Raw genomic sequence first — 51,653 nt, 5'->3', positions numbered from 1 at the left:
TAACTAAGGGATTGTTCTTCGGGAATAAGGTAGAATGCTTCGGGTGTGACAAAAAACAATCAGCTTCGCAGCCAGCGCCAAGCCAGTGCTTGCCGGCAGATCCTGAAACAAGTTCAGGATACCCCATCAGGCTTCCAGTCCAGTCACCCCCAAAGTGCTTTCAAAACCTTTGGGCTTTTCACAGGGGCTTTTAAATCGCGGTTCGTTCACGCTACATGTAGCTTGTAGCTAACTATAAACCGTTAACACCAGTTTTCGGGAACCTCCGTAATCACGGTATTCGCCCAGGTAAATTCCCTGCCAGGTTCCCAGGTTCAAGCGCCCATTCGTAATCGGAATGGTCAGCTCAGCTCCCAAAATAGACGACTTGAGGTGGGCAGGCATATCGTCAGCTCCTTCGAAGGTGTGGGTATAAACCGGATGGTTTTCAGGAATCAATTGATTCATAAAGGAATTAAAATCGGTTCGAACCGATGGATCAGCATTCTCATTGATGGTGATTCCGGCTGAGGTGTGTTTGATTAAAATATGAAGCAAACCTTTGTCCGGCAAATCCGGAAGTTCGCGGCTAATCAAATCCGTAATCAGGTGAAAACCTCTTTTAAATTCCGGCAGTCGTATTTCTTTTTGTTGAATCATGGTCACTTCATAAAGTCATCAAACGCGTTGTAAACGCCGCCGCTTTGCTGCGACTGCTGCCTGTCGTGTTGGCTTTGCTGCCACTGAACAGCCATATCCGAAAGCACGGGATCTGCGTGGCTGAAAAATAGTTTGTAGGAAGTACAAAAGCGCGGCTTCCGCTGGTCAAGCGGATCTTTAATCCGGTCTTTGGTGCAACCGCCATAGCACTTGGTTAGCCAGCGGCACTGCTTACACTCGCGTGGCAACTGTGCCTTGGCCTGTCCAAACAGGGTTTGCTTTTTTGAATTCAGCATGTTGATCACCCGGTCGTGCATCACATTGCCCAACTTCCATTTTGGCTCAACAAAAAAGTCGCAGCTATAAACGTTCCCGTTGTGTTCAATCACAACATAGGGGCCGCACTCCTTCATCATGGTGCATTCGGGCGCTTCAAGGCCCACATAGCTGTAAAAAACCGATTCAAAATGACGAACCGAAGTCGTGGGTTGGCCATCTTTAAAATCGGCCAGCCACAAATCGAACAGCTTATTCAGGAAATGCCCATAGTCTTCGGCTGACACCGAAAAGTCAGCCGCTTTGGACGAATCGTTCTTATCGGTTTCAACAATTGGAATAAACTGCATGAAAGTTAAGCCCAAACCTTTGAAGTAGTTGTACAATTCTTCGGGATACTTAACCGAGTGACTCGTCACACAACACATGGCATTGGCCGAAACACCTTCATCAAGCAGCATTTTTGCATTGTCCTCCACGCGCTGGTGGGTTCCTTTTCCACCCAAATCGAATCGGTAGTGATCGTGAATATGCTTGGGCCCATCCAGGGACAAACCCACCAGCCAATCGTATTTTCTCAGGAATTTGGCCCAGTCCCGGTTCAGTAAAAGTCCGTTTGTCTGCAGACCGTTGCCCACCATCTGACCATGCCCGTATTTTTGTTCCAACTCAATGGCACGCTCATAAAATTCCAATCCCATCAGGGTCGGTTCCCCTCCCTGCCAGGCCAGCGAGACGCTGTCGCCCGATTGCTGCATCACCTGCCGGATGGTCTCTTCCTGTACCTGCGGACTCATGCGGTGGGTTTTACTCTGGTGAAACAGTTCCGATTTCTCCAGGTAAAAGCAATAGGTGCAGTTCAAATTGCAATCCGGTCCGGACGGCTTAATTAAGACGGAATTAAGGGGTTTAAATTTCTTTGCCATATCGTTCTCCTCTGCTAATCAAAAACACAAACATACTAAAACAATTACAAAACCAACAGTCTTCCATTTTAACTGTTATTTTGATATCTTTCAACTTCAATTGGATCAGGTTAAATTAAAAAAAATGAAAACACGGATTACCTTCACGTTAAGTCTTTTGATTGTCGCATGTAGTTTTCAGATAGCACATGCCCAGAGCTTGATCAGGAATCAAGGTTTTTTTTATGGCGTGGAAGGTTTTTATGGCGTTCACTCAAGTTTAAAAACTGACCACGTGTATGACACCGATACTTATTCTCCTTCATCTTATGGACTGAAGGCTTCGGCCAACTGGTTTTCGGGATACCATCTGTCAACCGGCGTCGCCGTTGCGGTTTTGAACTATGAAGATCCCAACATGTTTACCTTACCGGTAGTGGTTAATGCCCAAGCCTATTTAAACAAAGGTTCCAACACACCGCTGGCTTTTGTCGAAGGCGGTTATGGTTTTCGCCTCAACAACCGGAAGCAGGATAAGGGTTTTATCTACGAAGCCGGAATTGGCTACCGCTATCGTTTAAAATGGAGCAACTTTCTGGTCGTTAAGGCGGGTTATCATACGTTTATCAACAACGAATGGGATTGGTTCAGGAAACTGGGGGACGAATATGATCCCGAGTCTCCCTATCGCTGGTACGACCTCAGACGGCACACCATCAACCTCAGCATTGGTTTTTATTATTCAACCAGGTATTAATTTGGGTCGAAACGAGCTACCGCCCAATAAGTTCTTCCAAAATACGGCCAGAGCAGTGCGGAGGTGTTCCGTACCCCAACAAATGCAGCAGTGTAGGTGCCATGTCAATCGCATCAACAGGTTTTAGTGTCGATCCGCGTTTGATGCCTTTCCCCATCCAAATCATAGGAATCCGACTGTTGTCATTATAAATGGTTCGTTTAAATTTATACTCCGGCTGCCAGCCTTCCTCCAACACATAGAGCACATCTCCCGACCGTTTAAAGTTAAACGAACTGGCTATCGCAGCCAGCTGACTTTTTACGTAATCGCCCTGCTCAAAATCAATGGCTGGCAAAGATATCTTCACCCCCTCAAACTGGTTGATAAAAGAGGCCGCCTTGGCTTGAACATCGGCCAAATGCAAGCTGTTTTTCTCAATTAAATCGCGGTTCAGGTAGATTTGCTGATCACTCACAAATTCGACCCAATCGCCTTGCCCGTAACTGATATTGAGAAACGACTTCAACAGAGCTACCATGCTTTCTGGAGCCACAAAACCAACAGGCATATTAAATTCCTCCTTCAAATAATTAACCGGATAGGTCGATGAACAAGCCGAACTCAAAATCAGCAAATACCTGTCGCGACCTATTCGCTGATCCAAGAAGTTGAGTAAATGCTCCATGTTCCGGTCGAGCCGAAGGTACAGATCCTGCATCTCCATGGAATTTGGACTAAACGATCCCTGCTCATAATCCATCGACGAAAAATTGATCGCCAGCAAGTCTGGGGTGCTATCCATACCGAGTTGCTCGGCTTCAATCAGCGCCAGCGAAAAATCTTTAACCAGCTGATTTCCGTACGGAGTGGTCTTCAAAATCTTATAGCTCCCTGCCTGTTTTTTCAGCCGGTTCAGGTTGTATGGAAAAGTATTCCATTTGCCGTAATAGCCAGGTTCGAGCAAATAGCCATCTTCCACGCTTTCGTAATAACTGGTTAAAGGCAACAGTGGTTCCCAATCGTTATCGATATAAAAATCGGCAAACCGCCTATCATTAAATTGTCGCACCCAATCCGGAAACTGGTCTACATAGTAAGAGCTGCTGATCATGTTCCCGGTCAACTCGTCCATCCAGTAAGCACCATCAGCTGCATGACCAGAGGAAAAAACTGCGCTATTCGCATTCAGGGCCACGGAAAACACCCGAGCAACATTTCTTGTATTGAGTTTCAATATATCGCCAACAGTTGGACTAAGCAATTTAGCCGCCGAAACCTGCCCTTCCTTCGAATCGCTTCCTACCGTGATATAATAGTCATCTTGCAAGGCATTAACTTCCTTTCGACGCAGGCGATCATACCACGAATCGTTGACAATCCCGTGCCGGGCGGGATAAACCCCCGTAAAAAGTGTCGGCACGCCAGTGGCAGTCTTCTGAATGTGCAAATTCATGGAAGCATTTGTACAAACTGCTCCATCTTGCATCAGACGACGAAAACCACCTTGCTGAAACTGGTTCCAATACCGGGTTATGTAATCGGCCCGCATTTGCTCCACATTCACCACCACCACCAAACGGGTCTGGTCTCCGGGTGCGTTCGGGATTTGTTGCGCAAAAGACAGCGAAACCAGAGCGATAAAAAATAGGGAAAAGAGTATCTGTAGTCGATTCAGCATGGTATAGATTTTTAAACGCGACTCAAAAATATAAAAAAGAACTGAACTCACTAACTGAACGAAATTTATTGGAAATAATTATAGAAGTGCGACGCTTCGGGCATTCAATCCCCGGTTAATTTTGGTCCTAAATACCGCTTGCCGAACAGCTGAATAGGGTAGTCGAAAAAAGCTGGCTTAGGGGTAAATATGCCTTACCTTGTCTTATCTTAATACGAAATGACCAAAAGTAAAATCGACAACCATGAAAAATGTACTGCTTGTTCTCCTCCTCGCCTGTGCCGTGACGACACTCAATGCTCAAGACAACCGTCAACAAAAAGTGATTGATCAGCTGGCCGCCATTCACCTCATGATTGAACGCTCGCCCATCGACAGTGTGAAAGTACGCTATGCAAAGATGATTCGTGAAACCGGATTGCCGTCAGCAGAACTCGATCTTCCGGATGGCCGATACCGGGGCGAGTCGCCTGCCGATGATTTCGATTACCAACACGTAGTAGAGTTTGAAGTCCAGGCCGGGAAGATTGTCCGGCTCGACTACGATGAAGTTCACCAGGATGGTCGTGGAAAAGAGGGAGACGAAGCTTACTGCAAAAAAATGAGTATCACGGGCACAACTCCGGCCATTGCCTATCCCGTCTACGAGAAGGCCTTGTTGGAAACGAACAAGCTCGACGAGCTTGACGCAGTCAGCGGTGCCAGCTTCTCGCTCTACCGATTTAAGCTTTCTGTAGCCTATGCCTTGGTGAACGGAACCTTGTAGTTCACTTAACCAACCTCCAGGTTGGTCATGGCATTTGTGGGTGTAAAGTCATAATCAGGGTACTCATAAATCGGGATACGAAATTCGGTTTCGCCAATGGAGTAGCCGTACAAACTCTCATATTCGCTGATTTCCTCACCCATGCCTTCCAACTGTTGCAGGTACTCGCTAATGGACTTGGACTCAATGATGATCACCTTGCCCATTTTATTTATAATGGGACTGTGCTTACGGGTCTGATCGTGATCAAACTGCAAAATACGCCGCCCATAGCGGGTAATGCCAATCACCCGGAATGTCATGCTTTTCCCTACGCCTGGCAGGTTCAACACATTGCGGTCGGAAGCCAGAAAGGGCAGATCTTCCTTCTCGCGCAACTGCTTAATCTTATCCGCCATGTGTTCAGCTTCCATTGGAAACTGGCGTATGTCATCGTAATATTCTGCCGGAATGTATCCAAACCCCTTTTCCTCCTTTTGCTCCTGCACCGACCGGGCATTAACGGCAAAACTGTGGTTGTTCTCCATGTAACCCTTTACCGTAAATGTGTAATACGACAGCACGCCTACATCATTAAGCACCTGCCGCAATTTGGAAGCATGGCCACGACGCGATGCCGCTGTGGTAAACACGAGCTGATTGGTGATGGTCCACCCGGCAGAAAGCAACAGTTCAATGCTCTTACGGGCTTCGGGCGTCACCTCCATAGGCGATTCGAAATGGGTTTGAACGACAAACTGCCGGACACCAATCATCTCGGCTTTGGCTTTGAAATCAGTGAGAATCTGAATTAACTTTGGTGTGATTCGCTGCGGCAAATAGATCGGCAACCGCGTGCCCAACCGCACCCGAACCAACTCTGCGTACTTCTCGCCCTCAGAGCGAAACTGGTTAGCCTCCTGCTTCCGCTTAGCCATAACACACACGGCTTCAAAAATCTGTTCAAGCGCGTTATCTGAACTCATCAGCGCATCGCCGCCAGTAATCAGGATATCGCGTAATTGCGAGTCGTTTTCAAAATAATCCATCAAATGCTGCAACTTTTCCGTCCAGCCTTCTTTGGGTCTCAACTTCTCCAGGTCGAAATACAAGTTTCCATTCTGGAAATCGAACATGCGCTGGCAAGAAGCACACAGCCCTCCGCAGGTACGTCCTGCAGTATCGGGAATCAAGATAGCCACCTCGGGGTAACGCCTGTGAATGTTATGCGAGGTAGGAAGCAGCCAACCTGCGGCATTCGGCTCACCTGGTCTTACCACGTCTTCCTTTTCCCAAGCCGAAATATGACCAAACTCACTCACCAGCTGCCGGGAATAGATGATGTAATCGCGAATGGCCAGATCGGCACCAATGGCAAAATACGGAACACGCACATGCAACAAGGATAGGTAGTACGGATTGACAAAAAACGGGATTCCGATATCGCGGGCTTCATAAAGAATTTTCATGGTATCGGGATCGAGCGAATTACCCAGCATCTCGTTGAGCAGCTCGGGTGTGCGAACAGCAAATTTCAAATGAAACCGGTAATCTGTCCACCAATCGAGTACCTGCAGATATTTCTGTTCGTCTGACATGCCTTCCAAAAAATGAAACCGTTCACTTTTCACCACTCCTTCATCAATCAAGCGAACGATTACGCGAATGATGCGGTCGCGGTTTTCCTCCCGCAACTTCACGATCCGTGGGTCACAGCCCGACGGAAAACGCTCCATCCATTCCTCCAACTGTCCGGCAGAGGGCATCTTGCGTTTACGCTCACCACGATACTGGCGAAAAAGCTCCAACATGTCGTCGAAGAAGAACGGCTTGGCCCCACCAGTACCATAGTTTACGGCCAGCCAAATCATTTTAACAGGATTGCTCACAGCCAGTTCACCATGCAAATTCAAATCCGGATATTCCTGATCGGCATAATCAATATAATCCAACAAACGGATGGCAGCAAAATCAGACCAAGCTAATTCCCCGGCCGTAACCCGGCTCCCATCCTGTTGGTAAAAGCGGTATGCATCCGGCTTCTGCTTCAAATCTTCCAACACCCAATTGCGCACGCCAATCAAGGCTTCAGTCTCGTTGCGTGAACTGCGCATAATCTCTTCGAGGCGTGGGTTTTCTTTCAGTAAGCGTTTAAGTAAGCGATGAGACTTGACATTAATGGCTATTTTGTCCAATTGCTGAATCGTTGACATGGCGACCTCCTCTTTCCTAATCGTTTCGTGTTCATTTTCTTTTCCATCGAAATCCATCATACATGGGGATAACCTGTCGGATGGCTGCAGTAATCCTGACGGATACTGAGTGCGCGGTGCAAGCTTTTTGAAGTTACAAAAATCCGGGCACTTTGTCAAGATCACGAAGCACAAATGACCAGATTAGCAAAACAAAAAAACCGATATTAACCGACATGTCAATTCCCAGCAAAAAGATTCTGTTTTGACTTTTTCCCTTATCTTTAGAAGATCCAAAAAAAAGATCAATCACATTATACAGACGAAGAATCAGACATGGAAACAGAAGCTCCCAAAAATATTTTGATAAGAAAAGCATCGGGTGAGCAAGAGCCTTTTGCCGTTGAAAAGCTTATTCGCTCGTTGCGCAATGCCGGAGCAGAAGAGGGGATCATTCAGCAGGTGACCAGCGATATTCAAGCCTGGATTTACGATGGCGTAAGTACGCAGCAAATTTACGCGCGGGCTTTCACTCTTTTGCGAAAGAAAAAAAGCCAGGTCGCCTCACGCTACAAACTCAAAAAAGCCATGATGGAATTGGGGCCTACGGGTTACCCCTTCGAACATTTCGTGGGTCATATCATGCAACGAATGGGCTTTTCGGTTGAAGTTGGACAAACCTTGCAAGGCCATTGTGTAACACACGAAGTGGACGTGGTGGCCACCCAAGACAAGCAACTGCACTTTGTGGAATGCAAGTACGGACAGAATGCCGGGCGAATTCAGAATGTTAAAGTGCCCCTTTACATCCGGGCCCGGGTGGACGACCTGATTATCAAGCGAAAGGAAGCACCGGAATATGCTGGCTTTACGTTTCATGGATGGGTGGTAACCAACACCCGATTTACATCCGATGCCATTGACTACGGCACTTGTAGCGGACTGAAACTCTTGAGCTGGGACTATCCGCCGGGCAACGGGCTGAAAGACTGGATTGACCGTGAAAAGCTCTATCCGATTACCGTAGTGAAAAACCTCAACAACAGTCAAAAGCAGGATCTGATGGAACGGCACATCGTCACCTGCCGCCAGCTGTTGGACGATCCGCAGCTGCTGGCTCCGCTCGCCCTCAGCGTCAGTAAAACCAAGGCTTTACTGAAGGAAATCCGGGAGATTTTGTAGGCATCGTGGATCCTTTCTTGTATTTTTCGCTCCATTTCTTTGGTTGTTTTCAGACGGACGATGGTTAAGATTGACCAGAATACAGCATGGATTGCGGCTATATTTCTCAGAATAAATTGAAGATGCCTGCCGGAATCATCCGGAAATGGATATTTTTACAAGACAAAAGCGAATCCTATGGATGCAATTTTCACTTCGGGTATTTTCATGTCGTTTTTCATCGTGTTTCTGCTTTTCACCAAGAAGAACAAAGCGCTAACCGACCGGATTTTAGCGGCTTGGGTGGCCATCATGGGCATTCACCTGCTGGGATATTACCTTTACCATCTGGGATTCTGGGAGCTGTATCCGCACCTAATTGGCGTTACAGCGCCTTTCCCATTGCTGCATGGCCCGATGCTCTATTTATACACCTTGTATTCACTGCGCAATGACAGCAAAATCCGGCGAATTGATTATCTGCATTTTGCGCCAGTAGCCATTGCCTATCTGTACATGGCGAAATTCTTTTTCTTCTACACCATTGAACAGAAACGAATGGTTGACCGGGGAGAAATTGATGATTTTGGACTATTTTCATCAATCTTGCTAATCGGGTTTGTGGTATCGGGACTTAGCTATTCCATACTCGCCTATAGGCTCACCTGGAAACATAAGCGTCAAATTGACGATAACTTCTCCTACGATGAAGGCATAAACCTCGACTGGTTGCGCTATTGCATCTGGGCAATCGGCATTATTTTTCTGACAGTCACGATCATCCTTGTTACACGCGAGCTGTTTGAAGTGCCGTATTCGTTTAATGCCGATTATATTTTTTATACCCTGATCATTGTATTTATCTTCTATATTGGTTATTTCGGCATTCGACACCAAGATATGTTTACCCACAATGTGAAAGATCTCAAGTCCTCGCCGCCCCTGCCGGATGAGAAATACAAAAAATCGGGCTTGAATGAAGCGCTTTTGGAGGAAGGACATCAAAAACTGCTGGATTTCATGCATGCAGAGAAGCCTTTTCTTGATCCGAAACTCACGCTAAGCGGTTTGGCCAGTGCTCTGAATATGTCGCCCAACCAACTGTCGCAAATCATCAACCAACAGGAGCAAATGAATTTTCATGATTTTGTGAACCGGTACCGGGTGGATGAATTCATTCACCGGGCTTCTCAAAACAACCGGTTCAGTATTCTGGCCCATGCGCTTGATTCGGGATTCAACTCAAAATCCTCCTTCAACAGCATCTTCAAAAAGCATAAAGACAGGACACCGTCGCAATACATAGCTCAACTAGGCGCTGAAAAACCGACCCTGTAAAGCTATCTCGTCAAAAAAAATTGGCACTGCCCATTTCATCTCAGTCCGTTATCCTTCAACACTTTAAAGGCACCAACGTGTAGGTTCGCACCCTTAAAAAGTCCGAAATTATACGCTTGGGCGATTGGTCTGTCGCTTTGGCCTTCATTTGCTAAAAAATTCAAACGAATCAATTTTACAAATGAAAGCACAAGTACAAACCACAGAAATTATTCAGGCATACCAAAGGCCTCTCGCGTTTTATACCCTGGCGACCATGATTCCTTGGGGGCTTTGGTTCATCAGTGGGCATATCAGTCACCTTAGCCCTTATAGCCACGAAATGAAATGGATTACCAGCATCCTCAGTTTTACAGGTTTACTGGCTCCGGTCCTTATCGCCTTCTGGTTCATTCTCCCAAACAAAACCTTAAGAGAAGATTTCATGAGACGGTTTTTCAATTTCAAAACACTCAAACCGCAGTACCTGCTGATCACTGTTTTTCTAATGCTGGTCAGTATCCTCGCAGCTCAGGCCATTTCCCTGCTCTTTGGATACCCTGCTGATCAGTTTCAACTCCGGGGCTCGTTCAGTTTTAGTTCCGGTATTTTTCCGGTTTGGGTGCTCCTGTTGCTCGCCCCCCTGCTCGAGGAACTGGCCTGGCATTCGTATGGTACCGATTGTTTGCGTTCGCGTTTCAATTTATTTACGGCCTCTGTGCTGTTTGCTTTTTTCTGGTCGTTGTGGCACTTCCCTTTGTCGTTTATCAAAGACTACTACCACAGTAACCTTGTCGAATCGGGACTGATCTATTCCGTCAACTTTGTGGTGAGCCTGGTACCCTTTGTCCTGATCATGAATTGGCTCTATTACAAAACGAACCGGAATATGCTTCTTCCGATCGTATTCCACATTTCAGCCGGATTTTTCAACGAGATATTCTCCACCCACCCCATGAGTAAAGTCATCCAGACCGGGCTGCTGCTTGTTCTATCCGCTTTTCTGGTTTTGACCAACCGAAGCCTGTTTTTCAATCGAATTTTCAATCCATCAACAATCAATTAATCCATACAATCATGAAAGCTTTATTTTTAACACTTCTTACAACGATCCTTTTCTGCGGGAACCTGTTTTCGCAAACAATTACTCAAAATATTAACGGAACCATTCGCGATCAACTGACGCGTGAGTCGCTTCCATTCGCCAATATCATTGTCGTGGGATCCGATCCCATGATTGGCACTACATCTAATGTGGACGGCAACTTTACCCTACAAAACGTGCCAGTGGGCCGCTGTGATATCCAGGTGACCATGATCGGCTATGAGCCTTACCTTGTCAACGAGCTGATGGTTACTTCCGGTAATCAAATCCGGCTGGACATTCATCTGGAACCCAAACTGACCGAGCTGGAAGCTGTTGAGGTGACGGTGCGGAAAGACCAACCGCTCAATTCGATGACCACGCTGAGCAGCCGTCAGTTTACTGTCGAAGAAACCCAGCGGTATGCCGGAGGAATGGACGATCCAGCCCGCCTCGTCACATCCTTCGCAGGCGTGGCGGCACCATCAGTCAGCAGCAACGGTATTTCCGTCAGGGGGAACAATCCCGACGGGTTGTTGTGGCAGGTTGAAGGTGTAGAAGTGCCAAACCCAAACCACTTCGCCAACCTGACGGTTGCCGGAGGCGGACTGCTAACAGCACTCAGCAGCCAGATGATGGCTAACAGCGATTTTTATACCGGGGCTTTTCCTGCGGAATATAGCAATGCCAGCTCGGGGGTATTCGATATCAAGATGCGAACCGGCAATCCCGATCAACGCCAATATACCCTGCAAGCGGGCATCATTGGTGTGGATTTTTCAACCGAGGGGCCCTTCAAACAAGGAAAAAAGGCAAGCTACCTAATGAACTACCGCAACTCCACCATGGCCCTAATCGCTCCACTGTTGCCCGACAATACCGGCATCCTCAAGTATCAGGACCTGGCTTTCAAAACCAGCTTTCCGACGAAAAAAACAGGAACTTTTTCATTGTGGGGTATTGGCGCTCTCGACGGGCAGGCGATGGATGCCGCTGATAGCATAGACTGGGAGATGAATGCCGATCGTGACAATTCGGATACCAAACTTTACCTATTTGCCACCGGACTGTCGCACCAATTACGGATAGGCAGAAAAACATTTCTCACCACCATCCTGTCGGCCACCGGCAATGGAATATCCCACAAAGAGGATCGCATCGCCTATGATCTTACGGAAAGTCCCCAGTCAGATATCGACAACCGGGTGTGGCGCTACACTTTGCAATCGGATCTGGATTACCACTTCGGAAAAGGAAACAGCTTGCGCACGGGACTGAAATACAGCCAACTGGGCTATCGCATCCATGCGGAGCAGTCGATGCACGAAGGCGCACAACCCGAAACACTCTCCGAGGCATCTGACAAAACCGGCATGCTTCAGTTCTATGGCCAATCGAAGATCAATTTGCTACCCCAGTTGACCCTGAATGCCGGTGTTAATGCCCTGGTATTTTTGTTGAATGACAGCTATTCCATTGAGCCTCGCCTGGGACTTAAATATCAGCTCACCCCCACTCAAAGCCTGGCTTTTGCCTACGGTCTGCACAGCCGCATTGAACAATTGCCAGTGTATTTTGTGGAACTGGACGGCCAAAACCCCAACAAAAATCTGGACTTGATGCAGTCGCACCATTACGTGCTGGCCTACAACTGGAAGATCAATGATCACCTGCGTTTTAGCGTGGAGCCCTACTACCAGCACCTAGCCAATGTGCCCGTTTCTCCTTTCAGTTACGTATCGACCCTCAACTTTGAGCAGGAAATGTTTTTCAACGAAGCGCTTGTTAATGAAGGCACGGGAAGAAATATGGGCTTTGATTTCACCCTCGAACGTTTTATGAAAAAAGGGTTTTACTATCTGCTCACCGGTTCGGTGTTCGACTCAAAATACACCGCTACCGATGGCGTAGAACGCAACACCCGCTTTAACCGGAATTACGTGGTGAATGTGCTGGCCGGCAAAGAATGGTTGCTTGGGCGCGACAACAACAAAGTGCTGGGCGCAAATATTCGCTTAAATTACCTGGGCGGCAACCGCAAAGAGCCGATTGATCTGGAAGCATCGCTGGCCGGAGAGGAAGTTGTCTATGCCGAAACGGAAGGCAATCAGGCTTTCGAGGAGCGATTTGACGACCAGCCGCTGGTGTCATTTACAATCTCCTACCGGATCAACAAAGCCAGACATTCTTCAGAGTGGTCGCTGAAAGTTTTAAATGTATTGGGTACCGAAGAGTTTGACACGGATTACTACAACCTGAAAACCCAGACCATCGACACCCAATATACCGGCATCAGGATTCCAAACCTGAGTTATAAGATTATTTTTTGAGCTTGCTGACCACTTCAGTCCAATGCCTGACTGCCTTTTTTTAATACGAAAACCATTAGACACAACGTTGATGAGAATAAATAAAAACCCGATGTGCCCAACACGTGGGTGGATTCAATCCAATACTGGCTCTTTGCATCATGTCGTGTGTCGCGGTTTCCGAGCCATGATTTGTCAGCCTGAGTTGGCGCCGCCATCAAGTCTGGCGGCGTTGACAGGTTCTTGCCGAGTTTGCTACCTTATTCGCGGCCGGAGAAGCCCGATTAATGACAACCACAGTCGTTGTCTCCGCAAACAGAATCCTTCTTTTTTTTCTTCTTGAAAAAGTACTTTTTAATCAGAAAGAACAGGGCGCCGGCAAGTGCTAAATAAACCAGTATATATTGTATTGTCCACATTTTCGAACTGTTATTCAGGTTACATCTAAAACGACTAATCACTTCAACAGCTGGTAGGCAATCATCGACACCAGGTAGGCGAACCCCGTCATCAATACCAATTGTATTAACGGCCACTTCCAACTGTTGGTTTCCTTTTTCACAATCGCCAGGGTACTCATACATTGCAAAGCAAACGCATAAAACAGGAGTAAGGAGATCCCCGTCGGAAAATTGAATAATTTCTCGCCGGTTCGCGAATTCGTATCGGTTGACATCCGCACTTTAATGGTTTCCTCTTCATCACTCCCCACACTGTAAATCGTAGCCAACGTAGCAACAAAAACCTCACGTGCTGCAAACGAGGTCACCAGCGCAATGCCAATTTTCCAGTCGTAGCCCAAAGGCCGGATCACCGGCTCAATGGTGTGTCCAATAACGCCAATGTAAGAATGGCGCAGCTGATAGGAAGCAATGGCTGTACTCATTTCCTGTTCACTGAGCTGTGCATTCTCGGGTTGCGCACGAACAATTTCATCGGCCTGGTAAAAATCGTCGGAATAGCCGTTGGAGGCCAAAAACCACAAAACGATGGAGATGGCCAGGATAATTTTACCAGCGCCGAAAATAAAACTTTTCGTTTTTTCGATGACCGTGTACGCCACATTCTTCAATAAAGGCATTTTGTAAGCTGGCATTTCAATTACAAAGAAGGTACGTGTCTTGTTTTTAAGGACTTTATCAAGAATGAAGGCTGAGAAGACAGCCATTCCAAATCCCAAAGCATACAAGCCCATCAGGGTTAATCCTTGCAGGTTAAACCCAGCCACTGTTCGATCGGGGATGACCAGGGCGATAATGATGAGGTAAACCGGTAAGCGTGCAGAACAAGTAGTAAATGGAGTAACCAAAATTGTAATCAGCCGTTCTTTCAAGTTTTCGATGTTTCGAGCAGCCATAACAGCGGGTATAGCGCAGGCAGTTCCTGAAATCAGAGGAACCACACTTTTCCCGCTCAGACCAAAGCGGCGCATCACGCGATCCATTAAAAACACGATCCTGCTCATGTATCCACTTTCTTCCAGCAAGGAAATGAATAAAAACAGGAAGGCGATTTGTGGTATAAAAATAACAATACCACCAATCCCCGGGATAATTCCCTCGGCCAGCAAACTGGTGAACGGACCGGCAGGCAAATGGTTTCCTGTCCATTCGCTCAATTGGGTGAACGACTCATCAATAAAATCCATCGGCACACTGCTCCAGTTGTAAATGGCCTGGAAAACCAATAGCATCACCAGGAAAAAGACCACATAGCCAGCCACGCGGTGTGTCAAAACCCGGTCCAGCACGCTGCGCCAGTCGGTTGCTTTCGAACCGTCAACCTGGTAAACATCCTTCAAAAACCGGTTGATGAAAAGATAGCGGGCAATCGTTTCTTTCTGCTGCAAACGCTTTATTTCAGGTGTCGCCCGCTCCGAGTATGTGTTGGCACTTTGCAGTTCGTCGTCAATCTTGTTCAGGGGCGCATCCTGCGAAGTAACCAGCCACAGCGCGTAAAGATCCTGCTTGGGATAAGCCTGCTGCAAGCGGCCAAAATAAGCCGGATCAATATCTGTCAGATGGATGGTCGCCGCAACAGGCAAGCTTTGGTAGTCTTCCAGCAAGCTTTTGAGCTCCCCGATTCCTGTTTTCTTACGCGAACTGACCAAGACTACTTTCGACTGGATTTTTTTTTCCAGCATCGCTACGTCCAGGGTAATCCCGCGTCGCTCCATTTGGTCGGCCATATTCACCACCAAAATTGCCGGAATCTGAAGATCCTTGATTTGCGTAAACAGAATTAAGTTGCGCTTGAGGTTTTCCACATCGGCCACCACAACCGCTACATCGGGATAATCTTTACTGTTTTTACTAAGCAGGGTTTCAACCACCAACTGCTCATCGGCTGACGACGCATTCAAGCTGTAGGTTCCCGGCAAATCAATGATGTGTGCCTTGGTCCCATTGGGCAGCCTGCAACTTCCTTCCTTCTTCTCCACCGTAATTCCCGGGTAATTTCCAACCTTTTGGTTTAAACCTGTCAACAGGTTGAAGATGGATGTTTTGCCGGTATTCGGATTCCCTATCAGGGCAACATTCAATGGTTTGCTCATCCGTATCTAAACAACTTTAGTGATTTCAATCAAAACGGCTGTCTCTCTCCTGATTGCCAGGTTGTTCCCATTGATATTTAAATATAAGGGATCGCTAAATGGAGCCAGCTGAATCAATTGCACCTCGTTTCCGGGTAAGCAGCCCATTTCCTGAAGCTTTACCGGAATCTGATCGACCGAAAAGTCTCCAATAATCCCCTTTTCGCCTCGCTTTAGGCTGATAATGGTGTCTTTTATTTTTGAACTTGTTATGTTTATCATATCCGGATAGATTAATTTTTGAGGGGCATTAAACTATAAGTGGCACAATGCCAAATGTATTCATAAGCATGCTGATTAAAGCTACCCGGTGTATTCTCATCGTAGGTAGCCTCAACCGTGTATAACTGATCCCAAGGCAATGTGAATGAAACCATTCCATTTTCATCGGTCCATAATTTTTTTGACCATAAATCCGTCATGTAAATGCTGACTTCATTTTCCGGAAGCGGTTTTCCTTGAAACAAGATCTGGAGTTTCACTTCACCATTCACCGCGTAAGCCGACTTGCTGTGATCGATAATTTCAATCCCCTCGGGATTGGTTGATTCCAAAGGTGAAAATGATTGACCAACCACCACTTTGGCTTTGGCGTGATATTGTGGTTTCATAATTCCCATATCGTATTGCGAATAGTCCAGAACCTTCATGTTCTTATTGTCCAGAGCAAGCGTGTAAACGCCCTCCTGCGAAGGAACAAAGGTTGCCAGATAATAGTTGTCTTTTGCCTGAACATCAAGCCCTTTTTTGCTGCCGTCGGGCAAAACCAGCCAAAGTTTAAAGTCAGAAACACTTTGAAACGCATCGCCGTTCACTTCTTCAATAACACCATAAGTATACTCACCAAAACGGACTTTTACTTCATGGGCTGAGTTCAACGTTCCTGAGGCAGAGGTTTCCAACCACATGTAATGGGCAAAACTTGTGGTAACGCCTGCTATTAGTAGCAATAGGGTAAGAATTCCTGATTTCATTTTTAATTACTTTTTTGAATGTTTGTCACATCAATGACTTCCATTGAAATTTCCTTTTCGAAAAACTTCCCATTAAGAATACTTTGAAGTCTTTTTTTATTGAAAGACAAAATTAGTCACGAGCCAGCAGGAAAGCAATCCCCTATTCTTGTGATATTGCAATACGCTTCCACTGTTTTAGCGGCTGACACTCCCCTAAAGTTATGAGTAAGGAAAAGGCTCAAACCAATCCGTTTGAGCCTGTGAAAAATGAGTTTTTGAGTCGGACAGAAATTAAAACACCCCGCGTACATTGGTGGTGCCACCACCTTCGAGTGTGATCGAAACCGGTTTGTTCTGTTTCCAGTTTCCACTCGTAAAATCCGGCACATCAATGGAGTTTGAACGGTTGGCAACCGACCACTCTGAAAGCGGGGTGATCACACTCCACAGCGCGGCATCGTACACATCCTGATCCAGCGGCAGTCCGTTGCGCAGGCAATCGACCAGGCGCCAGTCCATCATGAAATCCATTCCGCCATGACCGCCAACTTTTTTGGCCATTTCCCCGACTTTCAAGACAATTTCAGGCGTGTATTTTTCTTCCAGGGCTTTCATTTCCTCCTCGTCAACCCAACTGTGTCCGAACGAAATTTTCGCCGGCCCCGGGTATTTACGTGCAATTCCTTTAGTACCACTTAGCAAATGAATACGTGAATAAGGCCGCGTGGAAGTCACGTCGTGCTGCACCATAATTGTTTTTCCCTTGTGGGTTTTGATCACCGACGTATTCATGTTTCCCCGGTAGTTTTTGTCACTAAACTCCTTAAAGAAAGAATCTTCTGAAGCCAGTTCGCGGGCACGTTCAGCCATCTGAAAATCAGCTGACGACATGGCTACCAGGTAGTCCATTTGGTCTCCGCGGTTAATATTCATGGCCTGACAAACTGGCCCCAATCCATGTGTTGGATATAAATTGCCATCCCGGTAATTTTCTTTCAGTCGCCACATGTCGTAGTAAGCGTTCTTGTCGAAATTTAGATCAACCAGGTTGTGAATGTAAGCGCCCTCGCCATGAACAAGCTCTCCGAACAATCCCTGCCGGGCCATATTTAGTGCTAAAAGTTCAAAGAAATCGTAGCAACAATTCTCCAGCATCATGCAATGCTGCTGCGTCCGCTCCGACGTCTCAACCAACTCCCACGCCTCGTCCACTGTTTTAGCCGCCGGAACCTCTACAGCCACATGTTTACCTTGTTCCATGGCATACACCGCCATTGGTGTATGCAAATCCCAGGGTGTACAAATATAAACAAGATCAATTTCATCACTCTCGCACAAGGCCTTCCACGAATCTTCCTTTCCGTAATATTCGTTGGCCTCCGGCAAACCAGTATCCTTCAAACGTTTCTGCGCATCTTTCACTTTCTCTTCGCGAATATCGCAGAAGGCTTTGATTTCAACACCCTCAATATGCGACATCCGGACTGGTGCACCCGAACCACGCATGCCTAAACCAATAAAGCCAACGCGTACAACCGGAAGTTTTGGAGCCGCATAATTGCACATATTGAACCGCCCCAGCGTTTTCTTTTTGGAACGATTGGAGTTCAAATTTTCAACACCCAAGCTATTATTCGACCAGGCTGAAATTCCAGTCATGGCTAAACCAACCCCAAGAGTTGTACGCTTCAGAAATGAACGACGATCATTTTTTTCCATTCTTTTTCTATTTAGAAATTAACGCATTGCAATTTGCTTCCATCAGGACCAATTAAATACGACACCGGCAAAAGCTCCTCACTGCTAAAATATGTGATTTTTCAAATTGAATTTTACAAATATATTAAAAGATGTGTGTACGAACACACAATTTTGCTAAAAAACTTTTTCCATCAAAAAATAGGTACTATTTTAGCACCGTGAATCGACAAAATAGAATCTAAAAAATAGAATTACAAAAGATTAGGACACTTCAAAAATTCAATAAACTCATGAATACGAAAAACTTACCTGCATCAACCGAAAAAATACCGCTGCGTATTTTTAATGGCAAAGAAGAAGGCTCAGTTTTTATTGCCAAACAAATTGCCGCCGTTATTAAAGCAAAAAATGAGCTTGGACAAAAGACCGTTTTGGGCCTGGCAACCGGTAGTTCTCCGCTGCGTGTTTACCGCGAACTAATCCGAATCCATCAGGAAGAAGGCCTGAGTTTCAAAAACGTTGTTACCTTCAACCTCGATGAATACTACCAGGTGGAACCTGAAAACAAGGAAAGTTACCACTACTTCATGTACGAACACTTTTTCAATCATATCGACATTGATCCGGAAAATGTTCACATTCCAAACGGCATGTTATCGCCATCTGAAATTGACGAATTTTGCCAGGAATACGACCGGAAGATTGCGTCCTTGGGTAATATCGATGTTCAGCTTCTGGGAATTGGGCGCTCTGGACACATCGGGTTTAACGAACCCGGTGCAACAGAAACCACCACAACCCGACTCGTCAAACTCAATAAAATTACCATTGACGATGCCGCAGAAGCTTTTGATGGTGAAGAACATGTGCCGCTGCGGGCAATCACCATGGGTGTAAAAACGATTCTGAATGCCAAGAAGATTTTCATGGCGGTTTGGGGTGAATCCAAAGCAGAAATATTGGCCAAAGCAATTGAAGGACCGGTTGGCAGTGATGTGCCAGCCTCCTATTTACAAAAACATCCGGATGTACTTTGCATTGTTGACGAACCAGCAGCTTCGAAACTGACCAAGTTTCAAACACCGTGGCTAACCAATTTTTGTACCTGGGACAGCCACATGAAGAAAAAAGCGGTCATCTGGCTTTCGAAAAAAACCAACAAGCCCATGCTGAAGCTGACCGATAATGATTATAAACAATGGGGACTGGCCGATTTATTGAAAACAGCAGGCTCGGCTTACAATGTAAATATTGATATTCACAACCAGATTCAGCAAACCATTACCGGATGGCCGGGTGGAAAGCCCAATACCGATGATAAAGTGAGACCCGAACGGTCCAGTCCCTTTCCCAAGCGATCGATTATTTTTAGCCCTCACCCCGATGACGATGTGATTTCGATGGGAGGAACCTTAATTCGTCTGGCTGATCAAGGACATGAAGTTCACGTTGCCTATCAAACATCAGGTAACATTGCCGTATTTGATGACGATGCGCATCGTTTCACTGATTTTTTACTTGGGTTTTCAAAAAAATTCAATATTGCCGAAGATGCGATTCAAAGCTTGCATCAGGAGATTGTTGACACCATTAAAAATACGCATGCAGAATCGAACAGCAATGAAAAAGTCTTGAAAATAAAAGGACTGATCAGACAGGGTGAAGCGTCGGCCGCCTGCCGGTTTTGCGGTGTAAAAAATGAGAACGCCCATTTTCTGGAACTGCCTTTTTACGAAACAGGTCATGTCATTAAAAAAGAATTATCTGAAGAAGACGTAGACATCATTGTCGATCTTATGCAAAAAATCAAACCACACCAAATCTTTGCCGCAGGCGATTTGCATGATCCGCATGGAACCCACGCTGTTTGTTTAAATGCGATTTTCAGAGCTATCGACCGGTTAAAATCTGAAGACTGGATGAAAGACTGCTATGTTTGGCTTTATCGTGGAGCTTGGCACGAATGGGAAATTGAAGATATTGAGATGGCCGTTCCGATCAGCCCCGAAGAGCTGATGAAAAAGCGGAAAGCAATTTTCAAACACCAGTCACAAAAAGATTCTCCAGTATTTCCGGGAAAAGACAAAAGAGAGTTTTGGCAGCGGGCTGAAGACCGTAACCGCAACACAGCCAGACTATATGACAAACTTGGATTGACCGAATACGAAGCCATAGAAGCCTTCAAACGGTACAAATTCTAATCATCGAAAAAATGGATCACACGCATATAAATACCATCATTAAGCAGTTTGAAGTGCAGGGAGAAATAGCCGACGTGCAAACGTACGGTTCAGGGCACATTCATGAAACCTTCCGCTTGAAAAACAAACAAGCGGAACAGCCTGACTACATTCTTCAGAAAATCAACAACTCCATATTCACCAATGTGGACGCCCTGATGCATAATATTGAAACGGTTATCAATCATTTGCATCAGAAAGGAGACGGGGTGACTTCTCAAAATGAAACGCTGTCGCTGGTTCGAACCAAAGAAGGAAAGAGTTATTATCAACATGCCGATGGCAGCTTTTGGCGGGTATACCTGTTTTTGAAAGGCACGAAAGGTTACGACCTGATAGAAAATGACAAGCAAGCGCGTGAAGGCGGAAGGGCATACGGACAATTCATCGCTGACTTGGCCGATCTCGATCCGACCAAAATTCATGAAATACTGCCCGATTTTCATAATATGGAACACCGGCTCAACCAGTTAGATGACGCAATTGCCCGCAATCCGGTAAAGCGGCTGAACGAGGTGAGACCTGAAATCGATTTTGTGAAGGCCAGAGCCGAGCGGATGAAAAGAATCAAACAAATGGGCGATGCAGGGAAACTTCCTTTACGAATAACACATAACGACACCAAGTTTAACAATGTGTTGCTGAACGAAAACAATGAAGCGCAATGTGTGATCGATCTGGACACCATCATGCCCGGCTATATTGCCTTTGATTTTGGCGATGCCGTGCGCACCATTATTAATACAGCCGAAGAGGACGAAAAAGACCTCGAAAAAATCCAACTCAACATGGGCTTGTTCAAGGCTTTTACGGAAGGTTTTATTGAAAAAACGCAAGCAATCCTCACCGAAAACGAAGTCTACTCGTTGTCGCAAAGCTGCTTGATGTTGCCATTCATCATGGGAGTTCGATTCCTGACCGACTATATTGACGGGGATCACTACTATAAGATTCATTCGCCGCACCATAACTTGCAACGGGCCCGGGCTCAGTTCGAATTGGTGAAAAAGCTGGAGGAGAACTTTGAAGAAATACAGCAAACCATTCTAAACATAAGCAAAAAAACATGCATTTAGAAATTCCTAAACTCAATTTCCCCGTTCATCACACCCGAGAACTGAAGACTGTTTTTGAAGCATTGCCCAAAATTCCGCTGGCTTGCTTTTCGTGGGATACACCAACGTCAAAACCTGACGTTGGATTCAAAATTGCCCACAACAATGAGACGGTATTTCTACACTTCCAGGTTCGCGAGGATGAGATGCTCGCCCGGTATAGCCAACACAATCAGCCTGTTTATACGGATAGCTGTGTTGAGTTTTTTATCGCTTTTAACGATGATCCAAACTATTACAATTTCGAATTTAACAGTTTGGGAACCTGTTTGGCAGCCTGGGGGCCCAACCGCAATCAACGGGAGCCTATCGCCCCTGAATTGCTCGATCAGATTCAGACCAGAACAACCACCAGCAGGCTGAATCAAGGACAATCTCCTCGTTTCGACTGGCAAATATGCATTCAGTTACCGGTGTCAGTTTTCATTCACAACAAAATCAGCCAATTATCGACAACCAAGGCAAGAGCCAATTTTTACAAATGTGGTGATGATCTTTCAGAGCCTCACTTTATAAGCTGGAAAAAAATTGAAACGAGCACCCCGGATTTTCATCAACCAGCTTATTTCGGAGAATTATCATTTCTTTGAACCAACAGGACTGACACGATGAAATGTTCGTCCTGGTATAAGATTAATCTGTATTTTTGCACCATTACCTTGCTGATTTAGCTTGTTATGGAGAATAAAGAAATCAATAAAAATATTGTCAGGATAAAGGATATTGCAGAAAAGGCCGGTGTGTCAACCGGAACCGTAGACCGGGTACTTCACAACCGCGGAAGGGTTTCGGAAGACGTACAGCAACGGGTTTTGGGCATCGCCAAGGAATTAAACTACGAACCCAACATGCTGGCACGGGCATTGGTTTCAAAACGCGAATACCGGATTGCAGCCTTGGTTCCAGACGCAACGCTTGATGACTTTTGGGAAGGACCAATCCAAGGCATTCAAAAAGCCGTAACCGAACTTCGGCAATACGGCCTTACCGTAAAATATCACGTGTTCAATCAGTTCAATGTTGATTCGTTTAAAGAAGAAGCAGAAAAGATCACAGGTTTAAACTATGATGGCATCTTGCTTGCTCCTCTTTTTTACCGGGAGTCACTCACCTTCCTCAACCGGTGGAAGCACCAGGGTGTCCCTTTTAACCTGTTCAATACCCACATCCCCGACTATGAGCCGCTGGCTTACATTGGCCAGGATTCTTATCAAAGTGGTGTGCTGGCCGGCAAACTGCTACATTATGGCTATCCGGGAACCGACGCGATAAGTTTCGTCATTGCCCATATTGATGAAGATGTAGCCAACTCGTCACACCTGATTAAGAAAGAACAAGGCTTTCTGGACTATTTTGAACAAGCGGGCAATCCGAACTTCAAAGTTGTACGGGCCGATCTGCAGAATAGCAAAAATAAGGACTTCTTTGCCCAACAATGGGATGAACTGTTGCAGAAAAATCCCAACACCAAAGGAATTTTCGTAACCACCTCCAAAGCATACACCGTGGCCAATTACCTGCAAAGCCGACCAACCCTCAGCCTACGACTTGTTGGTTACGACTTGCTGCAAAAAAACCTGAATTATTTGAATCAAGGTGTCATCAACTTTCTAATCAATCAAAATCCCAAAGGGCAGGGTTATTATGGCATCTATCTGCTGATTGACCATTTGGTTTTCAAGAAAAAAATAACTCCGATTAAGTACCTCCCTCTGGATATCATTACAAAAGAAAACCTACATTATTATGTGGAATCAGAACTTTAGGCAAAAAACAGTTGTTCCCACTCAATAATTGAAAAAAAACAGAAATATTTAATCAAACCGGCCATCAACCATCCAACTAAAACGGCATCTTTGTGTTTAGCAATGACAAAAAGCTATACACTGAATGAACATCACCATCGAAAATATCTTACTGGTAGGATCATTGCTCCTTCTTATTAGCATTCTGATTGGAAAAACGTCCTACCGTTTTGGAATACCTACCCTGGTTCTGTTTTTGTTTGTAGGAATTTTGGCCGGATCGGAAGGAATTGGCAAGATCTATTTCGATAATCCCCGACTTGCACAATTTATTGGTGTTGTTTCTCTTAATTTCATCCTGTTTTCAGGTGGTTTAGATACCAACTGGAAAGCCATTAAGCCTGTTCTGTGGCAAGGAATCTCCCTCTCCACGATGGGCGTGCTACTTACCGCTGTATCACTCGGGACTTTCGTCTGGCTGGTCACCGACTTTACCATTTACGAAGGATTGCTTTTGGGAGCCATTGTTTCATCAACGGATGCAGCTGCGGTATTTTCGATATTACGTGCCAAAAATTTAGCGCTGAAAAATCAACTAAAACCCACGCTGGAGTTGGAAAGCGGAAGTAACGACCCCATGGCCTACGTATTAACCATCGCTTTTTTGGCATTGGTTGTCAATCCGGAATTAAGCCTGATTTCTGTTATTCCCCTTTTTCTTAAACAAATGCTGCTGGGCGCTTTGGCCGGTCTTTTTTTTGGGAAGCTAAGCAAATTTGTGATCAACAAGATCCAACTAACCTACGAAGGAATCTATCCAGTGTTAGCCATTGCCCTGATGTTTATCACCTTCTCCGCCACTGATTTTATCGGGGGGAACGGGTTTCTGGCGATTTACATTTGTGCGGTTTACCTGGCCAACCACGATTTTATCCATAAAGGGACAATCATTAAAATGTTTGACAGCCTGGCATGGCTGATGCAGATTGTGCTTTTCCTGACTTTGGGGCTGCTGGTTTTTCCGTCTCAAATTCTACCGGTAATCGGTATCGGACTGGTTATTTCGTTGTTTCTGATATTGATTGCCCGCCCAGTCAGTGTATTGATTGCCCTGATTCCCTTCCGAATGAAGCTCCGCAGACGATTCTACATTTCCTGGGTCGGACTGAGGGGAGCTGTTCCAATTGTTTTTGCCACCTACCCGCTACTTGCCGGAATTGAAAAAGCCGATATGATTTTTAACATCGTCTTTTTCATCTCCTTAACTTCGGTACTGCTTCAGGGTACAACGCTCAACCTGATTGCCAAATGGCTAAACGTATCGTTACCGGAAGCAAAAAAGCCCGAAGATATGCTCGACACCTTCCTGTCGGAACAAGCTAAAAAGGTGATGCAAGAGATCACCGTTCCGGAAGATGGATTTGCCAGCGGCAAAAAAATTGTAGACTTGCACTTCCCCAGAACCGCCCTGATTGCCATGATTAACCGAAACAAAGAATACCTGACCCCTAACGGATCGACCGTCATTGAACCTAATGACACACTCGTCATTTTGGCCGACACCCAGCAAGCTATGAATGAAGTACATGAAGCACTTCAAACTTCGCCCAAACTGAAATAGGCAGACAGTTAATATTCTATCGACATCATCTGCTATTTGAAATCCCGAGATGGAAAAAGCTCGCCCTGTACGGGTTTTCCGGTAAAGGTCTTTTTCGTTCCTGCGTTTTCCATCAAGTTCTTTTCATCAGGGCGCGCCGGCTTATGGACAGATCCGATATCGCGTCCCTCGGTATCCAGCCTCATAATTTCGTTTAGGTTATAACAGGAATTGACCACTACGTGGATCACTTCGCCTTCGATCTGCAATTTGCCCGCCACCATGAGCAAACGGGCCTGAAGGATTTCCTTACGGTACTTTTCGAAAATGTTTTGCCAAACCACCAGGTTGGCAAAGCCGGTTTCATCTTCAATGGTGATGAACAAAACGCCCTTGGCTGTTCCCGGACGTTGGCGGACGGTGATCAGTCCGCATACCTTAACAGGCATGCCGTTTTTCATCCTGATTAAGCTTGAAGTGGGGGTAACCTGCAACTGATTCAGCTTTAGCCGTACAAAGCTAACCGGGTGGGCTTTAAGCGACAGCGAAGTGCTGGCGTAATCCTGGATCACATGCTCTCCGGCTGTCATCCGGGGCAGCTCGATGCTCCCTTCGCTTTCGTTCTCTGAAGGTGTTCCGGCAAATACTCCGGTTGGATGGTCGTGAAGGGCGGAAACATTCCACAGTGCCTGCCTGCGGTCGAGGCCGATGGACCGGAAAGCATCCGCATCGGCCAGGCGTTCCAGTGCCGATGGCGAAACGCCTGCATTGAGCAGATCATTCACGTTTCTGTAGGGTAAAAGCCGGCTGGCAACCAACCACTGAATGTCTTCTTCGCGCAGACCCTTAACCTGCCGAAACCCCAGGCGGACAGCGCGGTATACACCTGTCTGTTCTTCCAGAGTATTGTCCCAATGCGAATGGTTAATATCCACCGGCCTCACTTCCACCCCATGCCTGCGGGCATCGATGACAAGCTGCGCGGGCTGGTAGAAACCCATCGGCTGGCTGTTGAGCAGCGCGGCAGCAAATACATCCGGATAATAACATTTGATCCACGAAGATACATAAACCAGCAGCGCGAAGCTGGCTGCATGGCTTTCTGGAAAACCATAACTTCCAAAGCCTTCGATCTGTTTGAATACCCGTTCGGCAAACTCGTGGGTATATCCATTTTTCACCATCCCGCCAACCAGTTTTTCCCGGTACCAGCTAACCTTTCCTTTTGACTTAAAAGTAGCCATGCTCCGGCGTAAACCATCGGCTTCGGCGGGTGTAAATCCTGCCGCAACAATGGCAATCTCCATGGCCTGTTCCTGAAACAAGGGGACTCCCAAGGTCCGTCCCAAAATACCTTCCAGTTCTTTTGAAGGAAATTCCACTGGCTCCTGACCATTACGTCGCCTTAAATACGGATGTACCATGTCTCCCTGGATGGGGCCCGGCCTGACAATTGCCACTTCAATAACCAGGTCATAGAACGTTTTGGGCTTCAGGCGGGGCAGCATCGACATCTGCGCGCGGCTTTCGATTTGAAAAACCCCGACCGTGTCGGCATGGCCAATCATTTCATACACCTTCGGATCATCCTGCGGAATGTTAGCCAGCGTAAGATCGAGACCGTAATGCTGCCTGGCCAGGTCAAACGCCTTGCGGATGCAGGTGAGCATGCCCAAGGCCAGCACATCCACTTTCATAAAACCCAGCGCTTCAATGTCGTCCTTGTTCCATTCAATGCAGGTCCGGTCTTCCATGCGGGCATTCAGAATGGGGCACAACTCGTGCAACTTTCCCCGCGTGATCACAAATCCGCCGGTGTGCTGCCCCAGTTGTCGCGGAAAGCCAATATACTGCCCGGTAAGTTCCAGCACCTTGCGCAGGTGTGGATCATTGGCATTGAAACTGCCGGATGGTACAGGTTTCCCGCGGAACCAATCCTCCGTGAACTCATATTTCGATTTGGAAAGAACATTGATCGCATCGGTGGATAAGCCCATCACCTTTCCCACATCGCGCACAGCCCCTTTCCAGTGCACCTGCGTAACCGTAGCCACAATGCCGGCCCGGTCACGCCCGTATTTGTCGTAGATGTACTGCATAATTTCCTCCCGGCGCTCATGTTCAAAATCCACATCAATATCAGGCGGTTCGTTACGTTCGTCGCTCATAAACCGGGCGAACAGCAATTTGAATTTAGAAGGATTTACCGAAGTGATACCCAGGCAAAAGCAAACCACCGAGTTGGCTGCCGAGCCACGGCCCTGACACAAAATTCCCCGGGCTTTGGCTTCGCGTACATAATCATACACGGTCAGGAAATAAGAGGCGTAATCTTTCCGCCCGATAAATTCCAGCTCCATATCGATGGTGTCTTTGATTTTTTCTGGAACCGTCTCACCAAAACGCTCTTTGGCACCCTTCCAGACCAGGTAAACCAGTTCCTCCATCGGCGTGCGTCCTTCGCTGGTAATTTCTTCCGGATAACGATATGTCAATTCATCCAGTGAAAACTGACAGGCCTGAGCTATTTCCTGTGTTCGGTCAATCGCTTTGGGATATTGCCGGAAAAGACGTCCCATTTCTTCGATGGGTTTCAGGTAACGTTCCGCGTTTTGGTGTAGTTTGAACCCTGCGGAATGGATGGTGCATTTCTCCCGGATGCAGGTCAACACATCCTGCAATTCCCGCCGTTCAGGTGAATGATAATGCACATCATTGGTCGCCACCAGGGGTACTCCCAGCTTGGCTTCGAGCTGAGCGAGGCGAAACAACTTCTTATGGTCGTTGCCGCTGTACGAGAAGCTTGTCCCAAGGTAAAGGCTGATGCCCAAGGCTTCTTTGTATTCCTCCAAAGCCTTGATAAACTCGGGTTGAAAATCGAAATTGGCGTTGAGTGATGCTGGTGGCAGCACGATGAATTTCATGCCTTTTGCCTGATCATAGACGTCTGCTTTATACAAGTGACATTGGCCCTTTTCCGCCCGGAGGTTCCCTTTGGTCAGCAGGAAGGAAAGGCGACTGTAGGCATCTTTGTCAGTGGGATAAGCCAGCAGGCTTGGTCCATCCAGCAGGTCGAGCCGGCATCCGGGAATTAAACGGATGGCCTTTCCCCGTGCTGCCGCATGGGCGCGGACAATACCTGCCAGCGTGTTGCGGTCGGTAATGGCAATCGCCTGGTAGCCCAAGTCCGCTGCTCGTTCCATAAATTCCTCCGGATGCGAGCCACCACGGAGAAAGGAGAAATTGGAGGTTACCTGTAGCTCTGTATAGTTCATGTTAGTTTCGAGTTCCGAATTTCCGGGTCCTGACTACAATCTACTGACTGACGAGCATTAAAGCTTTCCTGCGTATAAGCAACCGATTAGATCAACAACATACCCGGCACTCGTATTATTTGTCCCGTTCAGGGACGTTCTTATGCCTGACTCCTTTTTCAAATTTTTTCCTTCGATATTCATCATTGAAAATTTATTATTTGCTATTTACACAGATCCTTCTTGTGCCTAATTAACCCCTGGCAGTTCTCTTAATAATGGCCTTTATTACTCTCCAGGCACCTTCACGCAAAAAATCCGTGTATGAACCACTGGTTTCTCTCGCCTCCGTAAAGTCCAAGCCTGAACAGCCAGTAACGCGCACCGCTTTCATCCTCCACCTGGTAATAGTCTCTTGGTGGCCCGGTTTGAAGCCACCATTCCTGTTCGATCCGTTCCGGGCCGTCTGCCCGGGCAATCCTGATGATCTCTCCCCGGAACCGGAAGTGCAACGGCGGATAGTCTGGCAGCGGAACCATCACCTCAATGGGTTCGGGCCGGGGTAGCAGATGGAGCGGACGGGGACGATCAGTGCGCCATTCCGTCTCCGGTTGCTCTTCCAGGCAAGTAACCTCTTTTATAGAATGCTCCGGCCAGTGATGCTCTTGTGGCAGGTACCGGTGAATGGCCTTTGTCCCCATTTTGCCGGCAATGTTGTCCAGTAACTCAGCAATGGCAGCCTGATCACTGTTTCCCATACCCCATAAAGCTTCCTGTGCTTCACTGACATCCTCAACCAGTGTTGCTTCCAGTACGAACAGCTCAATGCCAAGCGCCGGTTCAATATCAGGGATTTTCAGTTCGAATAGTTTGAACAGGTGTGCCACATTGCGCGATGCCCGGTTGGTTCCGACGCTGATTTGCACGGTTTCCCCATCGATGCGATACCCTTTGAACGTTCCCATGCGCATGCCTTTTCCTTCCCTGAAAAACCGTTCACGCAGCATTTCCAGCAGGCGTTTGAGGGCAATTTCAATCCCTCCAGCCGTACGGATGGGCTCCAGGCAAGGCAGCCGCTCCTGATAAACCGGGGCCGGTTGCACGGCTTGCAAAACTTCGGGTTCCGTACCCAAAGCCTGTCCCAGCCGGGAAAGCAGGGCATCGCCAAATCGCCGGCGCAGGTTCGTCCGGGGAATACCAGTCAACTGCCCGATTTGCCTAAACCCGAGCTTTTCCAAACGCTGTAAGATGAAAGGATCCAATCGTAAAGCAGCAGGAGAAAGTGCATGGAGCGCATCGGCCTGCCTGCCAGGTTCAACAATTGGATTGTTTCGTCCGTAGCGTGCCACGGCCCATGCAGCACCGATGGTATCGGCTATTGCGCCATGCACATCGTATCCACCTTTGTGCAGGCGAGTTGTGATCGATTCCAAATAAGCAAGTTCCCCTCCCCACAAATGTGAACAGCCGGATAGGTCCAAAATCAGCCCGTCCGGCGGATCAGTGGCGACAACTGGTGTATAGCGAAGGCACCATTCCGCAAGATCTTTCAGCAGTTTGCCTTCCGCTGCCGGATCATCGGGAAACACTTCCACTGAAGGAAGGATGGCCCGTACATCGGCCACCACCATGCCCGGTTTAATGCCTTCTTTACTCAGGGCACGGCTCGACGCCCGGACCACCATCCGGCCACGTTCGGGAGCATAAAGCAAAAAAGGGTTGTCCCAAAGTTCGGGATGCAGCCGGACCAGCCTGTCAGTGGCAAAATGAGGGAACCATATGGACAGGTAGCGTTTAGGCATAATGCTTTTCCTTTTTTGATGATTGTGATTCTGAAACAGCCTGACTTGGGGCAGCGACTTGCCTGAATGCTCCGGCCCGCCACTCCAGCTGCCATCTTCCCGGACGGCCGTTGCGAATTTTCTCCAGCTCCACTTCCCAACGGGGAAAACCTACGCCGGGCAGTTTGCCGTCCGGTTGGCTAGGCAAGGGACTGATCCTCCACCGGGATACACAGGCCAGTGTACTACTCATTATACCCGGACGGCAGCGGTGCACAAAGCCGGTCACCCGGCTGTCTTCAACGGCCAGTTGCAACCGTCGGGACTCGGCAAAGCTGATATCCTTCAGTTCAGCAACAACAGCTGCAAGTGTTTTACATTTCAGGCCCTGCTCCATCACCCAAAGGGCGTCCTTGTCGCGCCTGACATCAATAAAAATGATACGATGCGGTTCAATTCCAAAGAACTTTAATGCAGGAGGAAACAGTTTTCGCCCCTTGCTAATCCACAGGCAACTACCACCTTTTTTCATGAGGACATGCAAAAGTCCGGACAGGAAGCCATTCGAAGCAGCGGCACATGCTTCTGTTGAGCTGACAAACTCGTGTACCGTCCCGGTAGGAAAAGTGTTGCCGGGAAATGTCGCGTTCATCGACCCCAATCCAAAATCAAGCCGTTGCCCTTCCATCCCGGAACTAAATCCCTCCATGGTCATAATTTTCTCTCTCAGTTGCCTGATCACCTCTTTTTTTCCGCCCAACTCCTTCATAGTTTGAAAATTATTCTTAGATTTGTTATTATTAATAACAATTCATTGTTTATAAATATAACAAATGAATAGCAGAACGCAAAAAATTTTCTTCGCCGGAAACATCAAATTTCTCCGTGAACGGCGTAAAATGAGCCAGGAAGCACTTGCAGCAAAGTTGGGATTAACCCGTGCAAAGTTGGCAGCCATTGAAGCTGGCAACACCAAGTCGCCGCAACCGGGAGATTACCTGAATTTTTCAGAATTTTTCAAAATCAGTATTGATACCCTGCTAAAGATTGAGCTTTCAAAATTGGGAGAAATGAAGCTTCGGGAGTTGGAAGCGGGAAACGATGTGTATATCCGCGGAGGCAACCTCCGGGTACTTGCGATTTCGGTGGACCGGTCAAACAATGAAAACGTGGAGTATGTTCCGGTAAAAGCCAAGGCGGGATACATGGCAGGATACAACGACCCGGAGTTTATTGCGTCACTTCCCAAGTTCTCAATTCCGAACCTGCCGGCTCAGGGAACATTCCGCGTCTTTCCTTCGACCGGGGATTCGATGCTGCCTGTCCCCGAGAACAGTGATATTATTGCCCAATATGTAGCAGACTGGACAAGCATCAAGCCGGATACGCCCTGCATCATTATCCTGAAAGGGCAGCAGGATTTTGTTTTTAAAATGGTAACGGTGCATGCAGACGGCACCATCCTGCTGAAATCACTGAACACCGTATATACTCCTTACACTGTAGATGCCAATGATGTCATGGAGATCTGGCGGTTTTACGCCTATACCAGCAGGGAAATGCCGGAAGCCCGGTCCGAAATGGCAACGGTGCTGACTGCCATTAGAAGTTTGGAGGAAAAAATTGGGCAACGATCGAATTCTTAGGAACACCATCTTATCTTCTCCTTAAAATAGGGATGGACTTTATAATTTATGCGTGGTTTCTTTCACTTGCCCAAGATTGGAAATGCCCATATTTAACGAACAGCAAGCCGATTGGATGGCAATCACAAAAAAAAACTCACCGGGTGAATACTGTTCGCCCGGTGAGTAGAATTTTAGCTCAGCAAATTCATTTTTCCTTCAGTCACCAGTTTCAGGATCAGCTCGCCAAACAGCGTATTGGCCCAGGCAAACCACGACCGGGTGAAATTGGCTGGATCGTCTTTGTGGAATGTTTCGTGCATAAAACCGGTATCAGCATCGGTATTGCGCAGGGTTTTAATACACCAGGCAATTTCCTTGTCATCCGAGCTGGTCATCGCCCGCATAATAATACTCATGGGCCAAACCATGTCGTAACCTACGTGCGGGCCACCAATACCTTCGGCTGCTTTTCCCTTAAAGAAATACGGGTTGTCTTCGCTCCAAACCAGCTTGCGTGTATTCTGATAGATTTCATCATCTTTGTCAACCAACCCAAGGTAAGGAAGTGCCAACAAACTAGGCACATTGGCATCATCCATGAAAGTAACATTACCAAAACCATCTACCTCAAACGCATATACCTTTCCATATTTCTTATGATCTGCAATTGCGTATTCCTTAATTGCTGCATCCACTTCTTTGGATAAAGCCAAACATTCTTTCGCAAAAACCTTATCACCTGTAACTTCATCGCTGATTTCAGCCATTTGCCTCAACGAAACCACAGCAAACAAGTTGGAAGGAATCAAAAAGCCATAGGTCGTTGCATCGTCCGAGGGACGAAAAGTTGAGTTAATCAATCCCACAGGTTTTAATGGGCGGCCATATCCGTGATTGGACACGGTATCCAACTGCTGGGGTGTTTCCCGCTGAAATTTGTAAGGCCCCAAATCATCTTTGCGTTGTTGTTCTTTGAAAGTCTTCACAATTAAGGCTGCCGCCTGCTCCCAGTCTGCGTCAAACACGCTCTTGTCGCCGGTTGTTTTCCAGTAGTTGTAGGCCAGGCGAACGGCGTAACACAGGGAATCAATTTCCCATTTACGTTCGTGCAAACCTGGCTTCATATCGGTCAGGTCGCTCATCCAGTGCACTTCCTCTTCTTTCGTCTTGTTGAAAGCATTGGCATATCGGTCCAGCAACACGCATTGCGTTTGACGGTGCACCACCCCGGCCAGCAGCGACTTCAGCTCCTGATCTTCATTGGCCAAGGGCAAGTAAGGCCATACCTGCGCCGTGGAATCGCGCAACCACATAGCATGAATGTCGCCGGTAATCACAAAGGTGTCCGGCTTTCCGTTCTGCATGCTGTACTCCACAGTCGTATCGAGCGTATTGGGGAAGCAATTTTCAAACATCCAGGCCAGCTTCGGGTCTTTTAGTTTGGCTTTGGTATCGGCAATGGTTCTGTCCACCGCTTTCGACGTAAAATTACGTTTTCCGATCGCGGGACGGTTGGTTACATAACTTGCTTTGCCTGCAGCGGCAAATGCTCCGGATCCTGCAACAGCCAATCCGGCCACCGTTAAACTTCCGGTTTTTAAAAAATCTCTTCTTGTTGTCATATCAGTAGTTTCAAATTCCAAAATTCAAATTGTTTATAGAAGAAGTAAGCTTGAAGGATCGTCATTCCAATGAAGATCGGCATCTGCCAGTTCGACTTTCCCCGTTGATACTCCTTACTCCGTTTTAATCGTCAATTTTTTCCCTTTTTTCAGTTCGTCGTGTGAAATGAAATAACCATCAACCAGCTGTTCACCAATGCTTATTCCGGTTATCTTCCGGCCAGTTCCAGTCTTCTGAATAGTAAAACTGGTTTGATCATCCAGCTTGAAATCAATCTGATCAAACAAGGGAACAGACACAATGTATTCGGCATCTCCTGGTGAATACGGATAAATTCCCATGGCCGCGAAAACATACCAGGACGACATTTCTCCCGCATCATCCATGCCGCATAGTGCAAGGCCATGTTCCCCCATTCCGTAAAAATGGTTCATGATACTATCAAGCATGGCCTGCGACTTTTCGGGCTTATCAACAAAGTGATAAAGATACGGAAAGCTGTGATCTGGCTGATTTCCGTGGCAATATTGTCCGATAAACGATGAAACGTTTCGGGCGATGTAATTGCCATTCCAAGGGATGCTGAACAGTGAATCGAGCTTGCCCTCGAATTCGGCTTCATCTTTATACAAGCCGATTAACCCTTCGGTATCATGCGGGGCAAAAAAGGACGACTGCCAAGCGTTGGCTTCGCGGTATAGGTATTCGTAGTACGGATACTCCGGGTTGAAGTTGTCCACCCAGTCACCGTTTTCGAGGCGACCCCGCATTAATCCGGTTGAAGGATCAAACAGGTTTTTGTAGTTTGAAGTACGCTTCATCAGCATCTGGTAATCCTCTTCGCGGTTCAATTCTTTAGCCAACAGGGCCAGCGAGTAATCGTCGTAAGCATATTCGAGGGTTTTAGTCACGCCGGCTTTCGCTTTGGTTTCCACATGTGGATTCTCGACTTCCGGAGTAGAAATGTAACCCTTTTCAATGTATTCCAAAATATGTGGCCGCGTGCCGCCTTCTTTGGTGGCATTGTTTAAGAGCAGCTTATAAGCGCTTTGCACATCGTAGCCCCTGATTCCGCGCAGGTACGAACCTGAAATAAAGGGCGCGGCGTGATCGCCATGGAAAAAGGTTGGCATGAACCCAGTCTTCTCTCCTTTATCGATCAATGACTGGATGACATCGTTGGTGACATCGGGCGACAACATGCCCAGCAACACCAACTTGTTCCGGTAGGTATCCCAAAGCGACGGATTAGTATAGTAGCGAAAATCCTTTTTAACCACCTCCCCACTTTCGTCGGTAAATTCGCCATTCACATCGCTGCGCAAAGCCGGCCAGAGAAACGAACGGTAGAGCGACGAGTAGAACAGCTCCTTCTGCCTTTCGGTGCCGCCGGTCACCTGAATCTTCGATAACAGTTCTTCCCAAATTTGGCTGGCTTCATCTTTTACTTCTGAAAAACTTTTTGAACCTACTTCCGCTTCCAGGTTTTCTTTGGCATTTTTGGTGCTGACAAACGAAAGGCCAATTTTGATTTCCAACGGTTGATCGGAATCTTCGAAGGTCACCACCGAAATTTCGTTCCGTTCGCTGCCTTGTGATTCAATGTTCCTTATTGAATGATTGGTCTGCGCGTAAAAGTAAATTTTGCCACCCGTTTGCTGATATCCCTGAAACGCTTGTTCTCCTCGCTGTTCAATCTGCCAGTCCCTCACCCGTTCGTTGGATCGGGTTAACTGAGCTACAAGCTTTTTGGGCTGATCCGCTTCAAAAGTGTATTTGTGGTACCCGCATCGCAGGGTCGAAGTCAATTCAGCATGAATTCCGTAGCGCTCAAGCTGCACTTGGTAATAACCCGGTTCGGCCGACTCACTTTCGTGACTGAAAGCCGAGCCAAAATCTTGGGGATCCACCTCACCGGTGACCGGCAAAAACGGGATGTGACACAGGTTCCAGTGTCCTTTATTGGTGTGGGTGAAGCTCAGAATCTTTTCGTCTTCATACTCATACCCGGCACCGCTTCGCCACTCGGTAATTGGGCTCAACTGTACCATGGCATTCGGCAGCGAGGCTCCCGGATACGTTAGGCCAGCCCAAACTCGCCAGTCCTTTGGCGGTTTGTACCCCACATCAATGCTGTCCTGCAGCGGAGCAGTTCCCAGAAAAGGGTTGACGTAGCTGGTAAGTTTTTTTTCTCCTTCGGACGAGCTGTTCATATTTACCGAAGTACAACTTACAGCCGAAATTAAAATTGTTAGAATCAATAATGTTTGTTTCATATTCAACGTTTTCTATTAAAAAATCAATTTATCAGCATTTTAGCGTGGTATGACTTACTTTCTGAAGTAATACGAATAAAATAAATTCCGGGAATGTTGACTGAAGGGATGAGCGCAATCAGTCCATCTCCGGTTACCAGTTTTGACTCAAATAATTGAATCATCTGCCCGGATTGGTTGTATATTGATACATTACAAACTTGACCGGCTTTCTCTGGCAATTGTATTCTTAATTCTGTCCCGCTTGATGCCGGGTTTGGGAAAACAGTAACAGCAAGATTTGTTTCCTTACTTTGATCTTCGCTCACAGCAGTCGGGACATTTTCTGAATAAAACGCTACATTCAGAAACGAAGAGGCTGCTGCCGCCTGTCCCATCATTCCAATTTCCGAAGGGTTTAAGTTCGTACGGTACAAATTCCATTTGCCTTTTGAATCGTCATAATCCCCCGCATAATAACCACGTTTGTCTCTGTTGTTTGCGCTAAGAAAATCCATTATATCCGCGGCAATTGAGAAGAACTCCTGCTCCGCCGTTTGCTGATACATATCCAACAAGGCATCAATCATATCGTCTCCACCCCAGAAAGAAATTTCACTGAGTCCTTGTCCCGGTTTGTACCATTTATTGATGCAGCTAATCATCATTTCATGGGCGTCATCCAAGTATTTTTGTTCTTTGGTTATTTTATACAGTAAAATGGCATTCTGAATCACCACTGTTGTTTGATAAGCACGGTAGCCTCCTCCCCGCTGGGTTGAGCCATTGACAATTCCATCCAGCGACCAGCTTCCGTTTTGATAGTAACTCGCTTGATTGAATAATTTAGTGCTTGCATCCTTAATCTTGACAGCATAGTCGTTTTCTGTTTCATAGTAAGCCAGCGCTTCATTCAGGTACCTGGTTTCACTTGTTATCTGATACAATTTGGCGGCTGCATAGCTGGTATAATTAACCGACATGGAGAAGAGCATCCCAAAACCGAGTTGATTTTCGTGCTGTGGGATGGCATATCGGTTGTCGCGTATTCCATTGTTAAATTCATAGGCTATTTTCAGGTTTTCCAGCGTCTTCTGATCTTGCGCCAAATCATGAATATGGCAAAACGGCATCATTAGTTGTCCGTTATCATCATAGAAACGCTCGCCACTATTTCCCGGAAGCACTGCAAAACCAGTCCTACCTGCTTCGGTAGTTTTATATCCTTCGATGGCCCCGAGATAATCGAAAAGCATGGATTCATACTTATCAGGGTTTACTTTCCAGGCGTTCACTAAGGCCCTCAACATATGCGAGGCAGGCCAAACAAAGCTTGTTCCCTGGATAAACTGATAGGAAGCATCGATCGATTCAGCATATAATCCATTGCTTTTGTTATAAAATTCATTATGAATTTTATCTAAAAGTTGCTCTCCATAATATTGATATTTATTGCTGTACAAATCAACGGCAACATTGGCCTGTATCTCACTGCCACCGGTTGTTATCGCAGCAATCGTAAGGGTACCATTTTGATATTCTCCCGTTTGTGCTTCGTAAACTAAATAGGCTGAATGGACACCTAACTTATTAAAAACGGCTGTTCCAGTAATTGTATTCTCAACCAACTTCCAGTCGGTAATAATTTCATCAGAAACGCTGAGCAAAACTGAATCCTTTCCACTATTCAGTATTTTGAGGCTTCCATCAACGACAACAAAATTCTTTAAAATCCAAGAAGTTCCTGGACCCCGGATCAGGCTATGCTTCCCGGTTAAGTCTAACACGGCATTGCCTTCTCCGTCATTCAACAACCAATTAGCTACCAGCCCATTTTCGTCGCCTGTCAACTGAATGTCTTTATTCGTGTTGATCTGATCACCGGTTCTGGCTAAACTCCAAATTCTGAAATTGGCCAATTTCCCTTCTAACCGGCGCCCCTTCCAAAGCGAACCTTCCCCCATAAAGAGTTTTGCTGTGGAACGAAGCATCGGCCCGCTCAACACTCCCTCTTTCACCAGAACACCGTCGATATATAATTTAAGCGACTTCGTAGCGTCCAAACTGAAAGCTACGTGCTGCCACTGCTTAAGCTTTATCGAACTTTCCGGAGATTTTACTGCTTCCCAATCACCTGTTCCAATACTCATTTCCAACTGACCATTTGAGTTAAACCGAAAGGCGAATCCCACAGATCCCGAAACCTCACTCCATGATTCATTCGCCATGATATAGTTACCCGACCAATTATCAACATACAACCAGGTTTCGATGGTAAACTCAGCAGTTGTATATTCATCAAAATTTCCGCAGTCAATGTAGCTTTCTGGCTGAGACGAATCAAATTTCAATACCCATGATTGCCCTTTTGACTCGGCAGAAAAAGCGATTAGAAACAATATACATACTCCAAATATTAAACCCCGCATCGTTGAATTTATAAGTTTTAGTTTCGTTTTAACCATGTAAAATTCACTTGTTTGATGCTTAATAAATCTGATACTTTTGAATTAAAGCTTCTGCCTCTTTTGCTGTCAATACCGAAACACATCCATGCCGGGCATCCGACGGGAAATTTGCGTCCTCCACCACATCCCATTGAATCAAGTCCGGAGACCAGGAGGCTCCAAAACGGTTGGTCATACAATAGTCGTAAAACAACAACCAGCCAGGCTGAACAGGATCCTCAATCACGGTTGGACCTTCGGTAATTACCGGAACAATCTGGCCGTCATTCAAATGTCCATCCACAATTTCATAGGGGCCTTCCAGTTGCTTCGACGTCGCCAGGCGAATCGCACGCCTTTCGCCGGTTATGGCACCGAATTCCTCCTCCTTATGGAAGAGATAATAGGTTTCATCATGCTTGAGCAAGGTTCCATCGATGACGGAATAAGGTGGTTCAAAAAGCACTTTGGCCGGGGTAAAGCTTTCCCAGTTGCTCGTTCGACTGTACCAAAGCCGGCTTTCTTTCCAGCCTGCATCTTTAAACGACGACGACCAAATGAGGACGTACTCGCCGGTTTCACCGTCATAAAACCATTCCGGCGCCCATATATTTTGAGCTAAAGGGTTACCCGATTCATCGAGAACGTTTTTCATTAAGGTTAACGGACCTTCCACATTCCAATTGATCAAGTCTTTTGAAGTGATATAAAGGCATGCAGGGCCAAATTTCTCCCGGTCATATCCTTTTCCTCCACCAGTAGATAAAATGCGCCAGAGGCCATCGGGCCCGCGTCGAACATAAGGGTCTCTCATCCAGTGATCCCATATGGGTTTGTTATCGTTTAACGGAAACCAGTGACGTCCGTCGGTAGACAAAGCAACATGTAAGTTGGCGATTAACATCGGATCAGGCAAAGGTACCTCAACGGTATTTCCATCAGCATCAATCTCTATACGTGTAGGATAACGCTGACGAAAATAAGTTAAGATGAGTACGTCTTGATCATTTTCAATTTTGAATTCATCCGCTGTCAGTTTGCTGTCCACTTGCATCGAGGGGTTCTTTGCAGCGATCAAATCGTTAGGCTGAGCTAAACCCGCCAGAAAAAATGTGATAAGCGTGACCGCCAGCAGAAATTTCATTGTCAACAAATGCTTTTGCGCTATTCGCGAATCCCTGAAGTGTATCTGACTCATAGTAAGATTTAGTTGGTTTAGGTCAATACATGCATACAGATAATCTAGATACAAGTTAGCGCGCTTTTTCACTCACGCCGAAGGCAAGTTTCTTTAAGGGTCTTAAACTTAATTAAGCTTCGCCATGACTCACTTAAATTTATTGCGTAATCAAACCTTCGTTTTGCAGCAGGGCAGCTGCTTCTATAAGCATACAACCGCTGAGTTGCTCGGGCAGTCCGGTAACCATCCCAGGCTTTACAGTCCAGTTTGGGCCAAACAGGATAGCCGGTTTCGTGGTTCCCTGCATCCACAAGGTTTCCGCATTGTAGCGGATAAACTGAATGTAGCGCTTCTTTGCTGATGGATCCAGACGGTCCTGGAGGATCAGGTCGGTGAAATAACGAATAAAAATTCCTTTGAAAAGTCCCCCGTCGCCGGTGCCTTCACTTTTAAGGACAGAATTGTTGGTCAGGCTGCTGGTTGTATAATCCGCAACAAGAACAGCATCGTTCAGATAAGCTTTTTCGTTGAAGATTTTATATAACTCGACAGCAGAGCCAATAAATGTTCCCTGATTGTAGGTAAATACCCAGTCTTTATTAATCTGGCCGGTTTCACTGTTTATATTATCGTAAACCATTCCATTATTCATGTTCACCAAGGTTGATTTTTCCCAGTTGTAGATCTTCAGCGCCCATTCTTTATAACTTTCATCCCCGAATTCCTGGTATAGGCGTGCGGCCAATATACAGGCCGGACCGTTGGAACAAGCATTTTTGCTGTATTCCTGTCCTTTTTTCCAGGAGATACCGCCCCCGGCATTTGAATTCCAGCCAGTTTTAATATATTCCCACAGTTGCAAGGTGGCTTCCTTAAATTTGGGATCATTGGTCTTCTGCCAGACACGTAGTGTGGCCAAGGCAATCCATTCCATATCATCATAGAAATCGTTTTCAAACGTATTCCCGTTTCGGGCCTTCACCCCGGTGTACCAGTTATCGAAATAAGCACGATACCTCGCGTCGTTCGTTCGCAGCCAAGCATCGGTAAGGACATCCAGCGCATGTGCCTGAGGCCAGTAATTCCAATCGGCCTTCCCATTGTTGTCGTAATAGAACCACTTTTCCTCTGAATTCCAGAACGAATTCGCTAATGACATGCTGCTTAGGTCTGCTGCTTCGTTCCAGTCAATTCCTTCTTCTACCGGTTCCTGAACCACGCTGTCGTCATCACCACACGATATCAATAATGCAGGCAGCAATAGTGCAATGTATAGTAGTTTATTCGCCGCTCGCAAAATATTCGAGCTCGGTAGACCCTCAAAAAAGACTGGCCTCTGCTCTCCTTTAATCGTATTACTCATAAGCTTCTTGGTTAAAAAACAGCGGGGGTGGGCCGTTTCGCCCCCTCCCGCTGCTATGTTATCGTTCTTTATTTTGTTATCGAATGCGTATAGGGTTGCCCCGCCTGCAGATAGATGGCATAATCTGCCGGAACGCCATCAAAATCACCCATCAGTTTCCACTTGTTATCCCACTGGGTAACATTGGTGATTAATTTGATATAATAGTACGATTCAGGGCTGGTTGCCGTAGGTCTGGAGTCCGTTCCATTTAGCGTGCCCCATTCCAGTTCAGTTTCAGGATCTGCTCCTGCATTTTCTTTCACGAACATACGGAATTTGTAACGTTCATCACGGCCCCAACTTTCCTGTTTGAAAGTGACAGTCTGGTCTTCAGCCCGGAATATTCCATTTCCGACGTATGGCAGATCGAATAGAATCTGCCCATCAGGAGAGAAGTAGAAACCGATCCTTGTAACCAGTGCGTAAGTACAGGCGCCCGTGTTGAAATCGAGCGTGATCCGGTAAACGCCTGTTGTTGCTACTGTGGCAGTGCCGCCTTCTTTTATTAAACCTCCGTCAGTATAAAATTCCCTGGGCGTGCCGGAAGTGCCGTCGGTGAAATAAAATGGTTCACCTGCAGTTAACTGGGTATAAGTCTCGAACTCGCCTCCGGCAACCGCTTTCATTTGATGAGCCTGCGAAAGGTCAACACCGCCTTCTGACGCTTCGCCCGTCACATAAACATCGACGGGCAGATCAGCAAAGCCGGCCAGGCGGGTGATAGTAATGCTACGTTCCTCTCCTCCTTTGAGCATTTTGAGCCCTTTTGAAGAGAAAACCGTCCACTTGAAACTTCCTGTTTCCGAAGAACCGATGCCCATCATGCCAGCTATTTTATTCAATTGTTTGTGCGTGATGGTAGCATTATTATAAAGTCCGTTGTTATCGGCGGAAGTTAAATAAACAGGATCGGAAAAGTCACCGTCTGCTTTATCAAAAGCTATCTGATAAACAGCGGTACCACTTTCTTCAACATTGGCATATTCCCACTCAAAATAGGTTGATGCGCCGGCCGAAGTCTCCAAAGCGATTTCTTTTCCATCAAGGGGTTCTGTCAGGATGCTGACTGCTGCCAGCCTTGTATCCACATCTCCTCCATCGTCCTCACACGCAGTTAATGCGAGAAACAGAGAGGCTATAACTGTTAATCTGATCAATATTTTTTTCATGTTCAGGTTATTTAATTACCAAATTGTGAGTATAAGACCCTTCAGGATTCAGAGAGAAAGTAACGTCATATGTTTTATCGCTCCAACCATCTGTTGCAGGAGATTTCCATACCTGGTTGTTTGTCCACTGCTCCACATTCGTTTTTTCAACCATGTAATAATACGCCTCATTGCCTGTTGGTTTGCTGTCGTTATTGATGGCTCGCCATTCTGTTTCTCCTGTCGAACTTTCCATCCTGAATTTGTATCGGTCGTCGGAATTTTCGCCGCCGGATAGGCCTGTAATGGTATGGTTGGTCACTTCCCACACGCCATAAGCTTTGTAAGGCAGTTCAATCTTCATTTGTGACCAATTCAGAAACAAACTGACTTTTGTAACCTCCTTCGAGGTAAAAGAGCCGATGTTAAAGTCGAGGTAATATTTATAGACGCCTGTTTTAGAAACCGAAGAGCTTCCTCCAACCACAACCTGTTCTCCCGACAAAGAGAATTCCAGCGGGCTTCCTGTTGTAGCGCTCACAAACTTGAAGCTTTCCCCTTCCGTTAGTTTGGTATAGATTTCGAATTCGCCATCAGCAAGTTTTTTCATGACAAGCGCTTTGGAAAGGTCATCGCCACTTTCTGTTGCCGCACCCGTGATATATAAGTTATCAGGTATATCGGCCAAGCCGGACAAACGGGTCAATGAAAGGGTCCTTTCTTCTTCCGCTTTCATCGGACTGATTCCTTTGGAAGAAAGAACAGTCCACTTGAGCGTTCCCTGCTGGGCAGACTCGATACCCGCCAGTGCAGCAATTTTATTCAATTGCTTGTGCGTGAAGGTCGCATGGTTGCTCCCGCCGTTGTTGTCGGCTGCTGAAACAAACAGTGGGTCAGAGAAATCCCCGTCAGCTTCGTCAAAAGCGACTTCATACAATACCATTCCGCTGTCTTCGGCTCTGGCTGGTTCCCATTCAAAATACAAGGTGGCCGATGCTGAAGACTGCAGCACAATAGCCTTTCCATTATCCGGTTCGTAAAGCGAACTGACTGCTGTTACATCCAAATCTCTCACTTCACCATCGTCGTTGCATGCGATCAAAGCGAAGATAAAAGAAGCTACTGTAACCAGTTTGATTACTATTTTTTTCATACGTAGTTTAATTTTAAACGCTGATTAATAAATGATTAATAGCCCGTATTCTGAGTCAAATTACTATTGATATCCCTTTGTGATTGAGGTACTGCGAACAGATAATCCCGTTCACTGTCAAATTTCCTCTCATCCAGTTGGATATACTGCGTATTACCAGCCGCGAACTTCGCTCCATGAGGATTTCCGTTCATCACTGTTTCAATCGTTCCCCAACGACGGATATCAAAAAGCCTCAGGCCTTCAATCGCCAATTCGATGCGACGTTCATTGCGGATTACTTCGCGAAGGTCACCTGCCGGATAGTTCAATGCATCAGCGTCGGTAAATCCTGCCCGGACACGGATCGCACGGACCGTTTCGTTCCAAATGCTTTCGTCCATTTGTCCCAGTTCATTTTTAGCCTCTGCATACATCAACAGCACGTCAGCATATCTCATCAAAATCAGGTTAAGGCCTGATGCAATACCTATTGGTGCTGTGGGGTCAAAATATTTCCTCAGGTAATATCCTGTTCCTGTTGAATTTTGCCCCGGACCTGCATATTCATCCAGGTTAGATGCACCCGCCTCCTCTGAAGAACCGGGTTTGATATAGATGGTAGAAGTTGTCCCATCGCCTTTTTCCCATTGGTAACCGTGGTAAACGATTGTGGATTCAAAACGCGGGTCCCTGTTCACGTATGGATCATCTTCATTGTATCCTGAATCTGCGTCGTCAATTTCCTTCCCGTTTTTCATGAGATAGGCATCAACCAATTCCTGTGTCGGAGCAAAAGCATTGATCCTTCCGCCCACAGAAATAGGGATCGCATCGTAAAACTCGCTCCAGGTTCTTTCGATCAAAACATACCCAAGATCAAGTACTACTTCATCGTTGTATTCGTTCTCAGGCATAAAAAGACCTGAATAGCTTGGGAAAAGCTCATACTGTCCGTATGTGCCATCGATGATATCTTCGCAAATGGAAGCCACATTTGTCCAGTCGTTTTCATACAAATAGGTCCGCGCCAACAGGGTCATCGCCGCCCCACTGGTTATCCTGCCGTTGTCCGAAGTATCATATTCTCCTTTAACCGGAAGTATGGACGCAACTTCGTTTAGCTCATTTCTAACGAAATCGAGCACATCCGATTTGGAAGAACGCGTTACATTGTTGGCTTCCTCCAGGATCAGGTTGTGGTCAAACAAGGGGACATCACCGTAATGACTGGTCAGACGGAAAAACAAGAACGCACGAATAAAACGGGCCTCGGCTTTCATTCTGGCCTTCAGCGTTTCATCCATATTGGGAACAAGATCAACATTCTCCAAAAACGTATGACAGGTTTTGATTCCCTCATAACAATTTCTCCACTCGTTGGCAAAACGGCCAAGGGCAGCATCGGCCTGACCTGAAGTGATGATCTTTTCATCCGTATTTCCCCTTCCTTCATAAAGGTTGTCAGACAATCTTTCGTTTGCAAAGAAATAGTTCGCACCAAACATCTGGCTATACGCCATATTTAAGACAGCCGAAGCTTTTTCGGGTGATGTCCAGTAGTTCAAATCGGTAAATTTATTCGTGGGTGCCAAATCCAGGTCGTTACACGAAGTAAAAAATGTCAGGAACATAACAACAATTCCTACGCAGTATTTTCTTATCTTTTTTTCCATGGTGTATTTGTGTTAAAATTCCAATTCCAATCCAAATCCATAATAGACCAATGTAGGATAGTTACGGGCGCTATTGGCCCCAACACCGGCTATTCCTCCCATGTTATTTCCGAATTCGGAAGATTCCGGATCAATAAATGAGTTTTTGGAGAGCGTCAACAGGTTTTGTGCATTAAGACTGGCACGCAACTTTTGAATTCCAACCCTTGAGGTTAACCGTTTTGGCAAGGTGTATCCCAATTGAATATTTTTTATGCGAACATAAGCCCCATCCAAAAGGTAGATATCAGAACCCGCTTTCCCCCAATTGTTTGAGGAAGAAGAAGAACTCGGGGCTACAAGGCGTGGCCACTCCGCATCGGGATTGGTCGGCGTCCAGAAGTCCAACTGATGCTGATAAATGGCATAAGAATAATTGGAATGGAAAGGCTCGATCAGCTCACCTCGGATATACATGTCGCGCTTCCCGACTCCCTGCAACAATACACTGAAGTCAAAATTTTTGAATGAAACATCATAGGTAAAGCCGAACGTGTACCTTGGAAAAGCATTCCCCAGTACCACGCGATCTTTTTCGTCAATAACTTCATCTCCGTTCATGTCCTTATACTTCACATCTCCGGGTTGTACAGAAGCTCCCACGGGAAGTGCACTGTTCCCAATTTCCTCATAACTTTGAAAGTATCCGTCGGTTTTATACCCGAAATAAGACCCCAGCGCTTCGCCTTCGCGAATCAACTTGTATAACTGGTCGTTCTGATCGATACGTTCTTTGCCTCCAAAATCGGTCACTTCATTTTTCGAATCAGCAATGTTCAGGTTGATCCGGTGATCGAAATTTTTTGATTTCAGACGATAGGTGACCGTTGCTTCCCATCCCCTGTTCCTCATTTTCCCAGCATTCTCTTTCGCTGCATTACTTCCGAACACGGTTGATACCTCGGGTGAAAGCAGGATATCCGTCGTTTCTTTGTTGAAATAATCGAGCGTCACATACAAGCTCCCTTTGAAAAATGCAGCGTCCATCCCAATATTCAGATTAGCCGATTTTTCCCAGGTCAAAAACGGATTGCCGAAGGTATATCCTGTTCCCGGTAAGGATTCATTGTTGAACACATAGGTATTCTGATACATTTGGTAAACCGTTTGGTACGAGTAGTTGTCCACATTCTGGTTGCCCAATACGCCGTATGAAGTACGGATTTTCAAATCGCCTACACGGTCACTGTAGCTTTTCATGAAATTTTCAGAAGAAAGCCTCCAAGCTGCAGAAACCGAAGGAAAGAACCCCCAGCGCTGATCTTCAGCAAATTTTGATGAGCCGTCGTACCGTACCGTAACATCTGCATAATATTTGTCCATATAATTGTATCCTCCACGTCCGAATACAGAGGTGATGCTGGTTTGATCGGTATCTCCGTTACTGTTTTTATTGTCTGTGTTTTGTACCGATTCGTCTGTGGTCGGAAGCCCCAGGTCTTCGTCTGTATATTCCCAGGCGATCCGGCTTGCCTTGAACGTATACGATTCGTTGGAAACCCCCAGCAATCCACTCACTTGGTGAACCGAGTTGAATGTACGGTCAAAGTCCAGCATAAACTGGGTACTCAGGGTGTACCTTTTGCTGTTATAGTCTTCGGTAAGCGTATTGGAGTGGATATATGAAACTGGTGTTTCAAGGTCGGCCGATGAATACAACGGCACTTTCAGATCTCTACGAAAACGGTGGTGCTGGGTCAGATCGAGCCCCACCAGACCTTTGGCTTTTAAGCCATCAATAATACTAAAATCAAGGCCTAAGCTACCGATAAAATTATCTTCATCCTTTTTTTCATAGCCCCCATCTTGCAGGCGCGCCATGGTATTGTCGTCTCCAATCACATCGTTTATCAACCATTTGCCGTCTTCCTGAAACTTGTAATAATAATAAGGAGGAATGCGCGAAGAGTTGATAATCGTATTGCCGGTTCCTCCAGCTACTGTGTTTTCAATTCGTTTTGTGTAAGCCATTAAAGAGGTGAGCTTGAATCGTCCGTATTCGGTCGTATGGTTGGAACGGAAGTTATGCCGCTTCATTCCAAAATCGCCAACAAAGTTACTTTCCTGGTCCAAATAACCGGCTGATATCATGTATGTACTGTTCTCATTACCCCCGGAAACACTCATGTTATAGTTTTGTTGCATCCCTTTTTCCATGATTCTATTCAGATACCAGAACTCTTCGCCGCGGTGTTCATACAAATCGCGGATCTGCGCCGGTGTGAATATGGGAGCGTTACCTACATTCATGTTTGCCTGGTCGCGGAGCATGGCATTTTCCCAACCCTGCACGGGCTGAAACAAAATATCCGGATCCTGATAGCCAATCATACTGCTGAATCTGACCAGCGGCTTTCCTGTTTTGCCTCCTTTTCTGGTCGTGACCAAAATCACACCGTTAGCTGAACGGGATCCGTAAATGGCTGCGCTACCGGCATCTTTCAGTATCGATATATTTTCGATGTCATTCGGGTTCAGGTTGTTCAACGTCCCTGTCCCTGAAATCAGTCCGTCGATAACGATCAATGGGTCATTGTTGCTCATCGTACTGACTCCCCGAATATTGATACTCATGTTGTTATCGTTCGGGTTCATGCTCTTTTGCTGGATGATCAGGTTGGCCGAAGCTCCCTGAAGCGCCTGCATGGCATTTGACACCGGGCGGTCTTCAATCAGGTTGGCATTGACCTGGTCCACAGCACCGATCAGGTTTTTCTTTTTCCGTGTACCGTACCCAATCACAACCACTTCCTCAACGCCAACAAAATCTTCCTTCATCACCACCTTAATGGAGCTTTGTCCTTGCACCGGAACTTCCTGCGCTGCCATGCCAATAAATGAAAACACCAGGCTGGCAGTTTCCGGAACGTTATCAATGGTGTAATTTCCATCTAAATCGGTGACGGTTCCATTCACTGTTCCTTTAATCAAAACCGTGACCCCGGGAATAGGCTCCCCCGCTTCGTTCACGACCAAACCTTGAATTTGCTTGGACTGAAGGGCGAAAAAATCCGATTCGTCCTCGCCCTTTTTAAACAATGCTACTTGCCGACCCACAATTTTGTATGCAATGTTCGTCTCTTCAAAAATTTCGTTCAAGATATCCTGAATAGCAGTATTCTTACTCTCGATTGAAATTTTTTCCTGAGTGTTGATATCGCCCGAATAAAAAAAGCGGAATTCGCTTTGGTCTTCAATCTCTTTCAACACATCGTTAATGCTCCTATTTTTCATCGACAAAGACAGCTTTGTCACCTGAGAATAGCTCTCGGTTGCAAAGGCTGACAAAACCGATAAGCAAAGAATAAACACACTAAGCTTCATAATCATTAGAAGTTTTAAGAAGAAATTCCCAAAAGGGACTTTCCTCAATCTCTTTTTTTTCATAAGTTTGACTCATTAAGATTAATAATTTTCCAAAATTATTTTTCATGAAGTGGGGGAGTTCGCGGCTTTCCCACTTTTTCATTTTATTCCACCCGAAGTGGTTGTTGTTTCATTGGAATAGTTTGTATTACATAGGCCTTTATTTTTGAATATTAATTAATTATCAGCTTTTGAAATCTCCAGTCTTCTGAGATTTTTGTCATATTCGTACCTCACCGACATGGTGAGCTCCATCAACTCCATCACTTCACGAATCGATTCAAATTCGATATTGGCGGTCATCCGTTTCTGCATCAGCGATTGATCGAGCACATTGATTTCAATATTATACCAACGCTCCAGGCGGTTTACCACTTCTCCCAAGGGTTCATCTTTCAAAATTAGCTGGTTGTTGATCCAGGAGGAAAACAGGTTGGTTTCGACCTCGGTTAAAGCAATTTCATGCCCGACCGTATCAACGACAGCCTGCTGCCCCGGCAACAGGGTGACCCGCTTTTTCGATTTAGTTTCCAATGTCACCTTCCCCCTCTCCAATGTTACAGCGGGAATTTCATTATCGTAAGCCAACACATTAAAGGCAGTTCCTAAAACATCCACTGTAAAAAGAGCAGTTTCCACACGAAATGGCTGATCACTTTTTTTCACGTCAAAATAAGCCTCGCCAGCTAGTTGAACCAGACGCTCATCTCCATCAAATTCCTGAGGAAAACTGATCGAAGAACCTGAATTTAGCCAGACTTTAGAACCATCGGGCAAAACAAACGACGTTTTCGATGCCAGCGGCGTGGAAATGGTTTGAAGCATCTCGCCCGACTGGTTGCTCTTTTGCAGTTGATAGAAAAAAGCGATGGACAAAGGCACAAGCAAGATTGCAGCAATTCGTGTGAGATAAGTCAGAAGCTGAGCCGCTTTTCCATGACCTTTTTCTTGCTTGTTAATCTCGTAATGAATTTTGTACAATGTACTGTCCAAATCGGGCGTTTCTCCCGTTGGTGGGATGTTCTCCCAGTTTTCCTGCATTTGCTGCTCTAAAACCGACTGGCTTTTCTTGTCAACAAACAGTTCAACAAAAGATTCAAAATCTTTTTTCGAACAGCGATTTTTCAGGTAATTTTCGAAGTATTTTTTCATTGATTGCTGCTTTCATATGGGTAAACGCACAAGTCGTACAATACCCCTGCTCTTATTTTGTTTTTTTTCCTTTTTATACCAACCCGATCGAAATGCTCTTGATCGTGTTTTCCTAAAAACGAAAAAGAACCGAAACATTTTCTAATTTTGCAATGCTTTGCAGAAAAACAGTTGATGGAAAAAAGAAATCTGATTAAACAATTAAAGTCTGAAAACAAACTTGCGATCAATGAGTTGTACGAATCGTACAGCAGCCGTCTCTATCGCTTTGCTTTCGGCTACCTAAAATCAGAAGCAGATACGCTGGATATTATTCAAGAAGTGTTTATCCGCTTGTGGAACAGTCGCCACCAACTCAAAGAAGACACCAACCTGGAATCTTTTCTGTTTACTATCACCCGAAATACCATCATCTCAGCTTTCAGAAAAAAGATCACAGAAAAAGAATACCTGGATGACTTAAAATTGCTCGTGACCAAAAACAGTTCGGACACGGAAAGCCAGGTAGAATACAATTTGTTATCCGAAAAGGTAACACAATTAGTGAGTCAACTTCCGGTGCAACGCAGGCGTATTTTCATCCTCAGCAAAGAGAAAGGCTATACGAACCAAGCCATTGCCAATGAACTTCATATTTCAATAAAAACGGTGGAAGACCACATGACCAAAGCCCGGAAGTTTTTAAAAGAAAACTTAAAAGAGTACGGCCTGCTCGCCATACTCTTTTTTGAACTTTTCATCTCGTGATCTACTTTGAAAGCTCCGCCAATCGCAAGGAATCGCATCCTATAAAAACAATTCATTGTAAAAATAAAAAGTCACCAAAGCACCCAATTCCTTTAATCATCGCCAATCTCCTTATTATTTCGCCCTATTTCTCACGTTCATATTTTGATAACACCGCGTATTCGGCAGCGAAAGCAAAGTTGAACATCCCTTCAGTCCGGTTTTTGCTGTGGTCTGCACTCCAGCCCACCAACAAGTTTGCCGGAAGAAAGCCATTGTATAGAAAGTTCTCGTAGCCATAGTCAAGGTTTTGCTGGAAGGTATTGATATATTCATCAACCTTCTCATGTGCCGCATATATATCGACATATCCGCGCATCAGCACGCCGTTAAACCAGTTCCTGAAACCACTGATATCGTACGTGTAATAGCCCGCGTTGGTTTTTCCGGGTTTCGCGAAGTACCTAAAGCTGGCATCCGATAAATTCGCGGCATCTTGCAGGTATTGGTTATCACCTGTTGCCCTCAACAGATCGGCCGCTCCGGAAAGCATGGTTCCACTGTTATAACTGATTGCGGGTCCTACCCGGTCCTTGCACGTGGTGCCTTTGCGGTAAGCGACTCCGTCAACGGTTTCTGTCTGGGGACTTCGTGGAGAACAGCCTCCCATCATATCGTCGTACACACCATCAGGACGCAGCAGGTGCGCCTTTTGCCAATCGTAAATCCTTTTCGCAAAATCCAGGTAGTAGTCGCTTTTCTTCACCTGCTTTGATTTTCGGGTTTTACCGTCCGCGGCATCGATATAGCGGTGGATGATCTCGTCGCCTTTGTCTTTGTACAATTCATGCAACCAGACCAGCGGACTTACCATGGGCCCGTTGCTGCAGGAGTGCTTGGTAACGTAGCCCGGCCCCCAGGGAATACCACCAATCTCGTCGCCATTGGCATCACGTGCACAGTCCCACCCGTCAAGTACATATCCAGTTAAATATTCTGCCTTCTCCAAATACTCACTGTTACTGGTCAGTTGATATGATTCGAGCAATTCGCGAACCAGCCACATCTGGTCGTCGTAAACATTTTCAATGCCTTCAACTTTGGCAGAGCCCTTCGAAGCTGCCCGATGGACACCATACACCGACCACTCCCGGGTTTGGGTATGAGAAGTTAACTCAAAAGTACCCAAATAGTACGCTGCATTATCGTAAAGCCTGTGCAGTAATTCCGCATAACGATCAAAATTCTGTTTGTAAAGCTTGGCGTTGCCATTCTCTTTCTGTAGCTGGAGGGCATGAAGGATTGCATTGACCGCTTCAATAGCGGCGGTGTACATCCATACGCTTCCCTTCTCGTCGGAACGGACTTCCGTGTAAGGATTATAGTACCGGGCCATGGCCATCCCGTCTCCTGTAAAGTGGGCAGAAACAGTATGATCAGTGAGTTCCATAGCCCTCAACAGGTTTTGCTCTGAAAGGTTGATATCCGCCTGGGAACTTTCCTGTAAGGTGTCAGTTACCGATTTGCCACAAGCTGTTATTACTAAAAAACTGAGCGTACAAATAGCAATTGTAGTGCGAAATACTTCCATTCTATGATTCTTTAATTCATTAATCTCTTTAAATAAAACAAAAAGGAGCTAACAACGGATAAATCAATCCATCCAATAAGATTTGTCTCATTATTGTGGATTTCCAAAAAAATGCTTCTTTTCTTATCCATACTAACGATCATACTTTCCCGCTTTAATAATGATCCGATTCAAGCTCGTGTCAAGCAATTCCCAAACTGAAACTAAGTGCCCGCAGCATTCCTCCGCTGAACAGCCGGGGCCAGTCATTGGAAG

The 51,653-nt window shown here is 46.2% G+C and carries 35 protein-coding genes; 13 read left to right on the top strand and 22 right to left on the bottom strand.

Translation table 11 applies throughout. The annotated features are described in order from the left end of the window. Positions 1-228: 228 nt before the first annotated feature. Together AAC033_RS06535 and AAC033_RS06530 are read right to left on the bottom strand one after the other, a co-directional pair. A complete protein-coding gene (locus tag AAC033_RS06535; RefSeq protein WP_339736543.1) occupies positions 229-639 on the bottom strand; it encodes a secondary thiamine-phosphate synthase enzyme YjbQ in 411 nt (136 codons plus the stop codon). Between the two features lie 2 nt (positions 640-641). Next, positions 642-1,841, bottom strand: a complete 1,200-nt coding sequence (locus tag AAC033_RS06530) for an anaerobic sulfatase maturase (RefSeq protein WP_339736542.1) — start codon at positions 1,839-1,841, stop codon at positions 642-644. Between the two features lie 124 nt (positions 1,842-1,965). On the opposite strand from AAC033_RS06530, the gene AAC033_RS06525 reads away from it, so the two are divergent. Further along, positions 1,966-2,577 (top strand): hypothetical protein, encoded by a 612-nt coding sequence (locus tag AAC033_RS06525; protein WP_339736541.1) that lies wholly within the window; start codon positions 1,966-1,968, stop codon positions 2,575-2,577. Between the two features lie 16 nt (positions 2,578-2,593). On the opposite strand, the gene AAC033_RS06520 is transcribed toward AAC033_RS06525, so the two are convergent. Further along, entirely contained in the window at positions 2,594-4,237 is a 1,644-nt protein-coding gene (locus tag AAC033_RS06520) for an alkaline phosphatase family protein (protein ID WP_339736540.1), read from the bottom strand. Between the two features lie 244 nt (positions 4,238-4,481). Between AAC033_RS06520 and AAC033_RS06515 the strand changes: the two genes are divergently transcribed. After that, complete coding sequence (locus AAC033_RS06515) at positions 4,482-5,003, top strand: hypothetical protein (protein WP_339736539.1); 522 nt, start codon at positions 4,482-4,484, stop codon at positions 5,001-5,003. Between the two features lie 5 nt (positions 5,004-5,008). Here the strand turns inward: AAC033_RS06515 and AAC033_RS06510 are convergent, their stop codons facing one another. After that, entirely contained in the window at positions 5,009-7,255 is a 2,247-nt protein-coding gene (locus tag AAC033_RS06510) for a hypothetical protein (protein ID WP_339736538.1), read from the bottom strand. A gap of 255 nt (positions 7,256-7,510) precedes the next feature. Between AAC033_RS06510 and AAC033_RS06505 the strand changes: the two genes are divergently transcribed. The 4 genes from AAC033_RS06505 (at position 7,511) to AAC033_RS06490 (ending at position 13,066) form a co-directional block, all read left to right on the top strand. Then, positions 7,511-8,356, top strand: coding sequence for a restriction endonuclease (locus AAC033_RS06505; protein WP_339736537.1), 846 nt, complete (start codon positions 7,511-7,513; stop codon positions 8,354-8,356). Between the two features lie 177 nt (positions 8,357-8,533). Then, positions 8,534-9,673, top strand: coding sequence for a helix-turn-helix domain-containing protein (locus tag AAC033_RS06500; RefSeq protein WP_339736536.1), 1,140 nt, complete (start codon positions 8,534-8,536; stop codon positions 9,671-9,673). Positions 9,674-9,854: 181 nt separating this feature from the next. Beyond that, positions 9,855-10,718, top strand: a complete 864-nt coding sequence (locus AAC033_RS06495) for a CPBP family glutamic-type intramembrane protease (protein ID WP_339736535.1) — start codon at positions 9,855-9,857, stop codon at positions 10,716-10,718. An 11-nt stretch (positions 10,719-10,729) separates the two neighbouring features. Beyond that, positions 10,730-13,066, top strand: a complete 2,337-nt coding sequence (locus tag AAC033_RS06490) for a TonB-dependent receptor (protein WP_339736534.1) — start codon at positions 10,730-10,732, stop codon at positions 13,064-13,066. 436 nt (positions 13,067-13,502) lie between these two features. On the opposite strand, the gene feoB is transcribed toward AAC033_RS06490, so the two are convergent. From feoB to AAC033_RS06470, 4 genes are all read right to left on the bottom strand, one after another. Beyond that, complete coding sequence (feoB, locus tag AAC033_RS06485) at positions 13,503-15,599, bottom strand: ferrous iron transport protein B (protein ID WP_339736533.1); 2,097 nt, start codon at positions 15,597-15,599, stop codon at positions 13,503-13,505. A gap of 6 nt (positions 15,600-15,605) precedes the next feature. Next, positions 15,606-15,860 (bottom strand): FeoA family protein, encoded by a 255-nt coding sequence (locus tag AAC033_RS06480; protein WP_339736532.1) that lies wholly within the window; start codon positions 15,858-15,860, stop codon positions 15,606-15,608. Between the two features lie 11 nt (positions 15,861-15,871). Further along, positions 15,872-16,612 carry a DUF4198 domain-containing protein gene (locus AAC033_RS06475; protein ID WP_339736531.1) on the bottom strand — a complete coding sequence of 247 codons (741 nt, stop codon included), beginning with the start codon at positions 16,610-16,612 and terminating at the stop codon, positions 15,872-15,874. A gap of 273 nt (positions 16,613-16,885) precedes the next feature. Beyond that, the gene (locus tag AAC033_RS06470) at positions 16,886-18,313 is read right to left on the bottom strand and encodes a Gfo/Idh/MocA family oxidoreductase (protein WP_339736530.1); all 1,428 of its coding nucleotides are present in this window, start codon (positions 18,311-18,313) and stop codon (positions 16,886-16,888) included. Between the two features lie 227 nt (positions 18,314-18,540). Here AAC033_RS06470 and nagB point away from each other — a divergent pair, with 227 nt between their 5' ends. The 5 genes from nagB (at position 18,541) to AAC033_RS06445 (ending at position 25,016) form a co-directional block, all read left to right on the top strand. Next, a complete protein-coding gene (nagB, locus tag AAC033_RS06465) occupies positions 18,541-20,496 on the top strand; it encodes a glucosamine-6-phosphate deaminase (RefSeq protein ID WP_339736544.1) in 1,956 nt (651 codons plus the stop codon). A gap of 11 nt (positions 20,497-20,507) precedes the next feature. Then, positions 20,508-21,611 carry an aminoglycoside phosphotransferase family protein gene (locus AAC033_RS06460; protein WP_339736529.1) on the top strand — a complete coding sequence of 368 codons (1,104 nt, stop codon included), beginning with the start codon at positions 20,508-20,510 and terminating at the stop codon, positions 21,609-21,611. Beyond that, the gene (locus AAC033_RS06455) at positions 21,602-22,240 is read left to right on the top strand and encodes a carbohydrate-binding family 9-like protein (RefSeq protein WP_339736528.1); all 639 of its coding nucleotides are present in this window, start codon (positions 21,602-21,604) and stop codon (positions 22,238-22,240) included. Before AAC033_RS06460 ends, AAC033_RS06455 begins: the two co-directional genes overlap by 10 nt. Positions 22,241-22,327: 87 nt before the next feature. Next, entirely contained in the window at positions 22,328-23,416 is a 1,089-nt protein-coding gene (locus AAC033_RS06450; protein WP_339736527.1) for a substrate-binding domain-containing protein, read from the top strand. Positions 23,417-23,540: 124 nt separating this feature from the next. Further along, positions 23,541-25,016, top strand: coding sequence for a potassium/proton antiporter (locus AAC033_RS06445; RefSeq protein ID WP_339736526.1), 1,476 nt, complete (start codon positions 23,541-23,543; stop codon positions 25,014-25,016). Between the two features lie 32 nt (positions 25,017-25,048). Here AAC033_RS06445 and AAC033_RS06440 read toward each other — a convergent pair whose 3' ends face one another. From AAC033_RS06440 to AAC033_RS06430, 3 genes are all read right to left on the bottom strand, one after another. Further along, entirely contained in the window at positions 25,049-28,270 is a 3,222-nt protein-coding gene (locus AAC033_RS06440) for an error-prone DNA polymerase (RefSeq protein ID WP_339736525.1), read from the bottom strand. A 284-nt stretch (positions 28,271-28,554) separates the two neighbouring features. Continuing rightward, on the bottom strand, positions 28,555-30,051 hold the full coding sequence (locus AAC033_RS06435) for a DNA polymerase Y family protein (RefSeq protein ID WP_339736524.1): 1,497 nt from the start codon (positions 30,049-30,051) through the stop codon (positions 28,555-28,557). Continuing rightward, on the bottom strand, positions 30,044-30,799 hold the full coding sequence (locus tag AAC033_RS06430; RefSeq protein WP_339736523.1) for a hypothetical protein: 756 nt from the start codon (positions 30,797-30,799) through the stop codon (positions 30,044-30,046). The genes AAC033_RS06435 and AAC033_RS06430 overlap by 8 nt, the downstream gene beginning before the upstream one ends. Positions 30,800-30,863: 64 nt before the next feature. Between AAC033_RS06430 and AAC033_RS06425 the strand changes: the two genes are divergently transcribed. After that, positions 30,864-31,676, top strand: coding sequence for a helix-turn-helix domain-containing protein (locus AAC033_RS06425; RefSeq protein WP_339736522.1), 813 nt, complete (start codon positions 30,864-30,866; stop codon positions 31,674-31,676). Between the two features lie 173 nt (positions 31,677-31,849). Here AAC033_RS06425 and AAC033_RS06420 read toward each other — a convergent pair whose 3' ends face one another. From AAC033_RS06420 to AAC033_RS06375, 10 genes are all read right to left on the bottom strand, one after another. Next, positions 31,850-33,280, bottom strand: a complete 1,431-nt coding sequence (locus AAC033_RS06420) for a glycoside hydrolase family 125 protein (RefSeq protein ID WP_339736521.1) — start codon at positions 33,278-33,280, stop codon at positions 31,850-31,852. 114 nt (positions 33,281-33,394) lie between these two features. After that, the gene (locus AAC033_RS06415; protein WP_339736520.1) at positions 33,395-35,557 is read right to left on the bottom strand and encodes a GH92 family glycosyl hydrolase; all 2,163 of its coding nucleotides are present in this window, start codon (positions 35,555-35,557) and stop codon (positions 33,395-33,397) included. A gap of 23 nt (positions 35,558-35,580) precedes the next feature. Continuing rightward, positions 35,581-37,965: a LamG-like jellyroll fold domain-containing protein gene (locus AAC033_RS06410; protein WP_339736519.1), complete on the bottom strand. Its 2,385-nt coding sequence runs from the start codon at positions 37,963-37,965 to the stop codon at positions 35,581-35,583. Positions 37,966-38,023: 58 nt separating this feature from the next. Next, complete coding sequence (locus AAC033_RS06405) at positions 38,024-39,181, bottom strand: glycoside hydrolase family 43 protein (protein WP_339736518.1); 1,158 nt, start codon at positions 39,179-39,181, stop codon at positions 38,024-38,026. A gap of 139 nt (positions 39,182-39,320) precedes the next feature. Continuing rightward, positions 39,321-40,526 carry a glycoside hydrolase family 76 protein gene (locus AAC033_RS06400; RefSeq protein WP_339736517.1) on the bottom strand — a complete coding sequence of 402 codons (1,206 nt, stop codon included), beginning with the start codon at positions 40,524-40,526 and terminating at the stop codon, positions 39,321-39,323. A 68-nt stretch (positions 40,527-40,594) separates the two neighbouring features. Next, on the bottom strand, positions 40,595-41,737 hold the full coding sequence (locus tag AAC033_RS06395) for a SusE domain-containing protein (RefSeq protein ID WP_339736516.1): 1,143 nt from the start codon (positions 41,735-41,737) through the stop codon (positions 40,595-40,597). Between the two features lie 7 nt (positions 41,738-41,744). Next, positions 41,745-42,869, bottom strand: coding sequence for a SusE domain-containing protein (locus AAC033_RS06390; protein ID WP_339736515.1), 1,125 nt, complete (start codon positions 42,867-42,869; stop codon positions 41,745-41,747). A 35-nt stretch (positions 42,870-42,904) separates the two neighbouring features. After that, positions 42,905-44,524, bottom strand: a complete 1,620-nt coding sequence (locus AAC033_RS06385) for a RagB/SusD family nutrient uptake outer membrane protein (protein WP_339736514.1) — start codon at positions 44,522-44,524, stop codon at positions 42,905-42,907. Positions 44,525-44,536: 12 nt separating this feature from the next. Further along, complete coding sequence (locus tag AAC033_RS06380) at positions 44,537-47,797, bottom strand: TonB-dependent receptor (protein WP_339736513.1); 3,261 nt, start codon at positions 47,795-47,797, stop codon at positions 44,537-44,539. Positions 47,798-48,106: 309 nt separating this feature from the next. Next, positions 48,107-49,081 carry a FecR domain-containing protein gene (locus AAC033_RS06375; protein ID WP_339736512.1) on the bottom strand — a complete coding sequence of 325 codons (975 nt, stop codon included), beginning with the start codon at positions 49,079-49,081 and terminating at the stop codon, positions 48,107-48,109. 174 nt (positions 49,082-49,255) lie between these two features. Here AAC033_RS06375 and AAC033_RS06370 point away from each other — a divergent pair, with 174 nt between their 5' ends. Further along, the gene (locus AAC033_RS06370; protein ID WP_339736511.1) at positions 49,256-49,828 is read left to right on the top strand and encodes an RNA polymerase sigma-70 factor; all 573 of its coding nucleotides are present in this window, start codon (positions 49,256-49,258) and stop codon (positions 49,826-49,828) included. A gap of 124 nt (positions 49,829-49,952) precedes the next feature. Here the strand turns inward: AAC033_RS06370 and AAC033_RS06365 are convergent, their stop codons facing one another. Next, entirely contained in the window at positions 49,953-51,398 is a 1,446-nt protein-coding gene (locus AAC033_RS06365) for a glycoside hydrolase family 76 protein (protein ID WP_339736510.1), read from the bottom strand. Positions 51,399-51,653 lie beyond the last annotated feature (255 nt).

Origin of the sequence: uncultured Sunxiuqinia sp., from assembly GCF_963974515.1 — a bacterium.
GTDB lineage: Bacteria > Bacteroidota > Bacteroidia > Bacteroidales > Prolixibacteraceae > Sunxiuqinia.
Note: the sequence above shows the minus strand (reverse complement) of the source record. Positions and strands in the feature narration are given on the sequence as shown.

What these genes read in the sequence shown, in the direction of transcription:
- AAC033_RS06435 (WP_339736524.1), bottom strand. Translation starts at nt 30,051, where the DNA reads ATGCCTAAACGCTACCTGTCCATATGGTTCCCTCATTTTGCCACTGAC.
- AAC033_RS06410 (WP_339736519.1), bottom strand. Translation starts at nt 37,965, where the DNA reads ATGCGGGGTTTAATATTTGGAGTATGTATATTGTTTCTAATCGCTTTT.
- AAC033_RS06405 (WP_339736518.1), bottom strand. Translation starts at nt 39,181, where the DNA reads ATGAGTCAGATACACTTCAGGGATTCGCGAATAGCGCAAAAGCATTTG.
- AAC033_RS06455 (WP_339736528.1), top strand. Translation starts at nt 21,602, where the DNA reads ATGCATTTAGAAATTCCTAAACTCAATTTCCCCGTTCATCACACCCGA.
- AAC033_RS06375 (WP_339736512.1), bottom strand. Translation starts at nt 49,081, where the DNA reads ATGAAAAAATACTTCGAAAATTACCTGAAAAATCGCTGTTCGAAAAAA.
- AAC033_RS06520 (WP_339736540.1), bottom strand. Translation starts at nt 4,237, where the DNA reads ATGCTGAATCGACTACAGATACTCTTTTCCCTATTTTTTATCGCTCTG.
- AAC033_RS06370 (WP_339736511.1), top strand. Translation starts at nt 49,256, where the DNA reads ATGGAAAAAAGAAATCTGATTAAACAATTAAAGTCTGAAAACAAACTT.
- AAC033_RS06490 (WP_339736534.1), top strand. Translation starts at nt 10,730, where the DNA reads ATGAAAGCTTTATTTTTAACACTTCTTACAACGATCCTTTTCTGCGGG.
- AAC033_RS06450 (WP_339736527.1), top strand. Translation starts at nt 22,328, where the DNA reads ATGGAGAATAAAGAAATCAATAAAAATATTGTCAGGATAAAGGATATT.
- AAC033_RS06500 (WP_339736536.1), top strand. Translation starts at nt 8,534, where the DNA reads ATGGATGCAATTTTCACTTCGGGTATTTTCATGTCGTTTTTCATCGTG.
- AAC033_RS06480 (WP_339736532.1), bottom strand. Translation starts at nt 15,860, where the DNA reads ATGATAAACATAACAAGTTCAAAAATAAAAGACACCATTATCAGCCTA.
- AAC033_RS06535 (WP_339736543.1), bottom strand. Translation starts at nt 639, where the DNA reads ATGATTCAACAAAAAGAAATACGACTGCCGGAATTTAAAAGAGGTTTT.
- AAC033_RS06475 (WP_339736531.1), bottom strand. Translation starts at nt 16,612, where the DNA reads ATGAAATCAGGAATTCTTACCCTATTGCTACTAATAGCAGGCGTTACC.
- AAC033_RS06430 (WP_339736523.1), bottom strand. Translation starts at nt 30,799, where the DNA reads ATGAAGGAGTTGGGCGGAAAAAAAGAGGTGATCAGGCAACTGAGAGAG.
- AAC033_RS06415 (WP_339736520.1), bottom strand. Translation starts at nt 35,557, where the DNA reads ATGAAACAAACATTATTGATTCTAACAATTTTAATTTCGGCTGTAAGT.
- AAC033_RS06460 (WP_339736529.1), top strand. Translation starts at nt 20,508, where the DNA reads ATGGATCACACGCATATAAATACCATCATTAAGCAGTTTGAAGTGCAG.
- AAC033_RS06425 (WP_339736522.1), top strand. Translation starts at nt 30,864, where the DNA reads ATGAATAGCAGAACGCAAAAAATTTTCTTCGCCGGAAACATCAAATTT.
- AAC033_RS06515 (WP_339736539.1), top strand. Translation starts at nt 4,482, where the DNA reads ATGAAAAATGTACTGCTTGTTCTCCTCCTCGCCTGTGCCGTGACGACA.
- AAC033_RS06510 (WP_339736538.1), bottom strand. Translation starts at nt 7,255, where the DNA reads ATGATGGATTTCGATGGAAAAGAAAATGAACACGAAACGATTAGGAAA.
- AAC033_RS06505 (WP_339736537.1), top strand. Translation starts at nt 7,511, where the DNA reads ATGGAAACAGAAGCTCCCAAAAATATTTTGATAAGAAAAGCATCGGGT.
- feoB (WP_339736533.1), bottom strand. Translation starts at nt 15,599, where the DNA reads ATGAGCAAACCATTGAATGTTGCCCTGATAGGGAATCCGAATACCGGC.
- AAC033_RS06470 (WP_339736530.1), bottom strand. Translation starts at nt 18,313, where the DNA reads ATGGAAAAAAATGATCGTCGTTCATTTCTGAAGCGTACAACTCTTGGG.
- AAC033_RS06400 (WP_339736517.1), bottom strand. Translation starts at nt 40,526, where the DNA reads ATGAGTAATACGATTAAAGGAGAGCAGAGGCCAGTCTTTTTTGAGGGT.
- AAC033_RS06525 (WP_339736541.1), top strand. Translation starts at nt 1,966, where the DNA reads ATGAAAACACGGATTACCTTCACGTTAAGTCTTTTGATTGTCGCATGT.
- AAC033_RS06420 (WP_339736521.1), bottom strand. Translation starts at nt 33,280, where the DNA reads ATGACAACAAGAAGAGATTTTTTAAAAACCGGAAGTTTAACGGTGGCC.
- AAC033_RS06395 (WP_339736516.1), bottom strand. Translation starts at nt 41,737, where the DNA reads ATGAAAAAAATATTGATCAGATTAACAGTTATAGCCTCTCTGTTTCTC.
- AAC033_RS06380 (WP_339736513.1), bottom strand. Translation starts at nt 47,797, where the DNA reads ATGAAAAATAGGAGCATTAACGATGTGTTGAAAGAGATTGAAGACCAA.
- AAC033_RS06530 (WP_339736542.1), bottom strand. Translation starts at nt 1,841, where the DNA reads ATGGCAAAGAAATTTAAACCCCTTAATTCCGTCTTAATTAAGCCGTCC.
- AAC033_RS06385 (WP_339736514.1), bottom strand. Translation starts at nt 44,524, where the DNA reads ATGGAAAAAAAGATAAGAAAATACTGCGTAGGAATTGTTGTTATGTTC.
- AAC033_RS06390 (WP_339736515.1), bottom strand. Translation starts at nt 42,869, where the DNA reads ATGAAAAAAATAGTAATCAAACTGGTTACAGTAGCTTCTTTTATCTTC.
- AAC033_RS06365 (WP_339736510.1), bottom strand. Translation starts at nt 51,398, where the DNA reads ATGGAAGTATTTCGCACTACAATTGCTATTTGTACGCTCAGTTTTTTA.
- AAC033_RS06440 (WP_339736525.1), bottom strand. Translation starts at nt 28,270, where the DNA reads ATGAACTATACAGAGCTACAGGTAACCTCCAATTTCTCCTTTCTCCGT.
- AAC033_RS06445 (WP_339736526.1), top strand. Translation starts at nt 23,541, where the DNA reads ATGAACATCACCATCGAAAATATCTTACTGGTAGGATCATTGCTCCTT.
- AAC033_RS06495 (WP_339736535.1), top strand. Translation starts at nt 9,855, where the DNA reads ATGAAAGCACAAGTACAAACCACAGAAATTATTCAGGCATACCAAAGG.